At 50.3% G+C, this 40,538-nt stretch carries 35 protein-coding genes and 1 pseudogene; 15 read left to right on the top strand and 21 right to left on the bottom strand.

The annotated features are described in order from the left end of the window. Positions 1 to 227: 227 nt before the first annotated feature. Positions 228 to 467 carry a hypothetical protein gene (locus tag HRQ60_RS21430; RefSeq protein WP_172200074.1) on the bottom strand — a complete coding sequence of 80 codons (240 nt, stop codon included), beginning with the start codon at positions 465 to 467 and terminating at the stop codon, positions 228 to 230. Positions 468 to 552: 85 nt separating this feature from the next. Between HRQ60_RS21430 and HRQ60_RS21425 the strand changes: the two genes are divergently transcribed. Both HRQ60_RS21425 and HRQ60_RS21420 read left to right on the top strand, forming a co-directional pair. Beyond that, positions 553 to 1,110 carry a hypothetical protein gene (locus HRQ60_RS21425; protein WP_172200071.1) on the top strand — a complete coding sequence of 186 codons (558 nt, stop codon included), beginning with the start codon at positions 553 to 555 and terminating at the stop codon, positions 1,108 to 1,110. A gap of 1 nt (position 1,111) precedes the next feature. Next, complete coding sequence (locus HRQ60_RS21420; protein ID WP_172200068.1) at positions 1,112 to 1,783, top strand: PIN domain-containing protein; 672 nt, start codon at positions 1,112 to 1,114, stop codon at positions 1,781 to 1,783. Between the two features lie 49 nt (positions 1,784 to 1,832). Here the strand turns inward: HRQ60_RS21420 and HRQ60_RS21415 are convergent, their stop codons facing one another. The 8 genes and pseudogenes from HRQ60_RS21415 to HRQ60_RS21380 all read right to left on the bottom strand — a co-directional run. Then, entirely contained in the window at positions 1,833 to 4,289 is a 2,457-nt protein-coding gene (locus HRQ60_RS21415) for a DEAD/DEAH box helicase family protein (RefSeq protein ID WP_172200065.1), read from the bottom strand. Then, positions 4,273 to 4,599, bottom strand: coding sequence for a nucleoside triphosphate pyrophosphohydrolase (locus HRQ60_RS21410; RefSeq protein ID WP_172200062.1), 327 nt, complete (start codon positions 4,597 to 4,599; stop codon positions 4,273 to 4,275). Before HRQ60_RS21410 ends, HRQ60_RS21415 begins: the two co-directional genes overlap by 17 nt. A 79-nt stretch (positions 4,600 to 4,678) precedes the next feature. After that, the gene (locus HRQ60_RS21405; RefSeq protein ID WP_172200059.1) at positions 4,679 to 5,704 is read right to left on the bottom strand and encodes a DNA cytosine methyltransferase; all 1,026 of its coding nucleotides are present in this window, start codon (positions 5,702 to 5,704) and stop codon (positions 4,679 to 4,681) included. Positions 5,705 to 5,718: 14 nt separating this feature from the next. Next, a complete protein-coding gene (drmB, locus tag HRQ60_RS21400) occupies positions 5,719 to 7,668 on the bottom strand; it encodes a DUF1998 domain-containing protein (RefSeq protein ID WP_172200056.1) in 1,950 nt (649 codons plus the stop codon). 5 nt (positions 7,669 to 7,673) lie between these two features. Further along, the gene (locus HRQ60_RS21395) at positions 7,674 to 11,330 is read right to left on the bottom strand and encodes a helicase-related protein (RefSeq protein ID WP_246281429.1); all 3,657 of its coding nucleotides are present in this window, start codon (positions 11,328 to 11,330) and stop codon (positions 7,674 to 7,676) included. A 16-nt stretch (positions 11,331 to 11,346) separates the two neighbouring features. Continuing rightward, entirely contained in the window at positions 11,347 to 13,971 is a 2,625-nt protein-coding gene (locus HRQ60_RS21390; RefSeq protein ID WP_172200053.1) for a DrmE family protein, read from the bottom strand. A 95-nt stretch (positions 13,972 to 14,066) separates the two neighbouring features. Beyond that, on the bottom strand, positions 14,067 to 14,513 hold the full coding sequence (locus tag HRQ60_RS23795) for a 3'-5' exonuclease (protein WP_343044782.1): 447 nt from the start codon (positions 14,511 to 14,513) through the stop codon (positions 14,067 to 14,069). A 91-nt stretch (positions 14,514 to 14,604) separates the two neighbouring features. Beyond that, positions 14,605 to 15,708 (bottom strand): annotated as a pseudogene (locus tag HRQ60_RS21380) (nuclease-related domain-containing protein); the annotation flags it as partial. A 435-nt stretch (positions 15,709 to 16,143) separates the two neighbouring features. Here HRQ60_RS21380 and HRQ60_RS21375 point away from each other — a divergent pair. Genes HRQ60_RS21375 through HRQ60_RS21365 form a run of 3 tightly spaced genes read left to right on the top strand, consistent with a single transcriptional unit; the run spans position 16,144 to position 17,907 of the window. After that, positions 16,144 to 16,515, top strand: coding sequence for a helix-turn-helix domain-containing protein (locus HRQ60_RS21375; protein ID WP_172200044.1), 372 nt, complete (start codon positions 16,144 to 16,146; stop codon positions 16,513 to 16,515). Continuing rightward, positions 16,512 to 17,267, top strand: coding sequence for an ImmA/IrrE family metallo-endopeptidase (locus HRQ60_RS21370; protein WP_172200041.1), 756 nt, complete (start codon positions 16,512 to 16,514; stop codon positions 17,265 to 17,267). The genes HRQ60_RS21375 and HRQ60_RS21370 overlap by 4 nt, the downstream gene beginning before the upstream one ends. Beyond that, positions 17,242 to 17,907, top strand: a complete 666-nt coding sequence (locus tag HRQ60_RS21365) for a hypothetical protein (protein ID WP_172200038.1) — start codon at positions 17,242 to 17,244, stop codon at positions 17,905 to 17,907. Before HRQ60_RS21370 ends, HRQ60_RS21365 begins: the two co-directional genes overlap by 26 nt. 52 nt (positions 17,908 to 17,959) lie before the next feature. Here the strand turns inward: HRQ60_RS21365 and HRQ60_RS23950 are convergent, their stop codons facing one another. Then, entirely contained in the window at positions 17,960 to 18,088 is a 129-nt protein-coding gene (locus tag HRQ60_RS23950) for a hypothetical protein (protein WP_281358155.1), read from the bottom strand. A 261-nt stretch (positions 18,089 to 18,349) separates the two neighbouring features. Here HRQ60_RS23950 and HRQ60_RS21360 point away from each other — a divergent pair, with 261 nt between their 5' ends. Continuing rightward, positions 18,350 to 18,706, top strand: a complete 357-nt coding sequence (locus HRQ60_RS21360; RefSeq protein WP_172200035.1) for a hypothetical protein — start codon at positions 18,350 to 18,352, stop codon at positions 18,704 to 18,706. Between the two features lie 48 nt (positions 18,707 to 18,754). Here the strand turns inward: HRQ60_RS21360 and HRQ60_RS21355 are convergent, their stop codons facing one another. Together HRQ60_RS21355 and HRQ60_RS21350 are read right to left on the bottom strand one after the other, a co-directional pair. After that, positions 18,755 to 20,056, bottom strand: coding sequence for an McrC family protein (locus HRQ60_RS21355; RefSeq protein ID WP_172200032.1), 1,302 nt, complete (start codon positions 20,054 to 20,056; stop codon positions 18,755 to 18,757). A 35-nt stretch (positions 20,057 to 20,091) separates the two neighbouring features. Continuing rightward, complete coding sequence (locus HRQ60_RS21350) at positions 20,092 to 22,014, bottom strand: AAA family ATPase (RefSeq protein ID WP_172200030.1); 1,923 nt, start codon at positions 22,012 to 22,014, stop codon at positions 20,092 to 20,094. Between the two features lie 398 nt (positions 22,015 to 22,412). On the opposite strand from HRQ60_RS21350, the gene HRQ60_RS21345 reads away from it, so the two are divergent. After that, entirely contained in the window at positions 22,413 to 23,078 is a 666-nt protein-coding gene (locus tag HRQ60_RS21345; RefSeq protein ID WP_172200028.1) for a 3'-5' exonuclease, read from the top strand. A 33-nt stretch (positions 23,079 to 23,111) separates the two neighbouring features. Here the strand turns inward: HRQ60_RS21345 and HRQ60_RS21340 are convergent, their stop codons facing one another. Beyond that, on the bottom strand, positions 23,112 to 24,080 hold the full coding sequence (locus HRQ60_RS21340) for a helix-turn-helix transcriptional regulator (RefSeq protein WP_172200026.1): 969 nt from the start codon (positions 24,078 to 24,080) through the stop codon (positions 23,112 to 23,114). A gap of 142 nt (positions 24,081 to 24,222) precedes the next feature. On the opposite strand from HRQ60_RS21340, the gene HRQ60_RS21335 reads away from it, so the two are divergent. From HRQ60_RS21335 to HRQ60_RS21320, 4 genes are all read left to right on the top strand, one after another. Continuing rightward, a complete protein-coding gene (locus HRQ60_RS21335) occupies positions 24,223 to 24,591 on the top strand; it encodes a hypothetical protein (protein WP_172200025.1) in 369 nt (122 codons plus the stop codon). 57 nt (positions 24,592 to 24,648) lie between these two features. Beyond that, positions 24,649 to 24,840, top strand: a complete 192-nt coding sequence (locus tag HRQ60_RS21330) for a hypothetical protein (RefSeq protein ID WP_172200023.1) — start codon at positions 24,649 to 24,651, stop codon at positions 24,838 to 24,840. 65 nt (positions 24,841 to 24,905) lie between these two features. Continuing rightward, the gene (locus HRQ60_RS21325; protein ID WP_172200021.1) at positions 24,906 to 25,277 is read left to right on the top strand and encodes a hypothetical protein; all 372 of its coding nucleotides are present in this window, start codon (positions 24,906 to 24,908) and stop codon (positions 25,275 to 25,277) included. A gap of 100 nt (positions 25,278 to 25,377) precedes the next feature. Further along, the gene (locus tag HRQ60_RS21320) at positions 25,378 to 25,809 is read left to right on the top strand and encodes a hypothetical protein (RefSeq protein WP_172200019.1); all 432 of its coding nucleotides are present in this window, start codon (positions 25,378 to 25,380) and stop codon (positions 25,807 to 25,809) included. 131 nt (positions 25,810 to 25,940) lie between these two features. Here HRQ60_RS21320 and HRQ60_RS24050 read toward each other — a convergent pair whose 3' ends face one another. Together HRQ60_RS24050 and HRQ60_RS21310 are read right to left on the bottom strand one after the other, a co-directional pair. Beyond that, positions 25,941 to 27,452 (bottom strand): methyl-accepting chemotaxis protein, encoded by a 1,512-nt coding sequence (locus tag HRQ60_RS24050; protein WP_172200017.1) that lies wholly within the window; start codon positions 27,450 to 27,452, stop codon positions 25,941 to 25,943. 261 nt (positions 27,453 to 27,713) lie between these two features. Continuing rightward, complete coding sequence (locus HRQ60_RS21310; protein WP_172200014.1) at positions 27,714 to 28,880, bottom strand: phosphodiester glycosidase family protein; 1,167 nt, start codon at positions 28,878 to 28,880, stop codon at positions 27,714 to 27,716. Positions 28,881 to 29,086: 206 nt separating this feature from the next. Here HRQ60_RS21310 and HRQ60_RS21305 point away from each other — a divergent pair, with 206 nt between their 5' ends. After that, positions 29,087 to 29,842, top strand: a complete 756-nt coding sequence (locus HRQ60_RS21305) for a hypothetical protein (RefSeq protein WP_172200011.1) — start codon at positions 29,087 to 29,089, stop codon at positions 29,840 to 29,842. A 152-nt stretch (positions 29,843 to 29,994) separates the two neighbouring features. Here HRQ60_RS21305 and HRQ60_RS21300 read toward each other — a convergent pair whose 3' ends face one another. Then, a complete protein-coding gene (locus tag HRQ60_RS21300; RefSeq protein WP_172200008.1) occupies positions 29,995 to 30,969 on the bottom strand; it encodes an aldo/keto reductase family protein in 975 nt (324 codons plus the stop codon). A gap of 350 nt (positions 30,970 to 31,319) precedes the next feature. On the opposite strand from HRQ60_RS21300, the gene HRQ60_RS21295 reads away from it, so the two are divergent. Continuing rightward, a complete protein-coding gene (locus HRQ60_RS21295) occupies positions 31,320 to 32,339 on the top strand; it encodes a 3-oxoacyl-[acyl-carrier-protein] synthase III C-terminal domain-containing protein (protein WP_172200005.1) in 1,020 nt (339 codons plus the stop codon). Between the two features lie 138 nt (positions 32,340 to 32,477). Here HRQ60_RS21295 and HRQ60_RS21290 read toward each other — a convergent pair whose 3' ends face one another. The 3 genes from HRQ60_RS21290 to HRQ60_RS23940 form a co-directional block, all read right to left on the bottom strand. After that, positions 32,478 to 32,834: a hypothetical protein gene (locus HRQ60_RS21290; protein ID WP_172200002.1), complete on the bottom strand. Its 357-nt coding sequence runs from the start codon at positions 32,832 to 32,834 to the stop codon at positions 32,478 to 32,480. A gap of 155 nt (positions 32,835 to 32,989) precedes the next feature. Continuing rightward, the gene (locus HRQ60_RS23945; protein ID WP_281358154.1) at positions 32,990 to 34,267 is read right to left on the bottom strand and encodes a TIM-barrel domain-containing protein; all 1,278 of its coding nucleotides are present in this window, start codon (positions 34,265 to 34,267) and stop codon (positions 32,990 to 32,992) included. Further along, a complete protein-coding gene (locus HRQ60_RS23940) occupies positions 34,161 to 35,051 on the bottom strand; it encodes a TIM-barrel domain-containing protein (RefSeq protein ID WP_281358153.1) in 891 nt (296 codons plus the stop codon). The genes HRQ60_RS23945 and HRQ60_RS23940 overlap by 107 nt, the downstream gene beginning before the upstream one ends. A 277-nt stretch (positions 35,052 to 35,328) precedes the next feature. On the opposite strand from HRQ60_RS23940, the gene HRQ60_RS21280 reads away from it, so the two are divergent. After that, the gene (locus HRQ60_RS21280) at positions 35,329 to 36,429 is read left to right on the top strand and encodes an AraC family transcriptional regulator (protein ID WP_172199999.1); all 1,101 of its coding nucleotides are present in this window, start codon (positions 35,329 to 35,331) and stop codon (positions 36,427 to 36,429) included. 246 nt (positions 36,430 to 36,675) lie between these two features. Beyond that, positions 36,676 to 37,362 (top strand): DUF559 domain-containing protein, encoded by a 687-nt coding sequence (locus HRQ60_RS21275; RefSeq protein ID WP_172199996.1) that lies wholly within the window; start codon positions 36,676 to 36,678, stop codon positions 37,360 to 37,362. A 307-nt stretch (positions 37,363 to 37,669) separates the two neighbouring features. Here HRQ60_RS21275 and HRQ60_RS21270 read toward each other — a convergent pair whose 3' ends face one another. Then, the gene (locus HRQ60_RS21270; protein WP_172199993.1) at positions 37,670 to 38,053 is read right to left on the bottom strand and encodes a hypothetical protein; all 384 of its coding nucleotides are present in this window, start codon (positions 38,051 to 38,053) and stop codon (positions 37,670 to 37,672) included. A 78-nt stretch (positions 38,054 to 38,131) separates the two neighbouring features. Continuing rightward, positions 38,132 to 40,105: a methyl-accepting chemotaxis protein gene (locus tag HRQ60_RS21265; protein ID WP_343044781.1), complete on the bottom strand. Its 1,974-nt coding sequence runs from the start codon at positions 40,103 to 40,105 to the stop codon at positions 38,132 to 38,134. Between the last annotated feature and the right edge of the window lie 433 nt (positions 40,106 to 40,538).

Below are 40,538 nucleotides of genomic sequence, written 5' to 3'. Positions count from 1 at the left end.
TTCATTCTACACGAATCCGGCCGTGGGCCTTTTTATATTCAGTTCGAGGTGTTGCACTTCATTTTACAATCCGTCTTTTATTAAATAATTCGTTAACCCTTTTTCAAGGGTATTTAATTTAGCTTGTACAGAAAAATAGATGATAACGGGGATCAATAATAAAATCATGAAGATCAAAGATAGCACTTTAGCTTTTTTAGTTGACATATTCAGACCCCTTTCTGCAGTTATTTCATGCCTTTTATATCTCTTTTAAACTCTTCAGCAGCAATCCCCTTGTATTCATTTCCTTTTGGCAGCTCTTTTATACCTACGATAATATATTTGTCGCCTTCTATATGACAGTTCGCCATAGCTACGATATCTTTGATTAATTCCGCAAGATATGCTGGAGAATATTGAACGGCTTTAAATTCTAATTCATAACCTTCGTGTCCATTCAAAAGCAAATTTTTGATTTTATCCATATACCTATCCTCCCATGTTCCAAATGTTCTTTTCGCTAAACTTGTGGTATATTTTTAGCATAAAACAAAAGGAGTTGAGTCGTCTATGGGAAGCCTTAAGCAAAAAGATTCTTCTTATGATGGCCTCAAAAATTGGATTCTTAAAAAGATGGTAATCAGCGAAACCGATGCCGATACGCTGGTGCAGGCTCATATTCTCAAACTTCGAGCCGAAAGAAAACTTCAACAAGCACAAGCAAAGCTGTCTCCGGAACTTCAAAATGAATTTTCAAAAACTATCGAAGACGGCGACGTTCAGGAAGAGGTACGGCGAGTTCTTCACAATATAGAAATTGAAGAGCAATATACCCTCACGGAAAAGCCTGTTCCGCCGAAATTCCTCACTGTACGCGAAGTTTCAAACTATAAAGGTATCACTATGCAGCAGGTCAGACGCAATTGTATCTCGGGAAAATATAAGGCTGAGCAAGTTGCCGGAGAACATTCTTCTTGGAGGATTTGGGCTGACCAATTTGAAGAGGAAAACAGATTTGATGATTTCCTTCAGGAGAGAGAACAACAATTCCAGCGTACAGCCAAAGCAGCGAAGCTTGCACAGGAGATGTGGGTCGAAGAACTTGAAGAAGAAAAGGAAGATCAGTAATATGACGACTTCTTTTCCTTCAACTGATACTGTCCAAGTTTATATGATGGATACAAACGTAATCAGATATCAAGTCGGACGAAATAGTTCTTTGGAAGAACGTCGCCTTAAACAAGCAGCGATCGAATTCTGGGGTACTGTACAAGAAGAGACATTAGCCAGGCGTACCGAAATTATGCTGCCTAAAGAAGTTGTTGCTGAATTGGATATCCAAATGCACAGCTTAACTCTACAAAAACAAGATAAACTCCGTATAATCATCGAAAGCTTGTTGATCGATTCATTTGATTTGTCGCTTTCTTTGGAATACGACCTAAGAAAGTTCAGCAGCTATGTCATCCATCATTATCGTGAACATCTCATTCCTAAGCAGCAGACGACTATGCAGCATGGGAAAAGCAGCTATAAAATAGAATACTTGCAAACTTCCGACGCTCGAATTCTCGTCTCCGCCTATTTGAACGACGCCATCTTGGTGACTCGAAACATCAAAGATTTCATTGTTTATCTCTTATTCTGTGCTCCCGAAGAGAAACGGTTATACGACTTTGTCGAGAAACAGTTTGTGACCATTCCGGCAGAAGGATTAGATCTTATTTGTCAGGACTCATACTTTCAAGAAGTTCGATCCAAGTTGGAGCAACTGCTAGTCGGAGAAGAACAATTAGATTGAATTTATATTAAAAAGCACGGCTCCGCGATTGCGACGGAACCGTGCTTTCTTATTGAGAACGTCCAGTCTGTGCCCGCCGTTCAAAATGCACATGCAGCCGATACTCGCAAACCTCCTGCGTCCACCGGTGCAGCAGCTCCTTATCTTCTTCCGCCATTTCAAACGCCAACCCGAACGCCCCATCCGCAAACTCCACCTGACTGCCTTTCGCCCCCGCCCACTTGCTCATTGGCATGTCCGCGATCAGCTTCGTCACCTTACTTCGCGTCTGCTCGTTCCAGTTCCATAACGCTTTGGCTTCTTTGCCCGAAAAGTCGATCCGCTTGCGGTATTCCTTCTCCGTCAGATACCCGTGGAAAAATGCTGCCGCTTCCTCAGCCGTCACCGGCTCGTTCCAACGATCCGCGCCGCGTTCCAGCATATACAGCAGCACGATCATCTTGTAGCTTTTGGTCATGACTGTCTTCTCCGCGTCGCGCAGCCAAGCCTCATAACGCTCGTACACCTGCTGTTCCCGCTCATTCAACATCTCGGCCCAGCTCAGGAAACCTACGTAAGACCCGAATTCGTCCCGATAGCCTTTGCTCACGGACCGCCCCTGTAAATGCAGCTCCAGATAGGTCGGAATGCGGCCCAGCTCGCCTTTGAGATCGAGGAAATCGCGATGCAGCTTCTCCCGGTATGGCGCGCGTTTGCGGCTCAGTTCATCCAGCAGATTGACGACCGCCGTCTCCAATTGGATCGAGCAGCTGTCCGGCAAAGCTGGAACCGCTGTGAGACGGTCTTTTTTCACATCCGACTCTTCCCCATAATCCGCAAACAAACTCAGCTTCACATCCGCGTTCCGGTAGTTTCCGATCAGGTCGATAATGACGCAGTGCGATTTGCCTTCCGCCAGACGCAGACCCCGGCCTATCTGCTGAGTGAACACGGTCAGCGACTCGGTTGGCCGGACGAACAGCAGCGTATCGACGCTCGGAATGTCCGTGCCTTCATTGAACAGATCGACGGTGAACAGTACTTCCAGCTCGGCATTGTCCAGCCTGCGGATCGCTTCGTCCCGGCTCATCTCACGGGTACGCGAATGCAGGCTGAGCGTCCGGTTACCGCGTGTGCAGAAGTAGTCCGACAAATAATCCGCCTGCTGGATCGACGAACAGAACGCGATCGTCCGTGTCTGCCTTCTAAGCATCCAAGCTTCATATACGCGCTCCGCATACTCTTCCCGAAGCTGCGCCGCAAGCAGCTGCTCCTCGTCGTAATGGCTGCCCAGCCAGCGAATGCCCGAATAGTCCGTCTCGTCGTGCACGCCGTAATACTGGAAAGGCGCCAGCCATTCCCTCCGGATCGCCTCGATAAAATGAATCCGGTACGCCACATTCCCGCCGCACAGCGCATACACGTCCTGCCCGTCCATCCGATCCGGCGTCGCCGTAATGCCCAGCATAAACTGCGGTTTGAAATAGTCGATCACCGACTGATACGATCTCGCTGCCGCATGATGGAACTCGTCGATGACAATCAGGTCAAAAGCATACGGCGCAAACGTCTCCCGATGCTTTTTCATCCCCAGCGTATAGATCGAAGCAAACACGCAGTCCGCATCGCTATCCTTGCTCTGCCCGTTATAGAGACCGTGGCTGCGCTCCGGAAGAACGTGCGTGAACGAGCGGACTGCCTGCTTGAGAATCTCTTCGCGGTGCGCGACGAACAGAACCCTTTGATACCTTTTCGCCAAAAAAGCCGCCAAATACGTTTTCCCAAGTCCGGTCGCCATAACCACCATTGCGCGGTCGTACTCTTCCTCGATCGTGGCCGTCAGCGCATCCAACGCCATCTCTTGAGCAGGGCGCGGCCGGATTGTCGTCTCCGTCTGCTGCTCCTCTGCCGATGCCTCTTCCGTCTGCACATCCCCAATATCCGCTTCGGCTTCCTCCATCTCGATCACCTGCCGCTGCAGCTCGGGATTCTTGCGGTGATTAAGCAGATACTCTTCTTCGTACAGCGCGATCGTATCCTCTGTCAGCGGCAGCGTGGCGTCGTGATACAGGTTCTCCATGAATTGATCCATCGCGCTGCGGAACGTATACGGCTCCGCCTGCGCGTTCATCGCCAGATTCCACTCATACCCCGTCTTCATCGCCGAAAACGAAAAATTGGAAGAGCCGACGATGAGCAGCCCTTCCCCATTTTCGTAGTCGAACAGATAAGCTTTGGGATGAAAAGACGTTCCCATACTCCGCCACAGCCGCGCTTCGAGCCGATCGTCGATATTCAGCAGCTTCCGCAGCCCTTCCGGCTGGGTGATGTACAGATAATCTCCCGCCAGCATCTTTACCTCGGCCCCGCGGTCCAGCGCCTTTTTCAGATGCGGAGCCAGCAGATTAACTCCGGACTGCATAAGAAAAGACGTCATGATATAGATCCCTGTCGCATTCTGCATCCCCGCAATCAGCTCATCCCCCAGGTTGCGGGTGATGAGCTTGACGTTAAGATTCGTGGACATCGATCAGGTAGATCCGCTCGTCGAACCCGCCGCGCTTGGCGGCTTTTTCGGCGCGGATCTGCTCCAGTGTATCGGGATCTGCACCGTGCGTAACCGCGAGGGCGCGGATCACTTCGATCATATCGGCGAGTTCTTCCAGCGCATCGGCGTCGGAGGAAGTGGCGAAGTATTCGTCGGCTTCCTCTCGCAGCTTGGCGCGGAGTTCAGCTGCATATTCGGCTTCGTTCAGGATGCGGGTGGTGGATGATTTGCCGGTGGAAGCTATGATGGACGGGATGAGGTTGCGGATTAGTTTGTTGTGGGTTGGCATCTTTGTCTCCTGAATAAATTGATAACAATAAAAATTCTAATAAGCTTAGAGTTTCTGAATTTCACTTTACAAGACATATTTATTCAATCCCTAGATCAAATAAATGAGTAAAAACTCCTTCACTTTGAACTTGGCTAAATTTAGGAGGAAGAGCGTTACCTATCATTAGAGCAATATTAGTTTTAGGTATAGATGCTGGAAAGATATAATCAATAGGAAATGTTTGGAGCAGAGCAGCTTCACGCGCAGTTATACAACGATGTTCTTCTGGATGAAGAAACCTACCCTTTGATGGATTTAGACATCCACCTGTTATGGTAGAAGATACAGCGTCCCATTTTAAACGCCCATAAACATCACTAAAACCAATGCCTTCTTTTTTATGACATTCCAACGTATACTCCGCAGGCAGATCCTTTCTACCCCCTCCATCTACGGGAATCCTTTCGATCATCTCTTGAATTTTTGCTTTATGGCGCGGATAAATTCGATGTACGTGATCTGCGGTATTCTCAATACTTTCTATATCACCAATTGCGTCTCTTACTGTTCTCTTTTCTCCAGTGCCATCCACAACTTTTATTTCTCCTATTCTAGAACCCAGCATAACAAATCTTTTTCGCCTCTGAGGTACGCCGTAATCCTCCACATTGATAATTTTATAATCCAGGCGGTAACCTAATTCGACAAGTCTGTCTTTTACGACTCCAAATAAATCATAGTTAATTATGGAAGGAACATTTTCCATCATGATGGTCAAAGGCTCTAATTCTTCAATGAATCTTAAATATTCAAGTATAAGATTATTTCTTTCATCTTCTACCGCAATACTGCGATTCAACCGACGTACCGCTGAAAACCCCTGACATGGAGGACATCCTGCAAGAAAATGTAATTGGCGTCCATTTAAAGATTCACGAATTTCATTAGTATCAATACCTCTAATATCCTGGTTATACATACGAGTCGTCCCATGGTTGGAATCATAAGCTTGTGCTGCATATTTATCAAACTCAACTGCCGCAACCACTTCAAATCCCGCGTTTACAACGCCTTTAGACAATCCTCCACAACCGGAGAATAAATCAACCGCTGTATATGGCATCTTTCCACTCCTAATTATAAAAAACTACTTAACCACTCACTATAAAATCCAATACTTTTATTTTCAAAAGTACCCACTAAAAGTGCTCTATCTAGAAAAACATTGAACTCTTCGCAACAAGTTTCTGGCAATAGTACACATGAATGGCAAGCTGCTAAGTTCAATGATTCTCTTCCTTGCCCTGAACTTGAAATACAAATTGGATCGTTGGAACATAAATCTCCATATTCGATGGCTTTTTGGAACACACTAGTAAAACGATCAAAGTAACCTTGTCTTACAAGTCCACCAAGTGTCCCTTCTGAATCTCCACTAGCTGTATATATTAGTATTCCCGACATTTTTTTGTCATCTCTATCTTCGTCAACATCACAATATATACGCTCTCTCAAAGAAGCAGAAGTATAACCGCAGTCAAAACTTAGTTGTCTAATCAACATATGAGCTATAGTATGCAATAAAACAAACTTAGCCGTAATTTCTTTCGGATTCGCTTGTCCTTGATAAGAAGCAGAATAACTTTTATTTAACAATTTAATTCTGTTAGTTACTTGCGGATTTTTTGCTATCCAAGAATAAATACTGTCCTCCTTAAATTCTATAAAAATCCCTTCTCCTCGAACTTCATAACCGGGGTACCATTTAGTATCAGGTTCTTTTACCGAAACTAAATTTCCAACTCCATTTTCCGAATCTATATTATTCGGAGGATTGATCCTACTAAATCCAGTTAGTGCTCTAACTTCTCTAACTTTATGGACAAGCGCGATTTTATTTAAATGAGGTATCGAATATTGATCGACATTCATTTCTTCACAAATAAATTCATTTTCTTCAAGATCTTTGACTGGAATCTTACCCGTTAAAGCTTCATATTCTTCTCTCTTATAGTCCAAAGTATTCGCTTGCGGAACGACAGTTTCATCTTGAACTTTTAGCAATCGCCTTACCAATATATTTCGAATCACTGTTGCATTACCATCGATTTCTCTTGCAATCTCTTCTGACCTTCTGTCTATCTTTTTCTCTATCTCCAAGCGTATATGATCTTTATCATATTCATCTTCATCTTCATCTTCGTAAAGCCCTTCCACATAATTCATAAACCTCTCATAAGCTTTAGATTCCGAAATTTTTGTGTTGACTTTTTCTGAATAAGGAGGAATCACTAATGAACTAACAATATTAGGATAATATATTGATGAAGCTCCTCTTTGCATTACCTTAGGATAACAATCGCAGTGCTCAGTTTTATTTTTCCAAGGCATCCTTCCCGCGCATCGATAATTTTCAGTTGCGAATTGCTTTCCAAACTTTTCATCCATCTCTTGCATAGCATTTTTTTCAAAGGCTCTAGCCAATGTCGTGCTTGCTTTACAATTTTCGCAAGTCACCACTAGACCTTCAAGACCAGCAGTCGCAACTGCTCCTGTTTTAAAAGATAGCTTAGGGTTAGAGCAAACTTTTTTTGCTCCTCCTCTATTTCTATGGTGCGTCCATTCAATCCAGGGAAAATCGGATATATGTCCCTTTTCGCAAGCAACTACAATTCGCGCCGGTATAATATCCATTCTACATTCTACACATCTCGGTCGTTTCATGTTTTGATCTTTATCTTTTTTGGTATTTTTTTTAAGGTATTCGTTTCTCCAATCATTTATAGGCTGAAACCATCTACAACGTGGACAAAAATACCATTCAGGGAATCTTACATAAGCTACTCCCCAATTATTAACACCATTTTTCGGTGCGCCAAAATGAGTGACTTTTAATGCTCTGGCCAGACGTTCATCTTCTATGCGTAAAATAGGTGCCCAATATTCAGGCGAGGCCGTCATAAGCGTTTGATCTGGAAAGTCTACCATAGCTCCCACTCCATACTGCAAAACCGCTTGTGAGCTTCGTAAGCTGTATTTGACCTTGTTCAGATTTTCAATACTTTTTTGTTGTTCAAGCTTGGACATAATCATCACTCCCAAATAATCATTCCCGCTGACACACTCTGATCCACATTACGCATGGAAGTTAAAGTTTCTCTTGCCGGGTCTTTTGCTTCGCTCGCAAAAACCTTAATCAGTCTTTTCACATCAATCGGCGGAGCGTTCATAATATACTTATCTCCATAAACAAACTCTTCTCCAGCACTTCTTTCTATCTTGTCTTGCCATTCTTCCCAGAATTCTTCCATCTCTTTTTCTACTTCCACCATTTCTTGCTCTATTTTAAGTGTTGATCGTCCATTTATATCCCTCATTCGACTCAGAATGAATTCTTGAATATCTTGGAGTTCATCTATGTCTTTTTTGAAATATTTTACATCTTGATCTTTGACTAGTCCGTATCGATGACGCATTAAAGTAATCATTACAGCGTGTAGAGCTCGTTCTCTAGCTGGCTTCGAAAAAGGGGTTACACCAGTTGGCTCAACGAATCTATAAAAAGATTCATGATAACTTCTAAATTGCTCGTAATGAGATCGGTCTCTGCTTTTAGAACCGTCATAAAGAACGATTGCCATTCCTGGATAAGTTCTTCCAATTCTACTTGAAGCTTGAATGTATTCACTGGTAGATTTAGGTTGACCTACTAACAACATAACATTAAGCCTAGAAACGTCCACTCCAACTGAAATCATATTACTGGCTAACAATACATTAATAGCATATTTTTTGTTTTTAACATTTTCTGAACTATATTCCAGTTGTTCGAGTTTTTCTAAAGTTTCATTTAATTCAGAAGTAGAAATTCTACTTGTCAATTCTTTTGCAGAACCAATAGGCCTTGCAAGGTCATTTCTTTTACCAAATCTTTGCGCCATACGACGCATAAAATCTTTTACATCGTCTTCGATTAAGTTTGTACACTTACTAAGATCTCTTAAACTATTAAAGTAAATAGCAAGCGTCCAGAATTTATCTTTAATTTTCTCTGATAAATCTAACATATGAACCTGTTGAAGAGTAGCCGCTATCGTTCTTATTTCCATCATGGCTTTAGTTTTCCCCGCAGGCATTAATCCTACGTAAAAACGCCCTGGCTTCGTCTCAGTATTTGCTTCTTTAGAGAAAAAGGAATCATCAGCATCTATACCAGCGGGCGGAAATTGCTTCACCTCACGATTATACAAGTTAGAACATTGTTCTTGAGCCCTTCTAATAGTAGCGGTAGAAGCAACAATTTTAGGTTTTACTCCTTTTGCGCTGCAAAGGGCGTCTATAGCTGTTTCATATAATCCAACCATGGTTCCTAAAGGACCTGAAATCAAGTGTAGCTCATCTTGAATAATCAATTCGGGAGTACGATTGGAACTAGACGAAGCAAAGAAAGCTCCCGCTTCTTTTTTCCAAGGAAGCATAGCAAACTTGTCTACCGTTCCGAATAATAAAGTAGGAGGATTTTTATAAAGTTCTTCGTCTACTACTTGAAAAGGTAAGTCGTTTTCAAAAATACAGCCTTCTTGAGGACAAGACATTCTAAAAGAAGTATTGCCATTCATTCGATAACCCCAAGATCCAACAACTTTTTGTGTGTTCGTATCAATTTCCTTTGTTAGTTTCGTTCCACACCAAGGACATTTGAGAATTTGAAATTTACTATTTCGATCTTTTATATCTCTTAAGTCGTTCTTCGTAGCCTTTCGAAGTGCAGATAAAAATTTTACTGCATCTTCATTTTTGTTAGGAGTATGACTAGAACCGATCCATAAACCTATTGAAATTTCTTCCTTGCCAAGTTCATAAAATGGATAATTCGATTTAGAATTGCTATTTACCTTTCTGCTCCTATTAGAGTTCTTTGAATAAAATTCCCGTCGGATTACTTCGCAAGCACATATTAAAGTTCCAGCTCGAACAAATTGTTGAGCAGCAAGGAGCCTTAACGTATATCGCATAATAACTGTAGTGCCGTACGAAGTTTCTTTATGATTCAGTCTTCTGAAGAAAATTGTAAAAGCAGTTAAACCTAAGTAAGCTTCTGTCTTACCTCCTCCTGTTGGAAACCAAATAAGGTCTACAAGATCCCGATCCTCACAAGTCTCGTTCACCATGGAATTCAAGCTCATGAGAAGAAATGCAAGCTGAAACGGTCTCCATTTATATTTTGCTTCGTCTACATAGTAATAATTAAGATCACTCATCTTTTTCTGAAGTATTGCGTTACCTGGATAATGATCTTCTTTTTGTAAATCCAAATGTATTCGTTGCATAAACATTGCTCTATTGGACAATTGAAATGCTATATAAGCATTCTCGTTCTGTTCTAAAATTTTTATCCCTTCATACATGCGATTACTAGCAATAAGACAATCCTGTATATGTAACATAGCAGTTTCTCTCATTTGCCCATCTAATACAGAAGCTTTTTTGGTGATTTCTTTAATCCATTTTTCATATGATTTGACTAGAGTTTTTAAAGCCTCAAGCTTTTCTTTTTTATCAGCTTCATCTAGATCTGATAAATACTTCATATGCAGTGTTTTGGTTTTGACTTCCAGGTCATTCAATTCAAACTCTACTTGAGGAACCTGACGCAAAGGCATGTACTCTGTATAAACAGTTCCACTTCCATTATCATCCACGGACCAATCGACCGAAACTCCATGACCTGTAGCATAAACCTTCTTATTTCTATAAAGTAATTGTAAAGAAAGTTCTTCCACATCTTCTCCATTTCCATAATTTCTATTTACGTATGTTTCCAATTTCAATTTTGGATTATCAACTGTTCTTACGCAAAGATATGGTTGAAATATCGAATTCAGCCCATTATAGTTTCCGCTACTTGTGTTGACGAGCAGAGCAGTAAGTGCATATAATCCGTTCGATGTTTTTTTCTTAAGCACTATGAGTTTAAGAGAAGTATCACAAATAGGAGGAGACTGGGCCATACTGCCGTCAGCAAAATCAATCTCTACCAGTTTTTTATGCGGTTCTCTCAAAAACCCTTTTTCAAATTGATTACTGATTCTATATAAAGCATCAATAAGGCTGCTATCTTCAATTTCTTTACTCCTATCTATCTCGTTAACTTGTTTCCTAGTTAATCTCTGAAGTAGAAGGATGGCTTTATCTTGCTTTGAATATTGAACGATTTGCTTTATCTTATCAGGAAGCTCATAATCCGTCCCACGATCAAAAGGAATCTTACAGTTCTCAAGGAGAACATTCTTGTAAGTCCCAAAACGAACTAAAAAGGTAACCCTCTCAGGATTTTCCCCGACCATAAAAGTCATTCCCATGGATGAAGGCATATTCTGAGAAGATAAGGCTACATCTTCGTCAAGACTGTCCGTTTCCGGATCCAAGTCTCCTTTACTTATATCTCTGTAACCTCTGCTCTCCCGCTCCATTGGAGTAACGGCTGTGTTTTCTATTTCTTCCAGAATCTCATCCTCATGAATTAACTCTAATCCTAAATTCTTCGAAACTTCATTATTATCCGCTTTCATCTCATTTTTTTGTGGAAATAAAATACCCGTACTATATCTGATTTCAGGCAGATCCGTGATAATCTCATGAGCATCATCAGGCAATGAATATTCTGATCCTGGGCCAAGCAACTCACTTTTAAGTTTTTGCAATAAATTCGTGCGTGCCAAAAGAATATCTTCCAATTTAATCTCCAATTTTCGTTCCCCCTTTTTAAAAATGTACAGGCTTATTGATAAAATGTGGAGCTACGTATAGATCGTTCGCATTGGTTATCTTTTCTACCTTTAATGCCTTAATATGTTGCCGTTCGTTTCCTAGAAATAAAGCGGACAGCTCTTCATCTTCATCGCGTAACTTGGAGTCGTACAATCTCATAACTTCTAAGCCTATGAATTTAAGTATACGTGTTCTTAAAGAACGAATTTGACGACAAGCTTCGTGAAAAGCTTGATGATCTTCGTTCATAGCTGGATCTTCCGTTATTAGCGCGATAGCTTCAAAACTTTCCAAGTCTTTAGGTCCTACAATATAAATCTTATCGTCCAACCAAGATCTTATTGTCACCTCGTGTTTAGCACATCCGGCTTGCTTAAATTTGTAAGCAATATCCTTATAAGATAGGCCGTTTTTTTTCATGTATTCTTTTAAAACCACTTTCCAATATAAGCTTCTTTGATAAGATCGTAATAAAGCTCCTTGTTCTTTTTCAATTAATTCTTTCATTTTAGAGTCTATAAGATCTTTGATTTCTTTATCATAATTTGAAAAAAGTAAAGTGTCTTCGACTTCGAGAGAATCAATAGTCTCTTCAACAACTTGTTTTTTAGAATAATCGATAATATAAGTTGTATAGTTTCTAGTTAAAAATGCGACCTCACCACTTTCAAAGGAAACAATTTTAGATATTTCAACACCTTGAGATGGATCTTGAGAAATTGAATGAGAAGAATATGTCTCCAAAGAAAACCCGTCGATTAAACTTTCAAGTTCTTGTTCAAATGAGTAAACATCGACTACAGGAGTTTCGCTTTTTTCATTACTCCCTTTATCAGTTTGCTTTAGAGAAAAAGTCGGACGCTGATTTTCAGGAATAAAATGATTAAGTCTATTATAAAAGTCTATTTTTTTTTCATTAAAGAGTTCAATCTCTTTGAGTCTACTTTTATCGGTTTCATAGCAAAGATAGTCCACTCGATTAGCGTTACTTAATTCCACCGGGTTTAATATATTCCCTTCAAATATTCCCGAAAAAATCACAACTTCATAATCAAGTGATGTATCATACTTTTTAGGAGTAAGTATGTCGTAACTTTCCCACTTACTTCGGAGACCTGTTGGGAGTGCTTTGCTTACAATGTCCCTATAATATTTTTTAGATACAATCACAGCTTTTTTTTGTTTACTTTCACGGTCAAAAAATAACTTTTTTTTCACTTGCTCAAATTTAGGATTATTCATCCAAATATTACTTTTGAATATTTGTAAGATTTGGGTTATACGTTGCATTATCTCTTTTTCTGAACCATTGTAATTATGACTAATCGAATCTATATATTTTAGAGACTCGTTGGGTGAAAGAGCATTCAGTTCTCCTTGAGTTATCATTTCTTCCATAACACTAATCGGAAATATAGATCGTTCAAATAGATTCAGCAAGGAAAAACTTCTTACAATGAAATCTTTTAAGCTTAATTCTTGAGTTGCATTTTTAAGCATGATCATTAATTTATCTTTACATTCCCGAATGAGTAAGCTATCCATACTATTTTTAACGTCAATTATATTTATATTTTGAACAAAATTACGCTTAAGTAATTCATACTGCCTACTATTTATATATGACGAATGAATATGTTCTTTTTGAAAATCATTAACGTTTGATTCAATAGCCATTTGAGTCCAGGCATAATAAAAAAGGTCAGGGAAGTTTTTTTTCAAAGCTCTATAGTCGCCCTTTTGTAATTCGCCAACCAACAAACAGGTTTTTAAGGTAGAACGATTTAGGAGACTATCAAGCTCCATCGAATCAGAAAGAATATATGCTTCTCCTTCAACTATTAGAGTCTCTATATCTTTATCACTTATAATCAATTCTCTAGCAACAGAAAGCTTATTAACGAATTTAATGATGGGATTGGCTTTAGAAGAATTCCCAGCATAGTCGTAAGTATCATTTGTTGTGTAAAAAGCGGAAGGGAATATGGCGTTTATAGACTGGAAAGTCTTAGACGTTGTAGATAACTTCAAATTTTTAATATAGGAATCTGCTTTTTCTCTACTACAAACTATCAAGATGGATTTGTTTGAGTCCCTAGAAATTTTATCTATAGGAATTCCAAATAATGAAGCTAATAAGACGTCTTTTTTATCCTCTTTCAGTTTCAATCCTCTTCCATCTAACGATTGTGCATCCCCAAAATAAGGTTTTAGTTTATAGGTAAGATTAGCAGGTATAAAATTCGTTATAGGAGTTTTCCGCTTATCCAACGTTCTCACTTTAAAGTAACCGTTCGAATCTTTCCCCATAAATTCTCCCAAGCGTTTTTCGTAAATCACCTTATCTCCAACAGATAAAAAATCCAAAAAACTTCCTTGTGAATTACTGTTAGATATAAAAGCGCGAAATGTTCCTATCAATAAAGCTAATAGCGTAATAGGTGTTATATCAGTGTGTAGGATCAATACTTTCCTTTTTTCATCTTCACTGAAAATTTTAATTAATTCTTTTTTATTTGTACTAATGAAATCAGTGTCAATAATCTCTTCTTCTCGCCAAGTGAATCGACCTTTTGAAAGCGAATTATCCAGCGAAGCAACTGTCATAGCGGTTATCATGAACCCCACATCCTTAATGAACTATTTAAACTATGCTTGAGCACTTTTTAAAAATATTATTTCTTCTTTCACAGAATCCAGCAAACCCCTCTGCCTTACAATAACTCAAAAACAACCAATCCATCGCCCGAGTCATCCCGATTCGAACTGTCGATCGTCGACAGCTTCACTTTATCCGCTCCCCGATCATAAGCCCGTTTGGGCGCCGGATTCTCCGCGATCCAGTCGTGCGGAATCTCCAATCGATCCAACTCTTTTCGCAGCCGATCTACATACGAATACGAGTAGTTGTTCCGCACCCGGTACAGAATCGCGATCTCCGCATACGGCACTTTTTTCTCGTCATGCAGCTTCCGGATCGCGGCAGCGACCCAGGCGGCTTCTTCGTTGAAGTTGGCGCACTGCCTGATGATCGGCTCCGCGCCTTTGCGCTTGGTGCTCTGGGGCGGGATGATCTCGACGCCTTCGATGCTGCTGCCTTCCTTGACGCGATCCTTCAGAGCCGAATGCGTGCGGTAAAAGTCCCAGGCAAAGCCGACGATCTGCGACGTGTTGCGGTAAAAGCGACTGAGTTTCCGGGTTCAGCACCTTGCTCAGCAGTTCCAGCCAAGACGGTTCGAAGTCCTGGCCTTCGTCGATCAGGATCGCGTCGTATTTGGGCAGGATGGTCTCGCCGCGATCGATCTTGGGCAGCAGCGTGTCGATTCCATCGTCCCGGATACGCAGCGCGTTCCACAGCCATTCATGGAAAGTCGCCGTTTCGATATTGTGCTTCTTGGCAGCCGAATTGCCATTCTCGCCTGTACACCTATCAGCAAAGTCGAACAGGTCTTCCGGTTCTTCCAGCATCTTCTGGATCATGCCTTTGAGCACACGGGACAGTGGGATGCCGTAGCAGAGCACGAGAATCTTCCAGTCCGGATGTTCCTTCGACAGCAGGCGGGCGCGGGCGGACAGGATGAGCGTCTTGCCGCTGCCGGCGACGCCTCGGATCAGGCGGTTCTTGTCGCCGAGCTGACGTGCCAGCGCTTCCTGATGCAGATCCATCGCCTGCAGATTGTGCAGCGACAGCAGCAGCTGATCGTCGTAATGCGACGGCAGCTTGAACTCCGCGCTGATGCGCACTTCGGGGAACAGATGGTAGCGGATCGCTTTGACGTCTTCCGCGCTCAGCAGTTGGCTTGCGTGAAAAGGAAAATTGAACATGCCCAGCATCCGCTCCAGCAGCGCGGTACCGTCGAAGCTTTCGTTTTCCGTATCGATATCGTCCCGGGTCAGCAGGAACTGCGGATCGATCACGCGGTGCAGTTGGTGCTTGACGATATGCGTCTCGCGCATCCGAGTGAACACGACGCCGAAGCCGAACCGGAATTTGAGTCTGCCGTAATGGCTCCCGCCGACTTTGATCAAGCTTTTGTCTTTTTTGAGTTTGTCCACGATATTAAAAGCATAGGTACGAGCCTGATGCAGCGGATTGCTGACGGTATGCAGCTCGCCCTTCGTGTTATAGATACGCCATTCGTCGGGATAGAGTTCGTACAGCGTGCTCTCGGTATAGTCCTTCACTTCAAGCACGAGCATGCCAAGATCCGGTCCGATCACGACATAGTCGGGACGACGGCCGGCGATTTGGGGTTCATAGTAGACGATGTAATCGTCGGGAAGGTGTTCGCGGAGCGTGTGGAACAGCAGGCGTTCGCCTGCGGTCGCTGTACGGGGCACGGTTTCCGGGATCATATAGGCCATAAGGTGTCACTCCCTGATGAGACAGATCCCGTGAAGAGGTCCGGTGCTTCCGGAATCTGGCGTGATGGATAGCAAAGCAATATAAATATGAAGCGGTGTCGTCAGCCATTAAAGCCAAGATTTAAAATGAAAGTTCCCACAAAAAAACACTCTAACCGGGCCCTCCGACATAGGTCATGAGTTTCATACTTACCTATGACCTATTGTAACTTGGTTATCGCCATTTTGGAACCGAATTACCACTTTTTTTCTAAATTCTTCTTTAACAGTCGAGGATATGCCTGGGAATTATCAAGCCATCTAACCCTCTGGTGTGTTCCTACCTTTAAAATCATTTTGTAGACGTCTACAAAATGCCTATAAACTGTATTATAATTAGTATAAATGCTTCTCGAAATAAAGAATTTTTGGAAAGGGGTTATGGTTATGACTATTTCTCAGGCTGCAGCTTCCAAGAAAATTCGCAGTTGGATGTTGGAAAACGGAAAGTCGATCAAATGGTTCGCCGATCAAATCGGAGTTAGCAAATCTTCCTTTGGACACCTGCTGACAGGCACAAGAAATTGGCAGCCCAAACAGTTGAAGGCCGTAGCTGAAGTTATGGGTATTCCTTTTGAGCAGTTGATCGACACTTCTGACGAGCCTGCCATCCAGCAGCCGGCGTATACGATCAGCTTAAGAGGAACCGCAGATTCCCGTACGGCCAAGCGGCATTTGGACCAGCTTGTGTTTGCCGTCGAAGATTGTGAGCGTATCGAATGGATGCTGAATCGGAACACGGAGACCTCCCGCGCATGACCAAGAATCTTCTTTTTACATCCAAAAATGTCGGAGAAGCTTTTGCCGGTCAAGCTCTTGCCGAGCATTTCGGTGCCGAAGTGTTTATAGGTCCAAGTATCGAAATGAAGCTGCAAGAACTGGCAAGCGTCGTGTATCATGAGGTTCCGGACAGCAATTATTACGGCGCTACAATCAGCTACTCAAGCGAGAAAACGTATATTGCTTTGAACACCTTTCATCCGCTTCGAATTCGTTATTTTACGGCTGCGCATGAGCTATGGCATGTACTTGGATTGGACAAAATCGGCGGAAATATCGATTTGGAAAAAGCCGCAGAACGTTTTGCTGCCGCTTTGATGATGCCCGAATCTCTGATTCGACTATTGTGGGGACGCTTAAGCAAAAATTCTTCCGTAGAGCAAATCGTCTTTATGCTGGCAGATATGGCCTCAACGCCTTATCGCGCGACAGCCAAACGCCTTATCGAATTAAACCTGCTGCGTCCTTCCAAACATCCGGACCTTGTTGAAGAAGATTGGACAGCTTTGAGAAAAAAATTGAATCTCCCGCCCAGTCCTCTGGATATGCCCCTGTCTATTGTTCAATTCAACCGATATGAACAAAATATTGAACGGGCGTTAGAGTCCGGCCTTACGGATCGATTAAGCGCTGCCTCTAAACTCACGAATTTTTCGCCGGAAAAAGCTGCGGAGTATCAAAGTCATATTGTACAAGGCATTCAGAATGAATCCGGCGGAACAGAAGAATGAGCAAACGAGGCGGACGAGTTTTGTCGATACAAATATAATTATCGTTGCCTTCGCTTATCGAAACTGTGACGTATTAAGCTTGATTGGACAACTCTATGAAGAAATTTACATTCACCAGATGGTGCTGCGAGAGCTGCAAATCGGTCCGGTGAACGCACGTGTCCAGCAGTTTATTGATGCCGGTACATGGACACTATTCGACCCGGATGACTCTTCTTGCTTAGACGACGATTCATACGAAGCCTACAGACAGAATGTAAAAGAGATCCACGATGGGTTTCATCGCTTGAATCAAAAAAAGATTGCCGACGGACGTCCAGTCAAAAGCACCGCAAATCTCGGCGAAATTCATTGTCTGGCTGCGGCTCATCTGCTGAACGCTCAGTATATCTGCAGCAACGATTATGAAATTCAAGAAGTCATTGATGATGAGCAGCTAATCGTGTTCCTGGGAGAAGAAGGCAGTCCAAGCCGCATCATTCAAGATACGCTTGAAGATCTCTGCGTCTTGTTTGTAGAAAAAGGCCTGATGAGTCGAAAAGAATCCCGCAAACTGTTGAGTGCATCCTGCCAAGGTGACTCTGATTATGTACGAAAAAAGAAAATGGAACGCTTGGACCACAGACTTGCTCAAACTTAATTCACATACATACAAGGGGAGGCTTATTCCAAAGCCTCCCCTTTTGTTAGGATTAAGCCCTTGCCAGCTGGCCCGTCAGCTCCTCCATACATTCCTGCCGCAGCTCCAGAGCCAGCATGACCACCTGCACCTTCCCCCCATCCCCGTTGTCGTATACGATCCGTCGACCTGGTTCAGCCACGAACGCCGGACTCCGGGGATACACCAGATAGACGTTTTCCGTCTATCATTTTTTCCCGCATGCATACGCCTGATACATATCGCTCTGCGACATGCCGTAGTTCCGACCCGCGCACCATGAGAATTTTCACAAAGAAATAATAATTTCAGACTCAAATTCATTCAAATTAATTTTATTCTTCCCGAACTTTTAATCATTCCGGCGTGTCTATAAGAAGTACGACGATCCTCGTCCAATCTCGCCTGAGGAGTATACCGTTCTATGGAAAAGTTAAATCAATTCGCCCTTCTAATCGGCTGCCTGATCCTGGTCCAGCTGCTGCTCGGCATCTTTATCGTGAATGGACGTGCCGTGTTCAACGACAAGAAGCTGAAGCGGCGTTACCACTGGCTGCATACCGGACTGAGTGCGCTGCTGATCGTCCCGGCGCTTCTCTTCCTCTACTATCTGCCGGAAAAGACTGCGCTGCCATCCGCTGTCGGTATGGTGGCCTTGATCTATCTGCTGCATGCCGTGATCGACTTCAAGTATGTACGCGCAACGAGAGAGCACGTGGTATCGGGGATCATGGCCGCCGTGCACGCGGTGCTGGCGCTTGCGCTGTATCTGTTACGCTGAATCCGCTGCGCGAAGAGCGCAGCGGGTTCCAAGCTTAGTGAATGCCTCTTAAATTTCCGCAAACCGTATTCTCCTAACCAGTTCGTCCACGCATCTTTCTTCCAGCTCCAGATCCAGCATGATGACCTCTACCTTCACCCCGTCCCCGCTGTCGTATTCGACCCGGGTCTTGAAGCTGTCTTCCGAATGCGCCCGGGGATACAGCAGAATCACTTTTCCGGCTGTGTACTTTTTTCCGTAGGCGTACATCTGGTACATATCCGACTGCGAGATGCCGTAGTCCTTTCCATAAAGCCCGGACAGCCTCTTCCATTTGGTGTCCATCACGATCGTGCCGGACGGCGCTCCCCGCAGCACGATGTCCGGTCTCAACGGGAAACGCGCCGGTTCTTCGAACAGCTTGTGCGCCGTATCCTGCGTGCTCACCTGCACGCCGGAACCGGCGAGGCGGCGCTTCAGCAGCAGAGCGATATAACGTTCGAAGATCCGCTCCATCGGAAAAAGCAGCGCATAGGCGCGGTCGGCTCCGCCGAGCGGGGTGAAGCTTCTATTGTCCAGAAAAATGCGGCACCAATCCAGCACGGTCCGGTATTCCTGCATGTTGCGGTCCATGGAGACTTTGTCCCACTCCCGCGCAGGATCGGCGCAGGACGGAACGTCATCGAACGCTTCCAGCAGCATCCGCAGTTCTTTTTGAAGATGACTGCTGCTTGTAAGACGGATCAGCCGCTCAATTGTCGTCTTGATCAGCCGATTCTCCGGTCGGTCGATGCTGAATTCGTCGTAACGGATATAGAAACGTTCCCGATGTACGGCATTGTGCCGGATATGCGCTGAAACCTGAAGCTTGCCTTTGTAGAACCGCTCATTTTCTTCGTGCTCACGATAATCCGACTTCAACCCCCGTTTGACCAGCAGCAGCGCTTCTGCGGCGAACATGCGGATAAAGATATCGAGCAGGGTGCTGCGCGACGTGCCGAGTCCGGTCTGCCGAGAGACTTTGTTCGGAATATCGCCGATCGTGCGCAGCATATGCAGGAATGTCTGCCGCGCTTGTTCGGCCGACTGTTCCCGGTTCTCCGTACGGCGGTCGTACAGCTTGGGCAGGATCTCAACGACGCTGCCGTCCGGCAGGGCAATCATGCCTACATAATTGCGGGCGGTAATCGTACGGCCTACTCCCCGGCGGCTGCCCAAGACAAACAGCATCGTGGGATCGTCGAGCGGATCGCCGGCTGTCGGAGTCTCGAGGATGAACTTTTCCAATTGGTCGAACGTCTTTTCCGGGATACCGTAATAACCGTACTCCTTAACGCCCTCTCCCCGGCACAGCGTATCGTATTCTCTCACCGTAAATATTTCACCTCGAGCCGGCGGACGCATATTCATGGCTGTACCGATCCGTTCGCCGCAGATGGATTCGCATAAATGCCCAGGTAAGCTTCCTCCCGCTTGAATGCTTCCGGATTAATGCGGTAAGTCCTGCGCTCGTCTACGTAACGGTCTCCGCCGCTGCCGAACAGATCGTTTGCGTTAATGCCGACTTCCGCGATGAAGCGATCCTGCTCATCCGCCTTGCGGTTATCTCCGAGCACGAGGCGGATCTTCTCATAGTCGTCGTAGAAATATTCCTGCAGCAGCGGGATCACGGCATGTTCGAACAGCTGCGCCAGCTTCTCGAGCGTCGGTTCGTTCTTTAAGCCCAGGAAATACGCGTGTCCCAGCATATGCTCGCGGTCGTACAGCGCTTCGATTCTCCGATTGATTATCTCCAGCATTTTTTCCGGATTCAGTTCCGTACCTTTGATCTTGAGGGAGGAGAGAAGTTTCGGCTGCGGCATCATCTCGGCAAAAGTAAACCGGCGGCGGAGCGCGGTATCCAGCCGGGCGATAGAGCGGTCCGCCGTATTCATCGTGGCAAGCAGATAGACATTATCCGGCACGCCGAAAGGCTGGCTCGAGTACGGCAGCTTCAAGGTGATTTCTTCCGGCTTGCCCAAGCGCTTGGAAGGCTCGATCAGGGTGATCAGCTCGCCGAAGATCTTGGATATATTGCCGCGGTTGACTTCGTCGATGATGAAGACGTAGTTGTTCGGGTTCTCGCGGGCGACAGAGTCGGGATTCGGTCCAGGGTGTTTGCCCAGAATCGCGAGTATATCTTCAAGCCCGATCCGGTTCAGACGGTAGACAGGTAGTGCCGTAAGCGCCGCTCCGCCATTCAGGTCCATGATATCTTCCTTGATCTCTTTGACAAGCCATTTTACGCTCCGGGAGCGTTTATATTGATCCAGCTCATCGAGCCACTCGTAATCGCCCGTTACGACGCCGATTGCGTCGATGGTCTCGCGGTCGTGAAGAACGAGTACCAGATCGCCTTTTCGCATCTCGTTCATGAACGCGTTAAGCGTGGTTTTTCCGCCGTCCGCATACTGATCGCTGACGCCTCCGTCCGCGCCATATCCGTCCCAACCGATGCGGATTCTTCCGTTGACGAAACCGTCCCTCTTGATCGGATTGTCCCCGGCCCCGCCAAGCGAAATTTTCCAGATCACCGGATTCTGGCGAATGCCGTAATCGTTGTCGGTCTTCACCAGAGGATTGGCGGCTGTCTCGCAGAACTTCTTGAAAATGCCGGATTCGATCTTGTACGATACATCGCCCGAGTCCGCACCAGCTTCTTCGCCGTTAACCATAACCGGCTTGATGCCTTCCATAAATTCCTCGTACCCGTAGGATTGGTGAAACGTGGTGAAAACAATCTGCCCGGCGGCTTTATACTCCTCGTAGCGGGCTTTGACCTTCTCGTATCCATCCTCGGCTTCCGCTTCTTTCAATACGTCCTGCAGCGATCTTTTTTCGATCATGGCAACGGCGTAGATTACGGTGTGATAGGTCTTTCCTGTTCCGGGAGGACCGTACAGGATTATATTTTTATCGAGCGGCGTTCCCTCGGAATAATCGGGTCGGGCGGATTCGGTCATGGCTGCATTCTCCTTGTCTGCAAGAAATTCTCCGTAATATTTTAGTCCCTGCGTAAAATCCTGGGTTTGAGCTTTGCGATCGATCTCCTCAAATCCTTCCGCCGCGGTAATGACAGCCTTCACTCTCATGTAACGATCATACTCGCCGATTTCGAACAGATTGGTCGTTTCCAGCGCGGACGATTCTTCCAACTTTCCGGCGGCGCCCGCCAAGGCAGAAGCATAACTTCGAATCGTTCCGGGAGCGTAGGGATTTCCGTTGGGCTGCTTTTGGCTTTTCATCCATTCTATAAATTGTTCTCTTCGTACAATGCCTGTCTCGTCCATTTTTCTTTTCTCCTTTTTTTCGGATTAGTACTGTGACACTCTTCTTGACCGTTCCTGGATGCTCTCCTTTTTAAGCTTCTCCCCCTATCCCCTCGGCATCTTCCTTATTCTTCTGCCCGTTCTTCTACTGCTGCTTGCGCCTGCCTGGCGATTCTCCATCGGACCGCTCCAGAAACGATAGCGTAGGTCCCCGTCAGCAGCACGATCGATAGCGCCCAGAGACTGTTCGACATTGCAGGCGCGATTAGCTGAATTCCTGGTTCCTGATTCCAGTATAATCCGGTCTTCCGACATTCCCCTGCCACCAAACAAGCGTTCGAGACAGCACGCTGTCACAACTCTTGTTTAAAATAACCTTATCAAGCCTGTCCAAGCCAAAATAGAGGAGAGATTCAGAGATGAAATATATCGTATTCGACCTGGAATTCACTGTTCTTCGTACCCAGAAGCACCTGGCAGAGACGCTGGAGATCGGGGCAATCGAGCTGTTGGCGGATCAAGAAGGCACGCTGTATATGAATGATCTGTTTCACTCCTACGTCCAGCCGTCCCGTTCGATTATCTCAAGGCTGACGACCGAGTTTACCGGGATTACCCAGGAACAGGCTGACGCAGCTCCCCGCTTTGAAGAAGCGATCGACGCTTTCAAGACGTGGCTTGGAGACGGTGAATATCACCTGTGTGCCTGGAGCAAAGAAGACAAATACCAGCTCACCGGCGAATGCCGCCGCCATGGCATGGACGTAAGCTGGATTCGCAACTATAACGACCTGCAGCTTGCTTATACGGAACTGAAAGAACCCGGATCCAGCTCTCGTCAGCGCCGCGGACTCTCTAAAGCACTGGAAGCGGAGAACGTCTCGTTCCTCGGCAGCCAGCATAGAGCGATCGACGATGCTTTTAATACGGCCAAGCTGTTCCGTCTCCTCTACCCATTCGTGAAGCTGGAGACCAACAATGCGGCGGAAGAAGCCGTGTATGCGACCGAAATCGTCTTCTCCACAGAAACGGAGGAGCGCTACAATCCGTTCGCCGGACTGGCCGGACTGCTGCAAATATCCTGACGACGATGTTTCACGTAAATAAACCCTGCCGTGCTATTTGTACAGTTCCATCCATTCCGCCAGCTGAAGCTTCATCTTTTCCCGCACAGAGGCGGGTTCCAGAATTTCCGCATCCGGTCCGTATCTCCGAATCCATTCGACAAATTCCTTTTCGTTGTTGACCGTCACTTCGAACAGCAGGCCCCCGTCCGGCAGGTCTTTCATCCAGGGATGGACAAACAGCTCTTCCTCCTTGATATACCGGGCTACATTTGAAGAGAAGCGGACTTTGAACCGAATGTTTTTGTCCCCCCGATCGATAGACCACGTATTTTTCAAATACTGCCGGACGTTGAATCCTTTTTTATCGAAGGAACGTTCCGTAACTTCTACCTTTTGAAAGCGGCTGATCCGGAACGTGCGGATTGCCTGCTTGAGATGACAGTAGCCAATCAGGTAAAAGCGCTGTTCCCGCGGGATCAGATAGTACGGATCGACCGATCGCTCCGTCGTCTCGTCCCGGTACTGCGTATGGTAGACCGTATCGATCGTCCGACTTTCCAAGATGGCCTGAATAATGGGCTGTACAAAACTCGGACTTTCTTTTCGGTAAGCCGGTGTGCCCATCTGAATAATATCCGCGATGTCCTCAAGCATACGGTTCTGCTGCGATTTTTCTTTGCGATGCGTACCCATGACTTTGTCATAAGCAGTCTCAAACCCTGGCGGAAGCTTGTCCGGATCAACCATGGAAGGCAGCAGCGAGAAGGCCAGCGCTTCCTGCTCCGTAAAATTCAGAGGATACAAAAAAAACTTGCCCATAAACCGGTAACCTGTTCCTCTTCCCTCGTTGGTGATCGGGGCGATCATGCTCAGCAGATCCAGGTCACGGTAGATCGTGCGGATATTGACGTCGCATTTCAGAGCCAAATCAGCGGCCGAGATGCCGGGATTGGCTTGAATCGCGTTGATCATGTTGAAGATACGAATGATTTTGTCTGTGCCCATAACTTTGTCTGCCATAAAGAACTCCTTTGCCAAAAGCTGTCTTCCATCTGTATCTGATTGTAACTTGATTAGCTAATATGTGGGAACTATGTATATGAGCCTTTATTTTTTGTAACCCATCCCCTTGTTCCACCGTTTATAAGATAGAGGTGATTGTATGTCCAACTATTCCAACTTGATTATCCTGGTCGTGATCTTCGCGGCGCGGATCTTTTTCAACTGGCGGATCGTTCGCGGGGAAGATCGGCGGACGCTGATGGATCTGGATCGGATCACTCCGAAGCTGTTTATGTTCGGGATCAATCTGATCTTGGCCGCCGCACTGACTGTCTTAATTATTTATGGCGCCAGTCAACCGTTCTTCCTGGCCGCGGCGCTTGGTATTGTGGCTTTGTTCGGATTATCGCAGGCGCTCCTGGAGAAGAAATATCTGCCGGCTACGCGAAGACATCTGGCGACACTTTTGTCTTTTGGCGTTATGATTGTCGCAATTGCCGCTTATATGCTGCTCGTCCCGCAGGTGTGAACGCCTCCGCAGCTTGACTGATTCATCTATTTCTGCCGTACAGGGAGGTCGAACCAGATGCAGGAACCTTTTATTCTTATTCTCAGCCTGCTGGCTGTTGTCGCCATGCTGCTGCAGCTGCTGATCGTGCGGGGGAAACCGACGTTTGAAGATGCCCGGACCAAACGGACTTATTATGGACTGACGGCTGCCGCTTTTCTGCCCGGGAAACGAGAGAACATTGGCAGTCGGGGATCATGGCCGTGCTGATGGTGGGTCTGGCGGCGTTCTTTTATATCGGGGATCTGCTCGGCTGAAGAAAGGAGGAACGTTCGATGAATCCGTCTACCTTCCCTATTATTCTGTTGGGCAATGCCCTTCTTGTTCTGCTGGTCAATTTCGTGCTTCCCGTGTTTATCGTAACAGGACCGGATCAGCGCAAACTTGTTGATCTGCCGCGCGGCAAGGTGTATACGTACAGTCTGGCGATCCTTGCGTCGGCGCTGCTGATCGGGATGGTGGTGCTCCGGCTTCCCTCTTATCAGCTTGACCTGATCGCGTTCGCTCTTCTGCTGGTGTTGGGTACGGCGCTTATGCTGCTGGAGAAAAAGCTGCTGCCGGACACCCGCCGCCACTTGGTCACGCTCTGCTGGATCGGCGGTATCTGTGTGCTGTTTGCCATTTACGGCGGGGTGACGTATTTATAACTTCGGTATAACGGATCGAATCGGTGCTACAATTCCGGCCGATCCTCCGTCTTCCTCTTAGGGGCAGACCGCCTCATTACGATTACGGAGGGAAACCGCCATGACATCCGCACATCCCAACCCAAATCCGGCCCGCCGCCCCAAACGGATTCTTCTGCTGCTGCTTGCGGCATTCGGAGTCGCTGCGGCAATCTTCGTTATTTTCATCCTGTTCCCGCTGCTTCGGGATATGCGTCCGCTTGTCGTCACGCTCGATAACCGCTCCGGCGCGCAGCTCCTGTCGGTTGACCTTTTCCTGGACGGTCAGGAATCGAGATATGCCTACGAGCGGAAGATTCCAAGCGGCGAGAGCCGCAGTATCCGCCCGGAGCTTGAGGTGCAGGGCGCCGGCGCTCTGGTGCTTGAAGCCGTCGACAGCGAAGGCCGAACGTACCGGGACACGATCTGCGGCTACACGGAGAGTCTCAGCGGCGAATTGACGGCTGTGCTCGGAGCAGACGGCCGGATGACGGTGCAGGGCGAATGCCGCTGAATCCCGCCGCTGCCGTCAAGCCGGATACACCAAGCGCTGAGCTCTTCCCTCTTCCTACCCAAAAGCCCGCCAACCGAGGAATCGGCAGCGGGCTTTTGGTTTTTTTTATCCGGAGGAGCTTAGGAGAACGTTCAACCCAACAGAGCCTGCGGGTTGTCCGATTCGTCTTCCAACGCTTCGGCCGCCATACTGCGCAGCGCCGTCTCGTTGTGGCGGATACGGTCCAGAATATCGGAGTTCTTGCGGACCAGTTCGGTCAATGAAGCGGAGACTTCCTGCATGGCGGCGGTGGACTGTTCGCTGATCGCGGCCAGACTCTCCGACGAACGTTCGATCTCTTCCGACGAGACGCGGACCGTGCCGATCATGCCGTCGTAGCGGTTCACGGACTCGCTCACTTCTTCGACGGACGAGCTGATCGAGGTGAACACGTCGCGCGTCTCCTCCACCATGCCCATACATTCCTGCATCCGGACCGCGATGGTCTGCATACTGCGCTGCGTCGTATTGGAGTGGCCGCCGACCAGCGTCAGATTGCCCGAGATCTGCTCCGCCGCCTTGGCGGACAGATCGGCAAGCTTGCGGATCTCGTCGGCGACAACGGCGAAGCCCCGGCCGGATTCGCCGGCACGCGCCGCTTCGATACTGGCGTTCAGCGACAGCAGATTGGTCTGCGACGAGATTTCCTGAATCGTGCCGATCAGCTGCGAGGACGACGAGACCTGCTCGGCCAGTCCGTTTACTTCTTCGGCAGCGGTGCGTACCTGGGCTTCGAACTCGCCGATCAGGCGGTAGAGACCGCCGACGATCTCGTCGCCGCGATGGGACGAATCCGCCGCCGTTTCGCTCTTCTCGCGCAGCTGTCCAAGCGAAGCCAGCATACCGCCGAGCTGTTCGCCGCTGATGCGGATCGACTCGGTCATCCCGGCCAGCAATTCATTCTGCGAGACGGCCCCCTGCGCCACTTCCTGAACGGCAATATGCATTTCGTCGAACGAGACGGCATTTTCCTCGCTGCCCGACGAGACGACTTCCATATTGTCGGACACGACGCGGACGTTTTCGCGCAGCGAAACGCTCTGGCGTTCGGTCCGTTCCAGCACTTCCTGCGTACGCTGCTGCGTCTCGGCCAACTGCTGGAACATGCGGTCGGCGATGCGCTGGAAATTGAACAGAATCACACTGATAATCACAAAGAAGATCAGGTGCGCGACCATATGGTCCCGCTCCATGCCGTAAGCGTCGCCTCTGTAGAAGTAAGCGGCCAGCAGCAGGACGGAGCCTGCAAATCCCGTGTAGAGCGGAGCGCGCTGCATATAGACGAGCGACAAGACGAGCAGCAGATAGACCGGCACGATGTTCACCACGCTCGGCACAATGATGTTGGCGGCCGTGTGGGAGAGGGCCAGCATGGCCAGCGCCACATAACCGATTGCCCGTTCTTTTTTGCGTGCAAAGTACAGGAATCCGACCGTGCCTAGGGTAAACAGATCCCCGGCGATCAGCAGATACCGGGAAGTGGTGTCCATGTCGACCGAGATGTACATCACAAGAGCCAGCAGTACCGTAATGGCCAACGAGTAGAACACCAGTCTGTTTTTGAGCCGCAGATCTTCTTCACGCATTTGTTTCGAATCTTTCACTACGTTCACATCCCCGCAGAATTTTCTGGATTACCCGATTTTTATCGGCAAAAAGTCCCAGTAATATTAGGTTAAAAGGCTGAGTGAGTCCGGAAGTTTGCTTGCCAAAAATTTCTGTACGGAGCGAAACGTTTAACCTTGTCAAAGCTCCCAGTGGATGAAGAAAAGAATGCTTTGGAGCTCGTTGTCAGGCTGCCGGGAAATTCCTCTTCGTTACAGAAGCTTGCCGGCTGCGGGAGAAATCCGTTCCGGCCGCGGGCTTTATTTCTTGACCTTGACCAGCAGGGCGTTGCTGACTTTGCGGCCCGGCTTGGTCACGTATTTGCCGTTCAGGTACAGCCCGCTTGAAGCGCCGCCGTCCAGATTCATGGCCTGGTAAGCGCCGGCCTGCTTCATGATTCGCGCCAGCTGGGGCATCGAAGCGCTCGGCAGGGTGACCATGATCAGCTTGTGGTTCCGGGTAATGCCGATTGCGCTGCGCGCCGCGCGGCCGCGCAGGATGGCGGGATCGCGGAAGCCTTCCTTGACCGCATTGACCGCTACGCGTCCGTTCTTGACCAGCAGCGGTCCGGCCTGCACGGCGCCTTCGACCTGCCCCGCTTCGAAGGCTTTGCCGAACTGCAGTCCGGGAATAAGGCGGGCCAGCTGGTTCCGGTCGTAGGCGAATACGGTGAGATCGGTGCCGCCGTTGACGAATTTGACGTCGCCTTTACTGACCAGATAGCCGTACGGCGCCCGGTAGACAGCCGAACTGTAAGCGTCGAAATAGGTGGCGTTAATGGCGGCGTAAGCGCCGTTCTGTGCGGCGATCGATTTCAGATTCTGCACGGTACCCGCCCGGTGATGGGCAAAAGCGGCGTCCAGCGAGACCCGGGGATGCATCAGCTGCACGGTGACGATATGGGCGCGGAACGCGGAAGCGCCGACGTAGAACACCTGCTGCCGGTAAGTGACCGGACGATCCGTCAGCGAACCGCGTTCGATCACGGGCAGATCCATGGCATCTTCGCCGTTTGTCATCCGCATCGAAGACGTCGACTCGTCCCATTTTACATTCAGACCCAGGTGGGAGGCCGCGAGGCCAAGCGGTACATACGTCACGCCTCCATAAGCAAAAGGCGCCGCGTCGAGTTTTACTTTTTTGCCGTTGATCTCCGCTTTTTTGCGTCCGGTCTGAAGCAGAATCCGCTGTTTGCCTTTGATCAGTTGAAGTTTGCCTGCCGAAGTCCCGTTGATCTTCGCTCCCGCAAAATCGCTCAGCACCCGGATCGGGACGTAGATCCGTCCCGCTGCCGGGTCGGAATAGCCGAACGTTTTGGCCGAAGCCGCAGCGGAAGCCGTCTGTACCGCCGCTCCGGGCAGTGCACCCGTAGTGAATATGCCTGCCGTCAGCGCCGCAGCCAACAGCATTTTTAACCCTTTTCCCATGATGTGCGTATCTCCTTTGATCCGATTGAATGCGTCTTTGTTATATATCTGCATTTGGCTTGTCAAAATAAACCCCCCGCGAAAGATTGTTTCCCTCTATTCCGGGTGAAATGAAAGTAAGGGTGTCCGCAGCCGTCTAACGGACCCCGATATTCGCCTGCGGGCGAAGATTGTGAACCCGTAAGGGCAAAGGAGGCATACATCCGATGAATCTGCCGGAATCGGGAAGGCTTCAGCCGATCGACGTTCATCCTGTCCAAGAAAATAGACCCAAGCCGACCGGATGGGCCGCGAAACGGCGCAGCGACCGCAAAGAAGCGATCGCTGCGGGAGCCGCCGCTTTTCTGCTGACGAGCGTACTGATGCTGATTCAGCGCAGATCCCGTCAGGAACGGATGGCAGGCCGGGAACGGTGCGCGGCCAAACTCGCCGAACTGGCGGAAGCCGCCGATCATATTGCCGCGCTGCTGCGCCGCGGACCAAGCTCCGTGGACCGCAGCGGCAGCCGGGAGCGCTATCCCGCCACGCTGCCGCTGGAGTTGGAGCGGGCCCAGCACCGGCTGGCCGGCGCATACGGCAGTTTGTACCGGATGCTCGGCGCCTCCGAGCAAAGCGGACTGCTAGCTCCGGAAAAGTTCCCTTTTCTCCAGGGTATCGCCGCGCACGAACAGATGCGGACGGCCGTTCCCCAGTCGGCTGCGGACAAAGCGCGCGATGCGGCATTGAACCGGCTGCTCCCCGGATGGTCCGACCGAAGCGAAGCGCGCTTTATTCCCGACCGCGATCAGCGGGCCACGCTCGAAGAACTGGATGCGCTGTGTGCGGACCTCTCCGAGCTGATCCGCGGCGGCGCGGGACGTCTTCCGATCGGGCTTCGTCCCGAACGCGCGATCCGCAAACTGCTGGCGGCGATTCAGAAACGCCGGCAGGAACGGCAGTACCCCGACAGAAATCCCGGCTGATCGGCGCCGCGCACAAGCTGCAGCTGCGCCGAAGCCCTACACTCAGAACGCACACCAACAAAGCCCGACTGCGGAATCGTCTCCGCGGTCGGGCTTTACCGATTACTGCGTATTCCGTGTACGACGCTTCGTATGCCGGATTCGCGGCAGGATCAGCGTGCCGGCGCGAAGTCTTTTACCGGCTCCATGATCTGCTCGATTCGCGTCAGGGTCTCTTCGCTCAGCACCATACCGGAAGCTTCCGCATTCTCGCGCACCTGCTCCGGGCGGCTCGCTCCGATGATCGCCGAGCTGACGCCCGGCTGACGCAGCACCCAGGCCAGCGCCAGCTGCGACAGCTTGATCCCCTGCTGCTCCGCCAGAACGTTCAGCTCCTGGGTCACGTTCAGCACATCGTCGCGCAGGTAGCTGCCGATGACCTGATTGACCGTATCGTCCGCGCCGCGCGTGCCGGCGGCCGGCTGCTGGCCCGGCTTGTATTTGCCGGTCAGGATGTCCTGCGCAAGCGGCGAGAAGACGACCTGGCCCAGGCCGGCGGCAGCCGAGACCGGCAGCACCTCGTCTTCGATATACCGTTCGAACAGGTTGTAGATCGGCTGGTTCGAAGCCAGCGGCCGCAGGTTCCGGCGCTCCGCGATGCCTGCCGCGTCCGTGATCTGCGCAGCGGTCCATTCGCTGACGCCGGCGTACAGGATCTTGCCCTGCGCCGTCAGATCGTCGAGCGCACGCAGCGTCTCGTCGACCGGCGTCTCGCTATCGTAACGGTGACAGAAGTAGACATCGATATAATCCGTGCCGAGCCGCTTCAAGCTGGCTTCGCACTGCTCCATGATATGTTTGCGGGACAATCCGCGGTCGTTGGGCCCGTCGCCCATCGGGAAAAAGACTTTGGTGCTGAGCACATAGCGGGAACGTTCGTATTTGCCCAGAGCGGCTCCGATCGCTTTCTCGCCTTCGCCGCGGTTGTACGCATTGGCCGTGTCGAAGAAATTAATCCCCTGTTCAAACGCCGCTTCGATGCACGCGTCCGCCGCCTGCTGCTCGGCGGCCGTGCCGTAGGTGAGCCAGCTGCCGAGTCCGATCTCGCTCACTTTGAGGCCGGTACGCCCCAGATTCCGGTATTTCATCGATACATCCTCCTCAAAAGGACGACACGTTCCGCCGATCGGCCGACGCCGCGCAGGTCGATCGCCCTGCCGCCTTGGACCGTCTAAGAAAGTTCGTTTCCTATTAATCATTCGATTAAATATTAACGATAATTCTTACCGGATGCAACCGCCTTCATTAAAAGAAAACCAAAAGAAGACCAAAAAGAATCTGAACGGAAACTAAAGGGAAACCGAACTTCGCCCTGATCCGAAATCACATTTCCGTCTATCTGTTTCCCTTCATTTTGATTCTTTTTTAACCGATAATAGATTGCCGGACCTTTGACCGTTCGGTCCATATACAGATTCATAAGGGAGAAGATGACACGATGCTGCAAACGCCTCAGCTTTCCGTCACGATTCGAAGTACGGGCATGTACCACCCGCAGGAACGGTTCGACAACGAATACTTCATTAACTTCTTCATGGAACGCGACAACAACGACATCACCCGCCTGCTTGAGCATCTGGGCAAAGAAACGCGTTACCTCAGCCGCAACAATCCCGACGAAAACTCGCTGACGATGGCCCAATTCGCGGCCGAGCAGGCGCTTGAGCGTTCGGGACTGCAGCCGTCGGACATCCAGATGATCATGTTCATCTCCGACACGCCCGAATATACGTACCCGACGAATGCGGTCATGCTGCATGAACGGCTGAATACGCCGAACGCGCATCTCGTCTACGACATGAACGCCAACTGCATCGGAGCCATCTCCGCGCTCGACCAGGCCTCGATCATGATGAAAGCCAAAGGCATCAAGTACGCCCTGATCGCCGGCGGCGTATCCGTCAGCAAAGCGGCCAGCGACAAGGAGCCGATCATGTTCTCCGCCTTCGCGGACGGCGGCGGCGCAATCATTCTGGAGCTCGGCGAAGAAGACGAAGCGCAGACTGGATTCGTCGACGCCGACTTCTATACGGAATCGATCATCACGGACACGGCACTGTATCCAAACGTCGGCCATTCGCGCATGCTCGATGCTTCGATCCCCGAATCCGAAAAAAGAGTCTACCACAAAGAAGTGGATGTCAGCTTCTTCTCCGCCAAATGGCAGGGGCTGATCACCGGCCTGCTGGCCAAGCACGGCCTTGCGCCGGGAGACGTCGATCACTTCATCTTCTCCCAGCTCTCGCTCGCCGAGAATCTCAAGACGCTGGACCTGCTCGGCGTCGATGCTGGCAAGCAGATCTACGTCGGCGACAAATACGGCTATACCGGCGTGACCGGCCCGATCTTCGCTCTGAACGAAGCGCTGCAAGCCGGACGGATCAAGCCGGGCGACAAGCTCGTGATCTGCTCGGTCGGACTCGGCTACGTGATGGGCGCCTGCTTGTACCGGTTCTGATTCTTTTTCGGAATCGTCCGATTCTTCGACTTCTATTCATGCCTGCATTCATGCTAATATGCTAAAAAAGCTGCCCCGAGAACGCACAAGCGTTTCAGGGCAGCTTTTTTACCGTTTTGGCCGGAGACCAAATCCGGTTTACTTGACGTCGTCCATACTTTTGACGAGCACGCCGCTAAAGTTCGTTTTCTCGGCGATTTTGCGGATTTGCATACTCGTAATCGCCGATTTGGATTCGACCATGTAGATTTTCTTGAAGCCAAGCGTCATGTACATTTGGAACGCCTGCTCAAGCATGTCCAGCAGATCCTGCTTGACCGTAGCCAGTTCGTAAGCGTTAACGACAAGCGTATACTCGCTCGTCTTGATCTGGCTGCCTTCCTGCATAAACTTGAGGGCAAATCCTTCTGCGTCGCTCATCTGGAAAAAGCCGCCGACGGTAGCGATGAACAATTTTTTGGCCTGATCTGTTTCTACATTGTACTTCTGTGTCATAATTTCTCTCCTCGGTTCATTCGATTGGTTGGCCGAACGGTCGTCCGGCCGATGCGCGTTCTAAGTATATCAACGAACATAAGCGAAAGAAAGAGTGCCGGGAGCTTCTTTTCCGACGCAAAAAGACGGTTCGAAACCGCGTTCCGCCGCTTCTCCTATTCCGCGCTTGCCCGGATCGGCAGCTTCGCCCCGCCGCGCAGATAGACCGGAATCCGCTCGATCGGCGCGTCCGCGAAGATCGCCTGGCCGCCGTCGAGCGTCTCGCCGCTGTGCGCGTCGGTCCACTTCGACCCGGCCGGCAGATAGACGTCGCGTCCGCGGACGTCAGCTTGCAGGATTGGTGCGATCAGCAGGTCGGGGCCGAGCATGAACTGGTCGTCCACGTCCCAAGCCGCCGAATCGTCCGGGAAATCGTAGAACAGCGGGCGCATCGGCGGGGTGCCTTTGAGATGCGCGGCTTCCATCTGCTCCGTCAGGTAAGGGCGCAGCCGTTCGCGCAGCCGCATATGTTCCCCGAAGATGCCGTACGCTTCGTCCCCGTAGCTCCACACTTCGTTGTCCGCGCCGCTGCCCCACAGCCCGCCGCCCGGCAATCCCGTATCCGCTTCGCGGTACGGCGAACGATCGCCGTGCAGCCGCATGACCGGACAGAAGGTGCCGTACTGGAACCAGCGGATGATGCATTCCCGGAACGCCGGATCGTCCGGGTTGCCGCCGTGGAACCCGCCGATATCCGTCGTCCACCACGGAATGCCCGCGATTGCCATGTTCAGCCCCGCCCGCACCTGGTGACCCAGCACTTCAAACGTCGACGCGATATCGCCGGACCACGCAAGCGCCCCGTAACGCTGGCTGCCCGCCCAGGCGCTGCGCACGAGATTGATGACGTTCTCCTGCCCTGCTCCCGTCATCCCTTCATAGAAAGTGCGGCTGTACTGGCTCGGATACCAGTTGCCGACCTGCAGCGCCGGACCCGCGTCGTAGCGGTAAATATCGTGGTCGTACACTCCGAACTCCGGCTCGGCTTCGTCCAGCCAGAACAGCCGGATGCCTTTGTCATAATAGTTCCGCTTGATCTGCTCCCAGACGAACTCCCGCGCTCCCGGATGGGTGGCGTCGAAGATTTCGTTTTGTCCGAGAAACTGGAACTGCGTGCGGATACCGCGGTCGGTGCGGACCAGATAGCCTTTTTCCACCATTTCGCCGTAGTTCAAGCTCTCCGTCTGCACGGTCGGCCATACGGACACCATCAGCTCGATCCCCATCTCCCGCAGCTCACGCACCATGCCTTCCGGGTCGGGCCAATAGGCTTCGTCAAACGTCCAGTCACCCTGGTTCGGCCAATGGAAAAAGTCGATCACAATCACCGAAATAGGCAGGCCCCGCCGCACATGTTCGCGCGCGACGCCCAGCTGCGTTTGCTCCGCGTACATGTCGTCGCTTGGCTCCCCGCCGGACATGCTCGCGCGCGACGCCCAGCAGTTCTTCTTGGCTCCGGTAGCGCAGCTTGCACTGCCAGAAGCCCATCGCGTAATCCGGCATCATCGGGACTTTGCCCGCGGCGTCGGCGTACGCTTCTTCGATCTGCGCCGGCGTGTCGCCCGCGACGATCCAGTAATCGAGCTGCTTGGTCGACTTGGCCGCCCATTCCGTCACGTTGACGTTGAAGCTGGCCTGCCCGATCGCCGGGTTATGCCACAGCATGCCATAGCCGCGATCCGATAGCAGAAACGGGACGCTGGTCTGGCTGTTGCGGTGGGTGAGCTCCAGGCGGCAGCCTTTGAGATTGAGCAGCGACTGCTGGTACTGCCCCATCCCGAACAGCTTTTCGTCCGGATGCGACTCGAACCGCAGCGTCACTTCATAATCGCGCGTACCCGGAATCGGCACGATATCGCGCCCGCCGGATTTGAGCTGGTACGTTTTCTGCGTTTCCTTCAGCAGCACTTGGCCGCTCTCGTCCGTAAACGTGATCCGGCCGTCCCGCTCGACGTCCGCCCGGATCTTCCCGTTGACGATAAATGCGCTTCGGCCGTCTTCCGATATCTTCACCGCCGCGTTCGCGGAAGGTTCTCCCGCCGGCAGCAGCGCCCAATCGTCGTCATGCAGCTTGTCTTTGGACGCCCGCACGCGAAAAGCATTCGGTCCCCACGGTTCGATCCGCAGCGTCTCGTGGTCGTAGGTCCAGATCAGGGCTTTCTCTTGGGTATACAGCATAAGGGTAGTGCCTCCTTTGCCCGGGTTGACCGGGGTTATCGACTGCGCGGAAAGTCTCGGCATCTCCGGCAGTGCGGCTTCGATCACAATCGGAAGACCCGCTAGGGATAGGATTGGATTATGCTGTTCCTTTTTCCGCGTGGAAGCGCTATCTTTCTTGCATACAATTATAAGCGGGAAAAAGGATTGTCCGGCAGAGCGCAGAATACGAAGATAGAGGACTGGATTACGTTTTGTTCGACTACACGAATACAGGGTTCCCACAAGGAGGGCATTCATGATGGCTTCATCCCCGATCCGCCGTGCGCAAGAAATCTCCAGCCGATCCGGCGGCGCGACCGCGGCTTTCTCCGGTTTGGACGCTTCCGGGGCTGTCGATAAGGTCTCCCGCGATTCCGCCGCGCCGCCGGAAACCTGGCGCCGCGAACATACGGATATTCCGGATCGTACTTTTCCGCTGAACGTGTTCCTTATCTGCGAATCGGATCCCGACATGTTCTGTATTCCGCCGCATTGGCACGAACATCTGGAGTGGATCGTCGTGACGGACGGACGGTTCAGTGTGCAGGTCGGCAGCCAACTGCGCGAACTGTCGGCGGGCGGCTGCGCGTTCGTCAACACGAAGCAGCTGCATGCGGCGTTCCCGCTCGAAGCGGGCAGCCGGCTGCAGGCGCTTGTCTTCGGCGAAGCGCTGCTGCGCAATCACGCGCTCGACCATACGGAGACGCGCTACGTACGGCCGCTGCTGGAAGGGAAGCTTGCGCTGCGTTCTTTTTACGAAAAAAAATCCGCGGAAGAGCTGCGGCTGCAGCTGCTGCGGGTCGTATCCGAATACGCAGCCTGCGAGCCGGGTTACGAACTGCTGGTCAAAGCCGCGCTGCTGGCCGCCCTCGGTTTGGCGCTGCGCGGATCGGAGAGCGCCGCCCGGACCGCTGCTGCTCAAGGCGGCGAGCCGGATTCGGCGGGAGCCGGAAGCCTGGGCGGCGACGTTGGCGGGCACCGGTCCGGTTCGGGCGCAGCGGCGGGACAAGCCGATCGGAGCGGCGCGGGAACGGACAGCGTCGTCTATCCCCTGCTGCTGCATCTCAGCGAACGTTTCCGCGAGCCGATCGACGTTAAGAAGGCCGCGGGACTCTGCTGTGTGACGCCGACGTATTTCTGCCACGTCTTCAAGCGTTCCACAGGATGCACGCTGACGGAATACGTCAATATGCTCCGTATCCAGGAAGCCGAAGCGATGCTGCGCAGCGGCGGACATACGGTTCAGGAAATCGCGCGCAGCGTCGGATACGGAGATGCCGGATACTTTGCGCGGGTATTCCGCAAGTACAAAGGCATGCCGCCCGGGCGGTACGCGGAAGCGAATCATCGGCTGTAGGGTGTAGGGCGGGAGATGTGAGAAAGGGAGCGGGCAAGAACGCGCTGGAGTTTCCGGCTGTTTCGTTTTACAATAACGCTAACTGAACAGCATCGGCAGGAAAAAACCGTTCCACGTATACGGCATTTTTTTCCTCCGATCCTCGGCGACGAAGAACGTCCCGCTCTTTTCCTGTTTACCTCAGGGAACGAGTCGGGACGTTTTTTTGTGCGCTTATCCGAATTTGAATATCCAGGAGGCTTATTTATGAATTCCACATCTACCCTTTTCGAATCGGCACATCGGCTCTTTCTCGACTCCCATCTGCAAGAACGCAGCGGCGAGCGCCGGGACCGCCTGCTGCGCGGGCATCGCGAAGCCGAAAAGCTGTTTTGTCAAAACGTATGGTGGCCGCTGCGACAGCATTTCGATCAGCTGCATCCGGAATACGAAGTCACCGACTGGCGCGGTCAGCCTTATTTTTGCGACTTTGTATGGATTACGCCCTACGCCAAACTCGCCATCGAGATCAAAGGCTTCGGCCCCCACATTCGGGATATGGACCGCCGGAAGTTCTGCCGTGAGCTGAACCGGGAAACGTTTCTGACCGCGATGGGATTCCAGGTGATCTCATTCGCCTACGACGATGTAGCCCAGCAGCCGGATCTTTGCGTGACGCTGCTGCGAATGGTGCTGGGACGATATCAAGCGGCAGCCCGCGGCTCCGCCTCCCGCTATTCCGGTGCGGAACGGGAAACGGTACGACTGGCCTGCACGCTGGGTCGTCCGATCCGGCCGATCGACGTGTGCCGGCATCTCGGTGTTGGCCACCGGACGGCGGTCTGTATCCTGCACAGCCTCTGTGAGCAGCACATATTATTGGGCGAGTCCGGCGCGCAAAACAAACGGGTTGTCCGTTATGCGCTGAGCAGCGCGGCATTTGGGTATCTATGACTACGGAGAGGGTTCGCGCGGAAATAACGTCTCAAAAGCAGTTAAATCCCATCTTCTGCAGCAGTGGACGCAAATAACTGCACAGGAACCGTTATTGAAACGAAATTCGGCCTTATTTATCCTTAAAAGTCCAATTAACAGTTCTCCTGCAGTTATTTCTATAAAAACCGGCTGTTTGCGCAAAATAACGGTTGCCTCGCATTTATTTGCTTTGTTCGCGCCGAAGTTGAAGCGAATGGGATGTCCCGTTCATTCAGTCCAAAAAGGTCCCCTTCCACGCTGCCGCGGAAGAGGACCTCTATAGGTGTTAGTTGTCCAGCAGCGCCTGCAGTTTCTCTGCGCTGGATTTTATGCTGGATTCCGGGTCGTGCTGCGGAGCCGGCTGGGCAACTGCGGCGGCTATGCGCATGTCGGCATGCGGCAGCGGAAGCGTATGCCGTTCGTGCTCGCGTTCTTCGCTGAGCAGAATGCGCGTGCCGTCCGGCAGGATGCCGTATTGGCGAATCCAGCCGTCTTCATGCACGGTGATACTGCGGTTGTACGAGCTTTTGCGATGAGGCTGGGCTTTGCGGGAGAACGGATCGGTTCCCGGCAGCTTGAAGCGCAGCCCCGCAGCCTGCGAACGCTGCACCGGCTGGACGGGAGCGATACGGGAAGCTTTTCTTGTCGTGTCGATTGGCGTAATGGGCATAGTAAGCTTCCTCCCCCGTGCGTCTTCGTCCTTCCTCGGGTCCGAAGACGCGGATCCTTTTTCTTTTGCTTTCTGCGCTTACAGTTTGAATCCTGCGGCCGCTTCGCCCAACTGGTGGGTCAGACGCTCGATGCTCTGCACCATATCGGCCAGATGATGGACCATATGGGACTGCTCCTGCACCGTCGCCGTTACTTCTTCGACGGAAGCGGACACTTCTTCGCCGGAAGCCGACAGACTTTGCGAAGCTTCCAGTACATCGTCTTTGTCGCGTTCCATGGCTTTGAATTCGACCGCCATATCGCGGATTTGGGTCGTGATCGACGTTACGCTGCTTGTAATCTCTTCAAAAGCCTGACGCGTCCGATCGACATAATCGTTCTGCGTCGAAGAAATCTCGCGGATCGCGCCGACGCTCTCGTTGCTCTTGTCGACCTGCTCCAGCGTCTGACGGATAATGCCGCCGATTTCGTTGGCTTGATCCGAAGACTGCTGGGCCAGCTTGCGGATTTCGTCCGCTACCACGGCGAAGCCGCGGCCGTGCTCGCCCGCTCTGGCCGCTTCGATCGAAGCGTTCAGTGCCAGCAGGTTGGTCTGCGCCGAAATCTGGTTGATCGCGTCCGTAATCTGTCCGATTCGCTGCGAACTTTCCGCCAGCATCTCGGTCGTCGACGAAATATTCTGAATTTCCTGTTCGTTCTTGGAGTTGATATCGATCAGCGTGCTGACGACCACGCTGCTCGCTTCGAAGACCCGACCGATCGAATCCGCGCTGCCTTGAATATCTTCCGTTTTGCGTCCAAGCGATTCGATCCGGTCTCCGATACCGTAGAACCGGCCGACGATCCGCTCCGTATCATGCGACTGCGATTCCATCGCTTTGGCGATCTCCATCGTCGTGACGGATGTCTCGCCGATCGAACGCGCCGTGTTCTGCGAAGTCTGTTCCAGATCGGCAGTGTTGGTATTCAGCACTTCGATCGAATGGTTCATCTGTCCGATCAGCAGCTTGTTGCTGTCGACCATGGTATTGAAGCTGTCCGCGAGATCCGCGAATTCGTTTTTGTATTTGCCGTCCGCCTGTACAGTAAGATCGCCGTCGGCAAGTTTTTTGAACAGACCGGTCAGACGCGCAATCGGATTCGTAATGCTGCGCGAGATAAAAGTTCCCACTACGACAGCCAGCAGAACCGAGGCCACGAGGGAAGCCAGCATGCTTTTCAGCAGATCGCCGAGCGGACGTTGAATATCGGCATACGAATCCTGTACGATAACGACCCAATCGGCTACCGGAATTTTGGAGTAGCGGATATACGAGTCTTCGTTGTTCACGCTGCCCTGGATAATCTGGCCTTTCGTATCGGCGGCAGTCAGATTCTCGAATCCTTCCGCTTCGTAAGGCTTTCCGATCATCGTTTCGTCTTTCGAATTATAGATGACGGTACCGCCGCGGCTGGTTACGGTAATGAACCCTTCGGCGTTGATATGGATATCCTGAAGCTTGCTTACGAAAAAGTCGGCCGCAATCGTATTGATCGATACGCCCAGCAGTTCGCCTGCACCCGACTTGACCGGTTGGGCGAACACGACGATCAGATTGCCGGTCGTCTTGGAGACGATGGCATCACTCACGAACGGGGCTCCCGTTTCGGTGACTTTCTGGAAATACTCGCGGTCCGAACGGTCGCCCTTGAGCGAATCCGGATTGCTGCCCGCAACGACCGTTCCTTTGAGATCGGCGACCATCATTGATTCGATTCCGTTCGATCCGGCCTGCGTTTCTTTGAACATCGCATTGGCCTGGGTCAGCAGCTTGTTGCTCGGAGCGAAGAAAGCGTCGTCCGTCAGCGTACCGGATTGTCTCAGGGTCAGCAGGTCCCGCAGGGCCGGCGAGACGGATAAAGCTCCGGCCAATTGGACTTCCAGGTCAACCGTTGTCGACAAACTTTCCCCAATCCGGTCCGCGTTCGCATTGACTTCGTCTTTGCTCTTCTTGGTCAGCAGATCCGCTCCGAACATATACGTGACCGTACTGCAGACCAGCAGAACCACAACGGTCAGCAGACTGATCAGCAGCGGCAGTTTGATTTTCAGAGAAACCCGTTTGGCCCCCCCCCGGTCCTTTCAAGTTCTTGTCCGTCTTTATGTTCGGGTCTTCAGCCTTGATTTTCTTCATTTTTCGTATCCCCTCTCATCGCTATGGCCCATTCCCGGTGCCTCTAAGCCGTTTATCGGCCTTTTTCGACAAAAAAATTACACATTTCGAAGTGTTATTTTCCGTCTTTTTCCCAGTTAAAAGATTCAATTCCCATTTCGCCGGCTTTATTTTCTTCCGTTCGGGCCGGAAATCGACAGCTTTGGAACAAGGTTTTGCAATCCCTCACCCTTTGCCGCCGTTTTTTTGTTAAACTAGGGCGTGTTTTAAAACTAAAGATGGAAGATAAACCGATTTGGGTTTAGGATAAGAACAGAATAAATCCAAAGG

The organism is Saccharibacillus qingshengii (genome assembly GCF_013185195.1).
Lineage (GTDB): Bacteria > Bacillota > Bacilli > Paenibacillales > Paenibacillaceae > Saccharibacillus > Saccharibacillus qingshengii.
The sequence above is the reverse complement of the archived record's forward strand: the minus strand, read 5'-3'. Positions and strand labels throughout refer to the sequence as shown.

What these genes read in the sequence shown, in the direction of transcription:
- HRQ60_RS21430 (WP_172200074.1), bottom strand. Translation starts at nt 467, where the DNA reads ATGGATAAAATCAAAAATTTGCTTTTGAATGGACACGAAGGTTATGAA.
- HRQ60_RS21425 (WP_172200071.1), top strand. Translation starts at nt 553, where the DNA reads ATGGGAAGCCTTAAGCAAAAAGATTCTTCTTATGATGGCCTCAAAAAT.
- HRQ60_RS21420 (WP_172200068.1), top strand. Translation starts at nt 1,112, where the DNA reads ATGACGACTTCTTTTCCTTCAACTGATACTGTCCAAGTTTATATGATG.
- HRQ60_RS21415 (WP_172200065.1), bottom strand. Translation starts at nt 4,289, where the DNA reads ATGTCCACGAATCTTAACGTCAAGCTCATCACCCGCAACCTGGGGGAT.
- HRQ60_RS21410 (WP_172200062.1), bottom strand. Translation starts at nt 4,599, where the DNA reads ATGCCAACCCACAACAAACTAATCCGCAACCTCATCCCGTCCATCATA.
- HRQ60_RS21405 (WP_172200059.1), bottom strand. Translation starts at nt 5,704, where the DNA reads ATGCCATATACAGCGGTTGATTTATTCTCCGGTTGTGGAGGATTGTCT.
- drmB (WP_172200056.1), bottom strand. Translation starts at nt 7,668, where the DNA reads ATGTCCAAGCTTGAACAACAAAAAAGTATTGAAAATCTGAACAAGGTC.
- HRQ60_RS21390 (WP_172200053.1), bottom strand. Translation starts at nt 13,971, where the DNA reads ATGATAACCGCTATGACAGTTGCTTCGCTGGATAATTCGCTTTCAAAA.
- HRQ60_RS21375 (WP_172200044.1), top strand. Translation starts at nt 16,144, where the DNA reads ATGACTATTTCTCAGGCTGCAGCTTCCAAGAAAATTCGCAGTTGGATG.
- HRQ60_RS21370 (WP_172200041.1), top strand. Translation starts at nt 16,512, where the DNA reads ATGACCAAGAATCTTCTTTTTACATCCAAAAATGTCGGAGAAGCTTTT.
- HRQ60_RS21365 (WP_172200038.1), top strand. Translation starts at nt 17,242, where the DNA reads ATGAATCCGGCGGAACAGAAGAATGAGCAAACGAGGCGGACGAGTTTT.
- HRQ60_RS21360 (WP_172200035.1), top strand. Translation starts at nt 18,350, where the DNA reads ATGGAAAAGTTAAATCAATTCGCCCTTCTAATCGGCTGCCTGATCCTG.
- HRQ60_RS21350 (WP_172200030.1), bottom strand. Translation starts at nt 22,014, where the DNA reads ATGGACGAGACAGGCATTGTACGAAGAGAACAATTTATAGAATGGATG.
- HRQ60_RS21345 (WP_172200028.1), top strand. Translation starts at nt 22,413, where the DNA reads ATGAAATATATCGTATTCGACCTGGAATTCACTGTTCTTCGTACCCAG.
- HRQ60_RS21340 (WP_172200026.1), bottom strand. Translation starts at nt 24,080, where the DNA reads ATGGCAGACAAAGTTATGGGCACAGACAAAATCATTCGTATCTTCAAC.
- HRQ60_RS21335 (WP_172200025.1), top strand. Translation starts at nt 24,223, where the DNA reads ATGTCCAACTATTCCAACTTGATTATCCTGGTCGTGATCTTCGCGGCG.
- HRQ60_RS21330 (WP_172200023.1), top strand. Translation starts at nt 24,649, where the DNA reads ATGCAGGAACCTTTTATTCTTATTCTCAGCCTGCTGGCTGTTGTCGCC.
- HRQ60_RS21325 (WP_172200021.1), top strand. Translation starts at nt 24,906, where the DNA reads ATGAATCCGTCTACCTTCCCTATTATTCTGTTGGGCAATGCCCTTCTT.
- HRQ60_RS21320 (WP_172200019.1), top strand. Translation starts at nt 25,378, where the DNA reads ATGACATCCGCACATCCCAACCCAAATCCGGCCCGCCGCCCCAAACGG.
- HRQ60_RS21310 (WP_172200014.1), bottom strand. Translation starts at nt 28,880, where the DNA reads ATGGGAAAAGGGTTAAAAATGCTGTTGGCTGCGGCGCTGACGGCAGGC.
- HRQ60_RS21305 (WP_172200011.1), top strand. Translation starts at nt 29,087, where the DNA reads ATGAATCTGCCGGAATCGGGAAGGCTTCAGCCGATCGACGTTCATCCT.
- HRQ60_RS21300 (WP_172200008.1), bottom strand. Translation starts at nt 30,969, where the DNA reads ATGAAATACCGGAATCTGGGGCGTACCGGCCTCAAAGTGAGCGAGATC.
- HRQ60_RS21295 (WP_172200005.1), top strand. Translation starts at nt 31,320, where the DNA reads ATGCTGCAAACGCCTCAGCTTTCCGTCACGATTCGAAGTACGGGCATG.
- HRQ60_RS21290 (WP_172200002.1), bottom strand. Translation starts at nt 32,834, where the DNA reads ATGACACAGAAGTACAATGTAGAAACAGATCAGGCCAAAAAATTGTTC.
- HRQ60_RS23945 (WP_281358154.1), bottom strand. Translation starts at nt 34,267, where the DNA reads ATGTACGCGGAGCAAACGCAGCTGGGCGTCGCGCGCGAACATGTGCGG.
- HRQ60_RS23940 (WP_281358153.1), bottom strand. Translation starts at nt 35,051, where the DNA reads ATGCTGTATACCCAAGAGAAAGCCCTGATCTGGACCTACGACCACGAG.
- HRQ60_RS21280 (WP_172199999.1), top strand. Translation starts at nt 35,329, where the DNA reads ATGATGGCTTCATCCCCGATCCGCCGTGCGCAAGAAATCTCCAGCCGA.
- HRQ60_RS21275 (WP_172199996.1), top strand. Translation starts at nt 36,676, where the DNA reads ATGAATTCCACATCTACCCTTTTCGAATCGGCACATCGGCTCTTTCTC.
- HRQ60_RS21270 (WP_172199993.1), bottom strand. Translation starts at nt 38,053, where the DNA reads ATGCCCATTACGCCAATCGACACGACAAGAAAAGCTTCCCGTATCGCT.